At 65.7% G+C, this 57,671-nt stretch carries 46 protein-coding genes (2 of these 46 cut by a window edge); 19 read left to right on the top strand and 27 right to left on the bottom strand.

All coding sequences use genetic code 11. The features are described 5' to 3' along the window. A protein-coding gene (locus CFB47_RS20415; protein ID WP_011354057.1) for a hypothetical protein crosses the window boundary here: on the top strand, window positions 1-92 show its final stretch. The gene continues 127 nt to the left of window position 1, outside the view; 92 of the gene's 219 nt are visible here — the last part of the coding sequence; the start codon falls outside the window, past its left edge; it ends in the stop codon at window positions 90-92. 96 nt (window positions 93-188) lie between these two features. Here the strand turns inward: CFB47_RS20415 and CFB47_RS41775 are convergent, their stop codons facing one another. The 11 genes from CFB47_RS41775 to CFB47_RS20365 all read right to left on the bottom strand — a co-directional run bounded on the left by CFB47_RS41775 (window position 189) and on the right by CFB47_RS20365 (window position 9,596). Continuing rightward, entirely contained in the window at window positions 189-323 is a 135-nt protein-coding gene (locus CFB47_RS41775) for a hypothetical protein (protein WP_256946722.1), read from the bottom strand. Then, window positions 320-1,270 carry an NAD-dependent epimerase/dehydratase family protein gene (locus CFB47_RS20410; protein ID WP_089462092.1) on the bottom strand — a complete coding sequence of 317 codons (951 nt, stop codon included), beginning with the start codon at window positions 1,268-1,270 and terminating at the stop codon, window positions 320-322. The genes CFB47_RS41775 and CFB47_RS20410 overlap by 4 nt, the downstream gene beginning before the upstream one ends. Beyond that, a complete protein-coding gene (locus tag CFB47_RS20405; RefSeq protein ID WP_089462091.1) occupies window positions 1,267-2,274 on the bottom strand; it encodes a fumarylacetoacetate hydrolase family protein in 1,008 nt (335 codons plus the stop codon). Before CFB47_RS20405 ends, CFB47_RS20410 begins: the two co-directional genes overlap by 4 nt. After that, window positions 2,271-2,867: a cupin domain-containing protein gene (locus CFB47_RS20400; protein WP_089462090.1), complete on the bottom strand. Its 597-nt coding sequence runs from the start codon at window positions 2,865-2,867 to the stop codon at window positions 2,271-2,273. The genes CFB47_RS20405 and CFB47_RS20400 overlap by 4 nt, the downstream gene beginning before the upstream one ends. Further along, complete coding sequence (locus CFB47_RS20395; RefSeq protein WP_089462089.1) at window positions 2,864-3,679, bottom strand: cyclase family protein; 816 nt, start codon at window positions 3,677-3,679, stop codon at window positions 2,864-2,866. Before CFB47_RS20395 ends, CFB47_RS20400 begins: the two co-directional genes overlap by 4 nt. A 2-nt stretch (window positions 3,680-3,681) precedes the next feature. Then, window positions 3,682-4,884 (bottom strand): MFS transporter, encoded by a 1,203-nt coding sequence (locus CFB47_RS20390; RefSeq protein ID WP_089462088.1) that lies wholly within the window; start codon window positions 4,882-4,884, stop codon window positions 3,682-3,684. Window positions 4,885-4,900: 16 nt separating this feature from the next. Further along, complete coding sequence (locus CFB47_RS20385; protein WP_179259015.1) at window positions 4,901-6,031, bottom strand: FAD-dependent oxidoreductase; 1,131 nt, start codon at window positions 6,029-6,031, stop codon at window positions 4,901-4,903. Between the two features lie 35 nt (window positions 6,032-6,066). Beyond that, entirely contained in the window at window positions 6,067-6,426 is a 360-nt protein-coding gene (locus CFB47_RS20380; RefSeq protein WP_089462086.1) for a Rieske 2Fe-2S domain-containing protein, read from the bottom strand. A 19-nt stretch (window positions 6,427-6,445) separates the two neighbouring features. After that, window positions 6,446-7,402 (bottom strand): VOC family protein, encoded by a 957-nt coding sequence (locus tag CFB47_RS20375; protein WP_089462085.1) that lies wholly within the window; start codon window positions 7,400-7,402, stop codon window positions 6,446-6,448. A gap of 31 nt (window positions 7,403-7,433) precedes the next feature. Then, window positions 7,434-8,594: a S9 family peptidase gene (locus CFB47_RS20370; RefSeq protein ID WP_089462084.1), complete on the bottom strand. Its 1,161-nt coding sequence runs from the start codon at window positions 8,592-8,594 to the stop codon at window positions 7,434-7,436. An 87-nt stretch (window positions 8,595-8,681) separates the two neighbouring features. Continuing rightward, the gene (locus CFB47_RS20365; RefSeq protein WP_089462083.1) at window positions 8,682-9,596 is read right to left on the bottom strand and encodes a transporter; all 915 of its coding nucleotides are present in this window, start codon (window positions 9,594-9,596) and stop codon (window positions 8,682-8,684) included. 305 nt (window positions 9,597-9,901) lie between these two features. Between CFB47_RS20365 and CFB47_RS20360 the strand changes: the two genes are divergently transcribed. The 8 genes from CFB47_RS20360 to CFB47_RS20310 all read left to right on the top strand — a co-directional run bounded on the left by CFB47_RS20360 (window position 9,902) and on the right by CFB47_RS20310 (window position 25,926). Then, entirely contained in the window at window positions 9,902-10,828 is a 927-nt protein-coding gene (locus CFB47_RS20360) for a LysR family transcriptional regulator (protein WP_089441667.1), read from the top strand. A gap of 316 nt (window positions 10,829-11,144) precedes the next feature. Beyond that, a complete protein-coding gene (locus CFB47_RS20355; RefSeq protein ID WP_089458848.1) occupies window positions 11,145-12,047 on the top strand; it encodes an aminomethyltransferase in 903 nt (300 codons plus the stop codon). Window positions 12,048-13,109: 1,062 nt separating this feature from the next. Then, on the top strand, window positions 13,110-20,762 hold the full coding sequence (locus CFB47_RS40555) for a YadA-like family protein (protein ID WP_143330891.1): 7,653 nt from the start codon (window positions 13,110-13,112) through the stop codon (window positions 20,760-20,762). A 125-nt stretch (window positions 20,763-20,887) separates the two neighbouring features. Continuing rightward, entirely contained in the window at window positions 20,888-21,556 is a 669-nt protein-coding gene (locus CFB47_RS20330; protein ID WP_089462081.1) for an OmpA family protein, read from the top strand. 401 nt (window positions 21,557-21,957) lie between these two features. Further along, a complete protein-coding gene (locus CFB47_RS20325; RefSeq protein ID WP_089462080.1) occupies window positions 21,958-23,103 on the top strand; it encodes a DUF2827 domain-containing protein in 1,146 nt (381 codons plus the stop codon). A 14-nt stretch (window positions 23,104-23,117) separates the two neighbouring features. After that, window positions 23,118-24,272 carry a DUF2827 domain-containing protein gene (locus tag CFB47_RS20320; RefSeq protein ID WP_089462079.1) on the top strand — a complete coding sequence of 385 codons (1,155 nt, stop codon included), beginning with the start codon at window positions 23,118-23,120 and terminating at the stop codon, window positions 24,270-24,272. Between the two features lie 25 nt (window positions 24,273-24,297). After that, a complete protein-coding gene (locus tag CFB47_RS20315; protein WP_089462078.1) occupies window positions 24,298-24,762 on the top strand; it encodes a DUF4019 domain-containing protein in 465 nt (154 codons plus the stop codon). A gap of 27 nt (window positions 24,763-24,789) precedes the next feature. Beyond that, a complete protein-coding gene (locus tag CFB47_RS20310; RefSeq protein ID WP_089462077.1) occupies window positions 24,790-25,926 on the top strand; it encodes a DUF2827 family protein in 1,137 nt (378 codons plus the stop codon). A 283-nt stretch (window positions 25,927-26,209) separates the two neighbouring features. On the opposite strand, the gene CFB47_RS20305 is transcribed toward CFB47_RS20310, so the two are convergent. The 3 genes from CFB47_RS20305 to CFB47_RS20295 form a co-directional block, all read right to left on the bottom strand. Next, the gene (locus CFB47_RS20305) at window positions 26,210-26,626 is read right to left on the bottom strand and encodes a hypothetical protein (protein WP_089463490.1); all 417 of its coding nucleotides are present in this window, start codon (window positions 26,624-26,626) and stop codon (window positions 26,210-26,212) included. Window positions 26,627-26,718: 92 nt separating this feature from the next. Next, window positions 26,719-27,522 carry an EAL domain-containing protein gene (locus CFB47_RS20300; RefSeq protein ID WP_089458854.1) on the bottom strand — a complete coding sequence of 268 codons (804 nt, stop codon included), beginning with the start codon at window positions 27,520-27,522 and terminating at the stop codon, window positions 26,719-26,721. A 774-nt stretch (window positions 27,523-28,296) separates the two neighbouring features. Then, entirely contained in the window at window positions 28,297-29,439 is a 1,143-nt protein-coding gene (locus CFB47_RS20295; RefSeq protein ID WP_089462076.1) for a DUF2827 domain-containing protein, read from the bottom strand. Between the two features lie 444 nt (window positions 29,440-29,883). On the opposite strand from CFB47_RS20295, the gene CFB47_RS20290 reads away from it, so the two are divergent. After that, window positions 29,884-31,206, top strand: coding sequence for a galactosyl transferase GMA12/MNN10 domain protein (locus CFB47_RS20290; RefSeq protein ID WP_089462075.1), 1,323 nt, complete (start codon window positions 29,884-29,886; stop codon window positions 31,204-31,206). 104 nt (window positions 31,207-31,310) lie between these two features. On the opposite strand, the gene CFB47_RS20285 is transcribed toward CFB47_RS20290, so the two are convergent. The 6 genes from CFB47_RS20285 to CFB47_RS20260 form a co-directional block, all read right to left on the bottom strand. Beyond that, on the bottom strand, window positions 31,311-33,425 hold the full coding sequence (locus tag CFB47_RS20285; protein WP_089462074.1) for a phosphocholine-specific phospholipase C: 2,115 nt from the start codon (window positions 33,423-33,425) through the stop codon (window positions 31,311-31,313). A 42-nt stretch (window positions 33,426-33,467) separates the two neighbouring features. Next, window positions 33,468-33,671, bottom strand: coding sequence for a hypothetical protein (locus CFB47_RS20280; RefSeq protein WP_039339629.1), 204 nt, complete (start codon window positions 33,669-33,671; stop codon window positions 33,468-33,470). 327 nt (window positions 33,672-33,998) lie between these two features. Beyond that, window positions 33,999-35,996 carry an acetyl/propionyl/methylcrotonyl-CoA carboxylase subunit alpha gene (locus CFB47_RS20275; protein ID WP_089462073.1) on the bottom strand — a complete coding sequence of 666 codons (1,998 nt, stop codon included), beginning with the start codon at window positions 35,994-35,996 and terminating at the stop codon, window positions 33,999-34,001. Between the two features lie 45 nt (window positions 35,997-36,041). Next, entirely contained in the window at window positions 36,042-36,827 is a 786-nt protein-coding gene (locus CFB47_RS20270) for an enoyl-CoA hydratase/isomerase family protein (RefSeq protein ID WP_089441656.1), read from the bottom strand. A 19-nt stretch (window positions 36,828-36,846) separates the two neighbouring features. Further along, window positions 36,847-38,454, bottom strand: a complete 1,608-nt coding sequence (locus tag CFB47_RS20265; RefSeq protein WP_039339637.1) for a carboxyl transferase domain-containing protein — start codon at window positions 38,452-38,454, stop codon at window positions 36,847-36,849. A 31-nt stretch (window positions 38,455-38,485) separates the two neighbouring features. Next, window positions 38,486-39,667, bottom strand: a complete 1,182-nt coding sequence (locus CFB47_RS20260) for an isovaleryl-CoA dehydrogenase (RefSeq protein ID WP_089458858.1) — start codon at window positions 39,665-39,667, stop codon at window positions 38,486-38,488. 170 nt (window positions 39,668-39,837) lie between these two features. Here CFB47_RS20260 and CFB47_RS20250 point away from each other — a divergent pair, with 170 nt between their 5' ends. Further along, complete coding sequence (locus CFB47_RS20250; RefSeq protein ID WP_089462071.1) at window positions 39,838-40,584, top strand: TetR/AcrR family transcriptional regulator; 747 nt, start codon at window positions 39,838-39,840, stop codon at window positions 40,582-40,584. Between the two features lie 54 nt (window positions 40,585-40,638). On the opposite strand, the gene CFB47_RS20245 is transcribed toward CFB47_RS20250, so the two are convergent. Continuing rightward, window positions 40,639-41,127: a MarR family winged helix-turn-helix transcriptional regulator gene (locus CFB47_RS20245; RefSeq protein WP_089426730.1), complete on the bottom strand. Its 489-nt coding sequence runs from the start codon at window positions 41,125-41,127 to the stop codon at window positions 40,639-40,641. Between the two features lie 199 nt (window positions 41,128-41,326). Between CFB47_RS20245 and CFB47_RS20240 the strand changes: the two genes are divergently transcribed. The 5 genes from CFB47_RS20240 to CFB47_RS20220 all read left to right on the top strand — a co-directional run bounded on the left by CFB47_RS20240 (window position 41,327) and on the right by CFB47_RS20220 (window position 47,174). Beyond that, window positions 41,327-42,406, top strand: coding sequence for an aromatic ring-hydroxylating dioxygenase subunit alpha (locus tag CFB47_RS20240; RefSeq protein WP_089463489.1), 1,080 nt, complete (start codon window positions 41,327-41,329; stop codon window positions 42,404-42,406). After that, window positions 42,403-43,368, top strand: a complete 966-nt coding sequence (locus CFB47_RS20235; RefSeq protein ID WP_089462070.1) for a PDR/VanB family oxidoreductase — start codon at window positions 42,403-42,405, stop codon at window positions 43,366-43,368. Before CFB47_RS20240 ends, CFB47_RS20235 begins: the two co-directional genes overlap by 4 nt. 48 nt (window positions 43,369-43,416) lie before the next feature. After that, window positions 43,417-44,478: a Rieske 2Fe-2S domain-containing protein gene (locus CFB47_RS20230; protein ID WP_089462069.1), complete on the top strand. Its 1,062-nt coding sequence runs from the start codon at window positions 43,417-43,419 to the stop codon at window positions 44,476-44,478. A 155-nt stretch (window positions 44,479-44,633) separates the two neighbouring features. Beyond that, entirely contained in the window at window positions 44,634-45,977 is a 1,344-nt protein-coding gene (locus CFB47_RS20225; protein WP_089462068.1) for an MFS transporter, read from the top strand. 102 nt (window positions 45,978-46,079) lie between these two features. Then, entirely contained in the window at window positions 46,080-47,174 is a 1,095-nt protein-coding gene (locus tag CFB47_RS20220) for a porin (protein ID WP_256946721.1), read from the top strand. A gap of 26 nt (window positions 47,175-47,200) precedes the next feature. On the opposite strand, the gene CFB47_RS20215 is transcribed toward CFB47_RS20220, so the two are convergent. Beyond that, window positions 47,201-47,647, bottom strand: a complete 447-nt coding sequence (locus CFB47_RS20215) for a hypothetical protein (RefSeq protein WP_089462067.1) — start codon at window positions 47,645-47,647, stop codon at window positions 47,201-47,203. A 398-nt stretch (window positions 47,648-48,045) separates the two neighbouring features. Between CFB47_RS20215 and CFB47_RS20210 the strand changes: the two genes are divergently transcribed. Further along, a complete protein-coding gene (locus tag CFB47_RS20210) occupies window positions 48,046-50,229 on the top strand; it encodes a TonB-dependent siderophore receptor (protein WP_089462066.1) in 2,184 nt (727 codons plus the stop codon). Between the two features lie 111 nt (window positions 50,230-50,340). On the opposite strand, the gene CFB47_RS40545 is transcribed toward CFB47_RS20210, so the two are convergent. Next, window positions 50,341-50,538 (bottom strand): hypothetical protein, encoded by a 198-nt coding sequence (locus tag CFB47_RS40545; protein ID WP_143329482.1) that lies wholly within the window; start codon window positions 50,536-50,538, stop codon window positions 50,341-50,343. A 183-nt stretch (window positions 50,539-50,721) separates the two neighbouring features. Between CFB47_RS40545 and CFB47_RS20205 the strand changes: the two genes are divergently transcribed. After that, window positions 50,722-51,924, top strand: coding sequence for a multidrug effflux MFS transporter (locus CFB47_RS20205; RefSeq protein ID WP_089462065.1), 1,203 nt, complete (start codon window positions 50,722-50,724; stop codon window positions 51,922-51,924). 32 nt (window positions 51,925-51,956) lie between these two features. Here CFB47_RS20205 and CFB47_RS20200 read toward each other — a convergent pair whose 3' ends face one another. The 4 genes from CFB47_RS20200 to CFB47_RS20185 form a co-directional block, all read right to left on the bottom strand. Further along, the gene (locus tag CFB47_RS20200; protein ID WP_089462064.1) at window positions 51,957-52,832 is read right to left on the bottom strand and encodes a LysR family transcriptional regulator; all 876 of its coding nucleotides are present in this window, start codon (window positions 52,830-52,832) and stop codon (window positions 51,957-51,959) included. 167 nt (window positions 52,833-52,999) lie between these two features. Then, entirely contained in the window at window positions 53,000-54,922 is a 1,923-nt protein-coding gene (locus CFB47_RS20195) for an SMP-30/gluconolactonase/LRE family protein (protein WP_089462063.1), read from the bottom strand. Between the two features lie 455 nt (window positions 54,923-55,377). Further along, on the bottom strand, window positions 55,378-55,809 hold the full coding sequence (locus CFB47_RS20190) for a GFA family protein (RefSeq protein ID WP_089462062.1): 432 nt from the start codon (window positions 55,807-55,809) through the stop codon (window positions 55,378-55,380). 100 nt (window positions 55,810-55,909) lie between these two features. Then, entirely contained in the window at window positions 55,910-57,103 is a 1,194-nt protein-coding gene (locus CFB47_RS20185; protein ID WP_089462061.1) for a porin, read from the bottom strand. A 305-nt stretch (window positions 57,104-57,408) separates the two neighbouring features. Here CFB47_RS20185 and CFB47_RS20175 point away from each other — a divergent pair, with 305 nt between their 5' ends. Next, window positions 57,409-57,671: the 5' portion of a LysE family translocator gene (locus CFB47_RS20175; RefSeq protein ID WP_089462060.1), read on the top strand. 370 nt of this gene lie beyond the right edge of the window; only the first 263 of its 633 coding nucleotides appear in the window; it begins with the start codon at window positions 57,409-57,411; the stop codon falls past the right edge of the window.

Raw genomic sequence — 57,671 nt, 5'->3', positions numbered from 1 at the left:
CGTTCGACGCGATCGATTTCTTCTTCGAGGAAGAGCACGCGCTGGCCTACGCGTCCCGCTGGGGCCGCCTCTGGGTCGACACGAACGCGTGACGCACGCGTGGCCGGCTATCGTTCGTCAATGAAGACGAGCGGCATACCATGAATGAAATCAATGGCTTGCAGATCATTCCGCCATGATTGCCCGCTTCATTTTTCCATACGAACAAATTCCGCCGCCCCTTTCAGGCCGCGCACGCTGTCCGGCGGCCAGGTGTCCGCGCCGGAGGCTGCGACGGCTGAAACTGAACGGATCACGATCACGAGATTCGTGCCGGAATTCACGTGCGCTCGAGCGCATGGGTGACGAGCGCGTCGATCGTGCCGTCGTGCCGAAATCCCGCCTCGACGGCACGGCGATCAGTCAGCGGCGGTTGTCGTCCGAATAGCCGCTCGATCCGCTCCACCGGCGTGTAGTCGATGTCGAACGAGCCGAACCGCCGGACCAACGCATCGACGATCTCTTGAACCGACAGATGCAGCACCGGGGGCGTCCAGACTCGGCCGACGTGCATCCCCTCTGCGGACATGCGTCCGGCGTGCAGCAGGTTGTCGATACAGCATCTGCGGGACATCCACCACACGGTGGCCGAGGGCGAAACGGGACATGTATATGACTGGCCGCTCTGCGCCGCGCGGAAGATCTGGCTCATGAACGCGGACCCATGTCCCGCAGCAAGCGCCGGACGAGCCACGATGCCCGGCAGACGCAACGCACGGCCATCCAGCTTGCCGCGTCGCGTCCAGTCGGCAAGGATCAGCTCGCCAACCAGCTTGTGCACGCCGTAGCTCATCGTCGGGCGCGGCAGGGTGTGCTCGTCCACGGACGGGGGTAACGACTCGCCCAACACGGCAACGCTGCTGGCATAGACGACGCGCGCCGCACGCCCCTGCTCCGTCGCTTGCTTCGCCAGGCGCTCGAACAGCGCCAGCATCCCCGACAGATTCACCCGGTCGCCCTCGGCCGGTTCGGCTTCCGCCTGCGAGCCGGGCATGCTCGCCAGATGAAAGACGACGTCGACAGGTTTCGACAGCTGCGGCTCGAGAATCTCCGGGCTGCTGAAATCGCCGACCCGTGCCGTGATTCGCGCATCGTCGTACGGCCACTCCGCTTGCCGGTCGACCAACAACAGTTCCGACACATCGCCGGGCTCCGCGATACCGTCGCGCAGCAGCCGTTCGACCAACGCCGTTCCGACAAATCCGCCCGCCCCGGTCACCAGCACTCTCATGGCCGAGCCTCCTCGTCGTCGGCGCGCGGCGCGCGCACAACCCGTTGATCGATCGTGCCGAACGGTGCGTTGCCGGCGTCATCGCGCGCCGTCATCCTGACCCGGTCGCCAAAGCGCATGAACCGCGTGCGCGCGGCCCCTTCGTCGATCATTTCGATCACGCGGCGCTCGGCGACGCACGCCGAGCCCGCGTTGCGATCGGCATTCGACACCGTGCCGGACCCGACGATCGTCCCCGCCGACAGGCGGCGCGTACGGGCCGCATGCGCGACGAGTTCACCGAAGCCGAAGTTCATCTCGCGTCCATGCGGATGACCGAACCAGCGGTCGTTCCATTCGACGTGCAGGCTCAGATGCACGCGGCCGTCGCGCCAGTGCTCGCCGAGTTCGTCGGGTGTGACGGCAACCGGTGCAAAGCTCGTAGAGGGCTTGGCCTGCAGGAAACCAAAGCCCGTCTTCATTTCGCGCGGGCCGAACGCCCGCAGGCTCCAGTCGTTGAGCTGTACGATCAGCCGGATGCAGCGCAGCGCACCGGCGGCCGATACGCCCATCGGCACGCTCCCCACTACCACGCCGAATTCGCCTTCGAAGTCGATGCAGTCGGCCTCGTCAGGCAAGGGCACGTCGCTGGCCGGACCGAGGAAGTCGTCGCTGGCGCCCTGGTACATGACGGGCACCGTATCGAACTCGGGAATCGGCGGAGTATTGAACGCCTGCTCCATCAGGCGGCCGTGATTCAGAAACGCCGAGCCGTCGCACCACTGCGGACTGCGCGGCAAGGGCGCAGCGCATGCAGCAGTATGGAATGGGCGCGCCTCGGGCACGCTGCCGGCGTTCAACGCGTCGTAACGCGCCTGCAAGCCAGGCGCGAGCGCGTCCCAACGATCGAGCACATCAGCCAGTGTCGTTGCGATCGGTGCAGCTTCGACGGCATGGCGCAGGTCGCGCGACACGAGCAGCAAGCGGCCATCGGCGCTGCCATCGGGCAAGGTGGCGAATTTCATCGCGCGCCTCCGTGTGCGGGCGTGTCGAGCGCAACGGCAATCGCCGGATCGTAGGCACCATCGATCAGAACGAACAGCATTCGGCATGGACGGCCCGAGCGATTCGCCCAAGCATGGTTGGTTCCCCGCTGAATCACCACGCTGCCCGGCGCCAGTGCGACTTCGGCATCGTCGAGGATCAGGGTCATTTCGCCTTCGATCACCACGCCGTAGTCGATCGACTCGGTGCGATGCATCAGCGGATGCGGCGAGCCGGCCTTCACCGTCGACGCTGCTGCGTCGCCGATCTGGCTGAACGCATCGTGCATTTTCACCGCACCGTGCGCGAGAAATTCCGGCGTGTCGGGTGGAATGTCGACGAAGCGCATACGGGTGCCCTGTTTTGGCGGCGGTAGCATGAGCGCGCCAACCGTGGGATCGGCGCCATTGTCGACCAGGGCGGGGCTCGACGATGTGCTCCACACTTCGTGGAATACGGTGCCGGGAATCGCGGCGATTTCCACCACGGTCGGCAGGGGACCGTCGGATGCGACGATTGCCCGACCGTCGGCATCGTGACCGGTCACCACGCGACGAATCGCTGGAAAGCTCATGCTGCTGCCTCCACGTCGGTGTCGTCGAAAATCGCGACGGCGCGCGTCCACCCTGCCGACGCACCGCGAATCTTGTGCGGGAAGCAACTGATCGTGAAGCCGGTCGGCGGCAAGGCCGTGAGGTTGTACAGCTTCTCCAGATGGCAATAGCCGATATCGCGCCCCGCCTTGTGCCCTTCCCAAATCAGCGACGTATCGCCCGTTTCCGCGATCTTTTTCGCGGTGTAGGAGAACGGGGCATCCCAGCTCCATGCATCGGTGCCGGTCAAGCGCACGCCACGCTGCAACAGGTACATGGTCGCTTCGTAGCCCATGCCGCAGCCCGCATTGACGTAGTCGTCGTGCCCGTAGCGCGATCCGGCCCGCGTGTTCACGACGACGATATCGAGCGGCTGCAGTTCGTGGTCGATGCGCGCGAGTTCGGCTTCGACATCGGCCGCTGTCGCGACGTAGCCGTCCGGAAAGTGCCGGAAATCGAGCTTCACGCCCGGCTGGAAGCACCATTCCAGCGGCACCTGATCGATCGTGATGGACGGTCGGGCCTCACCCAGGCTCGCATCCATCGTCGAGTGGAAATGCCAGGGCGCGTCGAGATGCGTGCCACTGTGGGTCGTCAACGTGACCCACTCCGCGGCGGCAGCTTCACCGTCGGGATAGTCCTCGGGTTTTGTACCCGGCAGCATCGCCATGAATTCGGGCAGCGTGTCGCCGTGCTTCTGATAGCTGATCCTCGGCGCGAGCGGCGGCGGATCGGAGAGAACGTCGTTCTCGAGATAGATGGAGAGATCGACGAACCGTCGAACGGGTTTCATGTTCAGACTCCTTGGGATGGGGAACGGCGATCGAGCCGCGAGAAGCAGACTGCCGCAGCGGCGGCGATCAGCACTGCCGCGAACCCGAGGCTGCCGTAGCCGGACTGCTTGACGAGCGTGCCGCCGAGCACCGGGCCAATGGCGGCGCCCGTCATCAGCATCGCCGGCGTCGCGGCAACGGCGCGGCCGGTGCGGTCGATGCGCGCCAGCATGCCGAACGCGAAGGTGTGGGTGAAGATCATCACGGCAGCAAAGACCGAGGTGGCCGCCGCGTACGGCACGAACGCCGCGCTTTGCGTGATGACCAGCGCCAGCGCGGCCTGCACAACGGGGCCCGCCCGCACGACCTTGCGGCCCGGCACGCGCGTTTCGAGCAGTCCCGCGACGGGAGCGGGAAACAGGTTGACGAAGCCGAGCGCGATCAGCGTCGCGATCACGGCACTCAAACCGAATCCGCGATCGAGGCCGATACGCTGGACAAAACTGAACAGCATCGACTGCGTCAGCGCCATGCAGCCGACACCTGCCATGCCGAACCAGACGACACGCTCGAAGCGAGGCTCGTCGCCGGCTGCCGCGCTGCCGCGCGCTTTAAGCGACGGAAACGCGAGCGCGCATGCGATCGCGGCAACGCCCATCACGCTCGCAAAAACGTGAAACAGCATCGGGCCGCCATGCGTTGCTATCAGCCCCGGCACGGTGCCGAGAAACGCGATCGCGAAGATGCCGAGCGCGAGGCCGGAGATCGCGAACAGGCGATGCGGATTGCGGCTTCGTCCAACCGTGCCGTGCGTGAAGCTCAGGCCGCATCCGACAGCGACGCCCGCGACGGCATGCAGAGTCGCCAACGTCAGATAGCGATCAACCGGCACGGACGTGATGCCGACGAACGCACCCGCCGCGATGCCGAAGCCGACGGTCGACATCGCGCGCGCCGGCAGGCGATTCAAGCGCGGCGAGAAAAAGACGCTGCTCAGTACGGCACCCGCCAGGAACAGCGTGGCAAGCAGGCCCGCCTTCTGGGGATCGAGCCGATACGCACCGATCAACGTGCCGACCCAAACCGGCAAGGCCACCAGATCGACCATGCCGGCGCAATGCGCGAGCATCAACGCAACGGTGCCGAACGCGCCAAGCCGCGTCGTGTCGGTCGATATCGACAGGTCGGCACTTGCCGGCGTCGTGGGGGAAAGGTTCGTCTCCATCGTGCCTCCGCTTGCGTCAGATAGGCCGCGCGAGACTCATATGCGTCTCGTGCATGATGCGCCGGTGTTCCTCTTTGTCGCCGCCGCCGATCTCGATCTCGCCAAGACGCCCGGAGTTTTCCACCACCATGCGGCAGCGCTCCCAGCGGCGCGCCTGGAATGCCTGCAACGCAGCTTCCACCGTCACACCGCGCCCCAGCTCTTCTGCGAGCACGATCGCATCCTCGATGCCGATGCCCGCGCCCGCTGCCATATGCGGCGTGGTCGCGTGCACCGCATCGCCGACGAGCACCACCCGTGAGCTGAACCAGGGCGCCGGCAGCAGCAGGCTTTCCAGCGGACGGTAGTTGACGCGCGATTCGGCGCCGATCTGCGCGCGGATGGACCGGATCAGCGGCACGTCGAACATGGCCAGCAACTCGGACAGCATGCGCGGCCATTCGGCGGGATCGATGTAGTCGTTGGTCGGCCTGTCCTCGGTGACGAAGACGTACATTTCCTCCCGGGAAACCGGATTGACACCCGCCTTGATCCGGTGCCCCAGCCACATCGTCGCGCAAGCGATCTCCGCCGGTCGCGGCACCACGGCGCGCCACACGCCCTGGCCCGTATAGCGCGGCTTCGGCGCATCGGGAAACGCAGCGGCGCGCACTTTCGAGTAGAGGCCGTCCGCTCCGACCACGAGGTCGTACGTACCGTGTGTGCCGTCCGTGAACGCCACGTCCATTTGTTCGCCGCGCGGCTCGATCCGCGAGAAGGTGCCGCCGAGCTTCACGCGCACGCCTGCGGCGCGTGTCGCCTTGGCGAGAATATCGGCCAGCACCGGGCGCATGATTGCGCCGCCGCCAGGAACGTCCTCGCCGGCCACTCGCGGAGTCGGCAGCGTGCCGATCGACTGGCCGCCGGCCGTATACAGATTCACGCCGTCGCCGCCGTGGCCGCGCTCGAAGAAGGCGTCGAGCACGCCGATCGTGCGCAGCGCGCGCAACGTAGGCCCGCCAATGCTGATGCCGGCGCCGTACGAGCGCCAGCCCGGGTCGATCTCGACGAGGTCGACCGTGAGGCCGAGCTTCGCGCACTGGATCGCCGTCGCCATACCGGAAAAACCGCCGCCTATGACGAGGACGTGTTGAAGAGGGGCTGCCATCTGGGTGTCTCCTTGTTGTGTCTGGTGTGGGTGTGTCATGTCGCGATCAGCACGATGGTGCCGTCGTGCGTCACGTCGATCTCGACGGGTGTCAGCCGCTGACCGAGGCACGGGCCGAGTACGCACTCACCGCTTGCGATATCGAACTGCGCACCGTGCGCGTGGCAGACGATGCGGGTGCCGTCGCCGTTCAGGTAGGCGTCCTTGCGCCAGGCCATCTGCGTTTCGCCGAAAAAGTGCGGGCATGCATCGCGATACGCACGAACCTGCACGCCGTACCGCACGACAAAAAGCGTGTCGTGCCCCTGCCCATCGGGATCGAAGCCGCGCGCGCCGGGATCGGGCAGATCGTCGACGCTTGCGAGACGAATGCGATCGGGATTTGTCTCGGACATGACGGAACGATTCTCGCCGTCAATCCGACGTCGCCGCCGCTGCCCCCGGCGGAGGACCGCCCGGCGCCCACTTGTCGCGATGCTGGAACAGGAACAGTTGCGACGCGTCGGCGCCCATGGGCGCCTCGCGCGCGTTCCATGCATCGTCGTGCAGATCCATGTCGGCGTCGTACTCGACGTGACAGCCGAGCGGGCTGTTGAAATACCAGAACCAGTTCGAGCCGAACCGGTGACGCCCCGGCCCCCAAAACGACTGGTAACCCTTCGCGACGAAACGCGTGCCCGCCTGCAGCACTTCGGTCGGTCCGCCCATATGGAACGTGAAATGCTCGCAACCCTTCATGAAAGGCGGCGTCTGAATCATGAACAGCGTGTGATGGTCGAGCGTGCCGGCCGGCTGCAGAAACGGCCCGACGCCCGTGAATCGGTCGGTGCAGCGAAAGCCGAGACGCTCCACATAGAAGGCTTCGGCCTTCGCCGCATCCGGCACGAAGTAGACGACGTGCGAGAGCGTGCGCGGAGTCAGCACCGCATCGTCGCTCACGGCCACGATGTTCGGCGCGCGCTGCGCAGGCGCGCCCGGCGCATTCACGGGCTCGGCGGCCAAGGCAAGCGAACGGCGCCTGGTCACCTGGAAGCCGATCGCGAAGCCCATGTCGTCGAGCGATTCGATCGATCCGTCGGCGAGCGTGCTCACTTCTCGGTCGCGGCGCAGCTCCGCCGCGATCGCGTCGATCGTCGCGGCATCGGCGACGCCGTAAATCGTCTTGCGCAGCATGCTTGCCGTGCCGAGCGCAGGCGACAACGCCGGATCGTCGCGGCGCGCGATGTCGATGCCGGTTCCGTCGAGTGCCTCGAAACGGCCACCGGTGTCGTCGCTGCGCACCGGCAACAGCCCGTAGTCAAGCAGATATTGGCTGCAGGCGGCGACGTCGTCCACGCCGAAGACCAGCGTATCGGGTCCGATGATATTCATGAGATGTGCGTGCTTGAGATGGGTGAATGAGTCAGAGCGAGGTGCGTCCGCCGAGCGTTTCGGCGATCCAGTCGGCGATGAAGTGCCCCGCGTTGATCGAGTTGTCGAAGCTCGAATGCTGGACGCCGCCTTCGCGCTCGGTGAAGATCTTGAGCTCGCGCTTGGGGCTGTTCACGAGTTGCTCGTAAGTGCGGTGCGCCCAGGCGACCGGGATCTGCGAATCCTGCGAACCATGCGTGACGAGGAACGGCACCTTGATACGATCGAGCACACCGTCGAGATGCACGTTTTCGGCGATGCGCATGAAGTCGTCGATATCCTTCGCGCCCCAGACCCAGCAGACATGCTTCCAGTAGTGCGGCACCGGGAAGTTGCCTTCGCGCTGCAGGCGTTTTTTCTGGACGTCGCGCCAGTCGTGGTTGGCGCCCCACACCACACCGCAGGCGAAACGCGGCTCGAACGCGACTGCGCGCGGGCAGTAGTAGCCGCCGAGCGACACGCCCTCCATGCCGATCCGCTTCGGATCGACGTCGTCCCGGCCTTCGAGCCAGTCGACGATCTTGCTCGCCCAGACTTCCGAGTTGTATACCGCATTCAGGCCGTGCAGCCGCAACGCTTCGCCGGTACCGGGCTGGTCGACAATCAACGACGACACGCCGCGCGCGGCCAGCCAGGCCGGCAAGCCCACGAAGTACTTCATTTCCTTGGTTGAATCCAGCCCGTTGACCTGCACGAGCAGCGGACTGCGCGCGTCGGCGTTCTTCGCTTTCACAAGGAGTCCGGATAGATGCGTGTCGCCGTACGGAATGGCGACGCGCTCGCAGTTGTCGCCGGAGCGTGCGATGCCATCGTCGAACGTATCGAGCGAGCGTTGGTAAAGCTCGATACGCCCCGGGGCATCGTGCGCGAGCATGCGCTCGGCCGTGATCAGATAGATCGCGGCACGCTTGTACTTCTCGCCCGCCGACAACCGCCGCCCCCGGGCCTCGTCGTCCTGCGCGAGATCGCAAAGGCGATCGGCCTTCTCGACCCATGCTTCGCGAAACGCACGCGTGCCGTCGGCGTCCGGTTGCCTGGCCGCTTCCTGGAGCGGCCCGCACATCTCCTCGATTTCACCGATGCGCGCGCCCATTTCGATGGCGAGATTGACGGACAGATTCCAGACGTAGTTGGTAGGAAAGTATCGGAACATGCTGATTGCCTTGATTGAAATTGCGTGTTGCTCGATGACGGCGCCGATGACCGGTTCTCGCGCGCAGTCCGGCGCGCGACACGATGCTCAGCCCTTGTGCCCGAAGCCGGCCCACAACGGGATGGCGATGTTCAGCCACACGCTGCTGCTCTTGGCCGTGTTCGCGGCATAGATGCCTTGCTGATAATTGAGGTTGACGTTCCAGCTTCTCGCGTCGTACACGATCGACGGGCCGATACCGAAGGTCCGCATGCGATTGCCCACGCTCACGCCGCCGGCCTTGTCGTCGCTGAACTGGTTCAGGTACGCGCCGACCACGCCGAGTTTCCACGGGCCGAAGTTCCAGCCGGCGTTGAACTCGGCGACGTAACCGTCACCCGAGCTGTAGTCCGTCGTGCCGTTCTTCAGATTGAGCAGGAAGCGATTTGCGAGCGCGAGGTCGATTCCGTTGGGAACGTTGTAGCGAATCGAGATCACCGGCTGCACCGAGGTGTAGCCCACCGCGACACTCGACTTGACCGGGCTATAGGACCCCGTCTCGAATGCAACGTCGATGCCCGACGCAATCGCCAGGTTCGGCGCGAGATTCCATTGCAGCAACACGGGCGTCAGCGTGATGTTGGAGAGGCCGTTCTGCGTGCTCGACTGCCCGAACACGGTGCTGTGCAATGACACAACGGGAATGACCAGTTGCGTATAGACGTTTGCGCCGAGCAGATGGAACGGATACGCCGCCAGCAGACGCGTGGTTTCCGAAAACACCGACGTATGGAACGGAATCGGCAGTTTCTTGCCGTCGTTGCCATAGAGGCCGTTCGCAAAGCTGTAGTTGAACTGCTCCAGTGCGAACAGGCCGGGGATCGGCGGCAGGTTGGCGATGTTCGTCCCCACCGCGCCGGCCGGATACGGTGAAACGCCGCCTTCGAATGCCTGTGCGTCTTTCATCGAACCCGTCGCCAACACAGCGCAACCGACAACGGCTGCGATCAGTTTCGTGGACATGCTGTCTCCTCTTCCGGGAGGCGCGTTTGCGCCGCCTGGCATCTCTTTTAATAGTGGAAAGCGCGGTGCAGACGGCCGAGGTACAGCGGTACGTTCGACCCGAAAATGACCTGACGCTGGTCTCCCGATACGATGCGTGGGCTGCCGTCGCGTCGAGATGTGGCTAGGTTAGGACAGGCTGATGTATGCTAAAAATGGATTCGATCCATTGCCGCTATCGACGGCATCAATACTTTCAGGTGAAACCCTGATATCGCATACGGCACGGTCACGCGGTAGCGAAGAGGAGAACGGAGACAGCGCGCATGCGGTTCAACAAGCTCGACCTCAACTTGCTCGTGGCGCTCGACGCGCTCCTGAGTGAACAGAACATCAGCCGGGCGGCCGAGAAGATCCACCTGAGCCAGTCGGCGATGAGCAACGCGCTTTCGCGGTTGCGCGAATACTTCAACGATGAACTACTCGTGCAGGTCGGTCGCAAGATGGAGCCGACGCCGCGCGCCGATGCGCTCAAAGACGCCGTGCGCGACATCCTTGTGCGCGTCGACGCGACGGTGTCGGCTCAACCCGAATTCGTGCCGGCGCACGCGAACCGGCTGTTCCGCCTGTTCGTTTCGGACTACACGATGACGACGCTCATGCCGCACCTGTTCGCACTCGCTTACAAGGCAGCACCCGGCATCCGCTTCGAGCTGCGCCCGCAAATCGCGTATCCCCACCGCTTGCTGGAACGCGGTGAAGCGGATCTTCTGATCATCCCCAAGGAGTATTGCTCGACCGAGCATCCGGCCGAGGTATTGCTCGAGGAAACCTACTGCTGTGTGATGTGGAGCGACAGCCCCCTCGCGAAAGGCGAGATGACGAACGAGCGCTACATGGCGGCCGGGCACGTCGTCGTGCAGGTCGGCGACGCACAGGCGGCGATCGAAGACTGGTTCATGCAGCGGCTCGGCGTTGTGAGGCGGGTCGAGGCGAGCACGTACAGCTTCGTGTCGCCGGCGCACCTGCTGGCCGGCACGAACCGGATCGCCACCATGCACCGGCGGCTCGCCGAAGAAGCCGCGCGCAGCCTGCCTATCGTGCTGCGCGAGGTACCGGTGCCGGTCCCGACGATGGAGCAGGCGATGCAATGGCACAAGCACCGGACCTCGGACCCCGGGCTCACCTGGTTGCGCGGGCTGCTGAAAGAGGCTGTCGCGAAGATGGACGAAGGGCGCCATGACGCTCGCTGAGCCGGCTCACGCCGGCCTGGCTTCGGCGAGCGCGAATGGATCCCCGTGGTTGGCCGCGTATCGACGCGGCGCAGATGCCTGCAACCGCCCTTGTTCATGCTCGACAGCGGTTGGCGTCCGGAATTGATGCGGGCTGCGTGCACCGAGAGGTCGGGCACAACAACCACTACCGCATGGGAGCCCTCTCGCTCGCCTTGGATGCCGATCCGCGCTGCCTTAGCGACAAACGACACCGGCGTGCCGATGTCCGCTCGAAAATACGCGTTTACGGAAGCTATGCAAGAATCTTTCGGCCCGTAATCGCATAACAACAGCCATGAGTGACACGCTGCAGGAAGAGCATGCAGCCGCAGATCACGCAATGCGCAACTGGACCTTCGAGAGGCAAGGTCCGGTCCGGATCGGTTCCGATGCGCACCTGCAGATGTTCTGCCGCATGCTGCTCGACACACACAATCCGTACAAGCCGGCCGTGATCGACTGGCCGGCCCTCACACCCGCCGAGCTCAAGCGGCTCACGTCGCTGCCGATCTGGGACATCGCGGTGCAGACCGAAGGCCGCGCATCGATCCGCGTGGCCACCTACGCCGCGACGATCGGCGATCCGCTGCTGCGCCGCGCACTCGAGATGGACGGCGGCGAGGAAGCGCGGCACAAGGTCGTGCTGTCGAAGCTCGTCGAGGCATACGGCATCCGGCTCGCGCCCGAGCCGGCCTACCCCGCGCCGAAAGATCCCGAGTGGTGGTGGATCGTCACGGGTTTCAGCGAATGCATCGACAGCTTCTTCGCGTTCGGCCTGTTCCGTTCCGCCCAGCGCTCCGGCTATTTCCCGCCCGAGCTCGTCGACACCTTCGAGCCGGTGATCCAGGAAGAAGGCCGCCACATCCTGTTCTTCGTGAACTGGTACGCGTGGTACTGGCGCTCGCTCCCGTGGTGGCGCCGGCCGTGGTTCTTCGCGCGGGTCGCGGCCGTGTGGGTGCATTTGATCCGGGAGCGCATCGGCATCGCGCGCGGCATCGATTCCGACGGCGTCGCACGTGACGCGAACTTCCCGGCAACCGGCACCGCCGATATCGGCGATGCACTGAATCCGCGCGAGCTGATCGAACTGTGTCTCGCCGAGAACGACCGGCGGATGGCCGGCTACGACAAGCGCCTGCTGCGCCCGACGTTCGTGCCGCGCATGGCGCGGTTTGCGCTGCGGTTTCTCAAGAAGTAGGGTTGCCGCACCGGGCAGCCGTCCGGTTGCCCGGGTTGCGCATTCGAACTTCGCTACGCGGTCGTTGCACTTCCATGGCGAGCCGCCTCACTGAGGCTACTGCCCGCCACCCACTCGAGGCCGCCCCATCGTATGCGGCGTGGAACCTCGCAGACCTGCATCGACCTGCCGGACGTGGCGCGCCTGACACATTCACTCCCGCCCTTTTTTCTTCGGTGCTTCGGCACGCGCGGACAAATTGTCACACCCGGGATTTAACAATCCGGGGACGTCGCCACCGCTGCCGGACAGCCTCTTTAACAACCTGTCGCCGCCGCGCGCACCTTCGACGCAGGTCACGCTTGCCAGACGGATTCGCCCCGTCGCCGAATCCCATCCGATCGTCACAACCGCCGAAATAGTCAATAGGACAAGTTCGAAAGATGAATGGTGACAATTCGGTTCACCGCCCTGTAGCACTTTTTTACAAATTCGACGGGCCGACCGGCCCGAAACGCCCGTCTCGCGGGCCATCGCAGCGGACCAGATGCGCAAATCAGCACAACCAGACGCTCTCCATTTGAAATTAATTTGATTTAAAGATAATCCGACAAATCAATATTAAATCCAATCACAAATCCCAAATTAACAGATTAACAAGATAGTAATCATATTATCAACAGGCACCCTCGAAAACATTACATGGATGAAAGTATCGTCCATCCCGCAAACGTTTGCTATTTCATTTGTCTTACAATTGATCATCTTCACTGTGTAATCCAACGCACAAAACAACAGTAAGTTATTGATTTTTATAAGATAAGCCGATATGCGCCCGGAAGTTTAAAACCCTGCGCCAAACATTCTTACATCTTACAAATACATTCTGACTCAATGCATCAAAAACCGATCTATTAACCATCCTTTAACTTTCCAAACACTCTATTTATCACTTTTTATCAATCTGAAAAATCCACCTCCAATAAACTCCGCCCATCAATTTTGAGATTCGCGCGAGCGCACGGAGCATTCCTCTAACAAAAGAGACCGGTGTGTGGCGTGCATATTTGGAGGTAGCAGGACATGAACCGCACATACCGCTCGATCTGGAACGAAGCCCTTGGCGCGTGGGTCGCCGCATCGGAGCTGGATTCTGCACGGGGCAAGAGCAAACGCTCGTCATCGGTCAAGTTGCTCGTCAGCTTGTTGCTGGTTGGCGCCGCACAGGCCAGCTACGCCGGTGTTTATACGTTCAGCGGAGGTAACGGAGGGGCCAATTGCGGTTACGCCGCCAGTACCGGACCCGACGGCGTGCGCTCGTATGTTGCCGGCACGAATCCCCAGGACGGCAGCGGCGGGTGGTCGTCGGTTGCCGGCTGTAATGCAAACGGCAACAACCTGACCGGCGTCACCCTGTTCGGCTCGTATACGACGGCCTCCGGCAACGGAGCCGTGGCAATCGGCATGGGCGCCTATGCCGCGCAACTGGCAACCGCCAACGGTCTCCAGGCAACGGCCTCGGGTCAATCGAGTACCGCACTGGGTTACAACGCATCGGCAGGCGGCACCGGCTCCGTGGCGCTGGGCGCCAATGCTGCGACGGCAGCCGACGGCTCGATCGCAATCGGTACCGGAGCCAAGACCACGGGCGGCTCGCAGGACATCAACTCGATTGCGATCGGCAACGGCGCGACAAGCTACGGCCAAAGCTTCGCGCTGGGTACGGGCGCATCGGCCGACCAGAACGGCTACTTGCAACAAAACAGCAGTGTCGCTGTCGGCGCCTTGGCCAAGACGTCGAACAACACGACGCGTGCAGTTGCACTCGGCGTAGGCGCAACAGTCGACAACTCGAGCTCGGTGATCGATGCCGGCATGGCGCTGGGCGCAGGCGCCACGTCGGCTGCGAACAGCGCGGTCGCACTGGGCACGAGCGCAAAGGCTTACGGAAACAACTCCATCGCGCAAGGCACGAACGCCGTCGCCGGGGTCAGCGGTTCGCTCACCACGGCGAACGATATCGCGCTCGGCAACGGCGCCACTGCGTCGGGCGGCAGCTCGGTTGCGCTGGGTTCGGGCGCGACCTCCACCGTCGCCAATTCGGTCGCCATCGGCACGGGGGCCACCGCGAGCGGCACCGCATCGGGTACCACCGGCGGCACCGGCACCGTCAGCAGCACGATCAACGGGCAGTCGTTCGGCACCTTTGCCGCGGCGTCATCGACCGCCGGGGTTGTCAGCGTCGGCAAAGTCGGTTCGGAACGTCGCATCCAGAACGTCGCGGCAGGGCTCGTCAGCAGCACCAGCACGGACGCAATCAACGGCAGCCAGCTCTACGCGGTTGCGAGCACGACGACGTCGAGCATCACCAGCCTGTCGACGTCGACCTCGACCGGTCTCTCGTCGGCCAACAGCTCGATCACCTCGCTGTCGACTTCGACTTCGACGGGTCTGTCCTCGGCCAACAGCTCGATTACTTCGCTGTCCACCTCCACGTCGACGGGCCTCTCTTCGGCCAACAGCTCGATCGGTTCACTGTCCACGGGCCTCAGCTCGACGAATAGCTCGGTGACGTCGCTGTCGACCTCGACTTCGACGGGCCTGTCCTCGGCCAACAGCTCGATCACGTCGCTGTCCACCTCCACGTCGACGGGCCTCTCGTCGGCCAACAGCTCGATCGGTTCGCTGTCCACGGGCCTCAGCTCGACGAATAGCTCGGTGACGTCGCTGTCGACCTCGACTTCGACGGGCCTGTCCTCGGCCAACAGCTCGATCACGTCGCTGTCCACCTCCACGTCGACGGGCCTCTCGTCGGCCAACAGCTCGATCGGTTCGCTGTCCACGGGCCTCAGCTCGACGAATAGCTCGGTGACGTCGCTGTCGACCTCGACTTCGACGGGTCTGTCCTCGGCCAACAGCTCGATCACGTCGCTGTCCACGTCGACCTCGACCGGCCTCTCGTCGGCTAACAGCTCGATCAAGTCGCTGTCCACGTCGACCTCGACGGGTCTGTCGTCGGCCACCAGCTCGATCGGCTCGCTCTCGACCGGTCTCTCGTCGACCAACAGCTCGGTCACTTCGCTGTCGACTTCGACCTCGACCGGCCTGTCGTCGGCTAACAGCTCGATCGGCTCGCTCTCGACCGGTCTCTCGTCGACCAACAGCTCGATTACTTCGCTGTCCACTTCGACCTCGACCGGTCTTTCGTCGGCCAACAGCTCGATCACGTCGCTGTCCACCTCCACGTCGACGGGTCTCTCGTCGGCCAACAGCTCGATCGGTTCGCTGTCCACGGGCCTCAGCTCGACGAATAGTTCGGTGACCTCGCTGTCGACTTCGACGTCGACCGGCCTGTCGTCGGCCAACAGCTCCATCACCTCGCTGTCCACGTCCACGTCGACCGGTCTGTCGTCGGCCACCAGCTCGATTACCTCGCTGTCCACCTCGACCTCGACCGCGATCAATGACGCTAAGACGCACTACTACAGCGTCAACGACGGCGGTGTGCAGCAAGCCAACTACGACAACAAGGGCGCAACGGGCGTCAACTCGCTCGCCGCCGGTGTAGCCGCCACGGCCGCGGGCGCCAGCAGTGTCGCCGTCGGCAATGCTGCAAACGCAGGCGGTGCAAGCGGCGTCGCCGTCGGCAATGCTGCGAACGCGAGCGCAAGCAACGCGGTCGCGATCGGCCCGAATGCCGTCGCGAGCAACGTCGGCAGCGTCGCGCTGGGAAGCGGCTCCTCCACCGCCCCGGCCAACCCGACGCCTACCGGTACCGTCGGCGGCGTAACCAGCACGTTCGCGGGCGGCAATCCGACGAGCGTGGTCAGTGTTGGCAGCTCGACCAACCAGCGCCAGGTCACGAACGTTGCGGCCGGCGAGATCACCCAGGCCAGTACCGACGCAATCAACGGCTCGCAGCTCTTTGCAACCAATGCGGCCGTGAATTCGCTGTCGACGACGGTGTCGTCGTCCAGCAGCGCAATCTCGTCGCTGTCGACTGGCCTGTCGTCGGCCAATAGCTCGATCACGTCGCTGTCCACGTCGACCTCGACCGGCCTGTCGTCGGCCAACAGTTCGATCGGCTCACTGTCCACGGGCCTCAGCTCGACGAATAGTTCGGTGACATCGCTGTCGACCTCGACTTCGACCGGTCTGTCGTCGGCCAATAGCTCGATCACGTCGCTGTCGACTTCGACCTCGACCGGCTTGTCGTCGGCCAACAGCTCGATCACGTCGCTGTCCACCTCGACCTCGACCGGCTTGTCCTCGGCGAACAGCTCTATCACGTCGCTGTCCACCTCGACCTCGACCGGCCTGTCCTCGGCTAACAGCTCGATCACGTCGCTCTCGACCTCGACCTCGACCGGCCTCTCGTCGGCTAATAGCTCGATCACGTCGCTCTCGACCTCGACCTCGACCGGCCTCTCGTCGGCTAATAGCTCGATCACGTCGCTCTCCACGTCGACCTCGACCGGCTTGTCCTCGGCGAACAGCTCGATCACGTCGCTTTCGACCTCGACTTCGACCGGCCTCTCGTCGGCGAACAGCTCGATCACGTCGCTGTCCACGTCGACCTCGACCGGCCTGTCCTCGGCTAATAGCTCGATCACCTCGCTCTCGACCTCGACCTCGACCGGCCTCTCGTCGGCTAACAGCTCGATCACGTCGCTCTCGACCTCGACCTCGACCGGCCTCTCGTCGGCTAATAGCTCGATCACCTCGCTGTCGACTTCGACCTCGACCGGCCTGTCCTCGGCCAACAGCTCGATCGGCTCGCTCTCGACCGGCCTTTCGTCGACCAATAGCGCGGTCACCTCGCTGTCGACCTCGACGTCGACCGGCCTGTCCTCGGCTAACAGCTCGATCACCTCACTCTCGACGTCGACCTCGACTGGCCTGTCGTCGGCCAACAGCTCGATCACGTCGTTGTCGACCTCCACGTCGACGGGTCTCTCGTCGGCCAACAGCTCGATCACGTCGCTCTCGACCTCGACCTCGACCGGCCTCTCGTCGGCTAACAGCTCGATCACCTCGCTGTCGACTTCGACCTCGACGGGTCTGTCCTCGGCCAACAGCTCGATCACGTCGCTGTCCACGTCGACCTCGACCGGCCTGTCGTCGGCCAACAGTTCGATCGGTTCACTGTCCACGGGCCTCAGCTCGACGAATAGTTCGGTGACATCGCTGTCGACCTCGACTTCGACCGGTCTGTCGTCGGCCAATAGCTCGATCACGTCGCTGTCGACCTCGACCTCGACCGGCCTCTCGTCGGCCAACAGCTCGATCGGCTCGCTCTCGACCGGCCTGTCGTCGACCAATAGCTCGGTCACCTCGCTGTCGACCTCCACGTCGACCGGCCTGTCCTCGGCTAACAGCTCGATCACCTCGCTGTCGACCTCGACCTCGACCGGCCTGTCGTCGGCCAACAGCTCGATCACGTCGTTGTCGACCTCCACGTCGACGGGTCTCTCGTCGGCTAACAGCTCGATCACGTCGCTCTCGACTTCGACCTCGACCGGCTTGTCGTCGGCCAATAGCTCGATCGGCTCGCTCTCGACCGGCCTCTCGTCGACCAATAGCTCGGTCACCTCGCTGTCGACTTCCACGTCGACCGGCCTCTCGTCGGCTAACAGCTCGATCACTTCGCTGTCCACCTCCACATCGACGGGTCTGTCGTCGGCTAACAGTTCCATCGGTTCGCTGTCCACCGGCCTCAGCTCGACGAATAGTTCGGTAACCTCGCTGTCGACCTCGACCTCGACCGGTCTCTCGTCGGCAAACAGCTCGATCGGTTCGCTGTCGACCGGCCTCAGCTCGACGGATAGTTCGGTTGCGTCGCTGTCGACTTCGACCTCGACGGGTCTGTCGTCGGCTAACAGCTCGATCGGTTCGCTGTCCACCGGCCTCAGCTCGACGAATAGCTCGGTGACCTCGCTCTCGACCTCGACCTCGACGGGTCTGTCGTCGGCAAACAGCTCAATCGGCTCGCTGTCCACCGGCCTCAGCTCGACGAATAGTTCGGTGACCTCGTTGTCGACTTCGACCTCGACGGGTCTGTCGTCGGCTAACAGCTCGATCGGTTCGCTGTCCACCGGTCTCAGCTCGACGGATAGTTCGGTTGCGTCGCTGTCGACCTCGACCTCGACGGGCCTGTCGTCGGCTAACAGCTCGATCGGTTCGCTGTCCACTGGCCTCAGCTCGACGAATAGTTCGGTGACCTCGCTCTCGACCTCGACTTCGACGGGCCTGTCGTCGGCCAACAGCTCGATCGGTTCGCTGTCCACTGGCCTCAGCTCGACGAATAGTTCGGTGACGTCGCTCTCGACCTCGACCTCGACGGGCCTGTCGTCGGCAAACAGCTCGATCGGTTCGCTGTCCACCGGCCTCAGCTCGACGGATAGTTCGGTTGCGTCGCTGTCGACCTCGACCTCGACCGGCCTTTCGTCGGCCACCAGCTCGATCGGTTCGCTGTCGACCGGCCTCAGCTCGACGAATAGCTCGGTGACGTCGCTGTCGACTTCGACCTCGACGGGTCTGTCGTCGGCCAACAGCTCGATCACTTCGCTGTCGACCTCAACCTCGACCGGCCTCTCGTCGGCCACCAGCTCGATCGGTTCGCTGTCCACCGGCCTCAGCTCGACGAATAGTTCGGTGACATCGCTGTCGACTTCGACCTCGACCGGCCTCTCGTCGGCCACCAGCTCGATCACCTCGCTGTCGACCTCGACCTCGACCGGCCTCTCGTCGGCCACCAGCTCGATCGGTTCGCTGTCCACGGGCCTGAGCTCGACGAATAGTTCGGTGACCTCGTTGTCGACCTCGACCTCGACGGGCCTCTCGTCGGCCAACAGCTCGATCGCCTCGCTGTCGACCTCGACCTCGACCGGTCTCTCGTCGGCCAACAGCTCGATCACGTCGCTGTCCACGTCGACCTCGACCGGCATCAACTCGCTGTCCACCGGCCTGAGCAGCACGAACAGCACGATCCTGTCGCTGTCCACGTCGACGTCGACGGGCATCGGCTCGCTGTCCACCGGCCTGAGCAGCACGAACAGCTCGGTGACGTCGCTGTCGACCTCGACCTCGACCGCGATCAACGCCGCGAAGACGCACTACTACAGCGTCAACGACAACGGCACGACGCAAGGCAACTACGACAACACGGGCGCAACGGGCACCAACGCCCTGGCAGCCGGCGTGAACGCCAGCGCGGCAGGCGCCAGCAGCGTCGCGGTCGGCGACGGCTCGAACGCGCAGACGGCGGGCGCGGTCGCCATCGGCCAGAACGCATCGGCAACGGGCGGCAAGGCCGTGTCGATCGGCTCCGGCAACACGGCAACCGGCGACGGCGCGGTCGCGATCGGCGACCCGAGCATCGCAACGGGTACCGGCGCGGTGGCGATGGGCGCGAACGACACGGCGACCGGCAACGGCGCAGTGGCGCTCGGCAACGCGAACACGGCCAACGGCGCGAGCGCACTTGCACTCGGCAGCTCGAACCAGGCCACCGCGGACAACACGATCGCGCTGGGCAACCAGGCCACGGCAAGCGCCACCGGCGCGCAAGCGTACGGCTCGGCAGCGCAGGCAACCGCCGCCGACGCACTCGCCTTCGGCACGAACGCACAGGCCAACGTCGCCAACTCGATCGCACTCGGCGCGAACTCGGTCACGAGCGCCGCGAACCCGACGTCGAGCGCCACGATCGGCGGCGTCACGTACCCGTTCGCAGGCGGCTCGCCGGTCGGCGTGGTGAGCGTCGGCGCACCGGGCCAGGAACGCCAGATCACGAACGTCGCCGCGGGCCGGATCTCGGCCAGCAGCACGGACGCGATCAACGGCAGCCAGCTCAACGCGACGAACAATGCGATCAACACGCTGTCGACGTCGACCGCGTCGAACGTCGCGTCGCTGTCGACAGGCATCAACTCGCTGTCCACCGGCCTGAGCGCGACGAACAGCAACGTGGCCTCGCTGTCCACGTCGACCTCGACCGCGATCAACTCGCTGTCGACGGGCCTGAGCTCGACGAACAGCAACGTCAACTCGCTGTCGACGTCGACCTCGACGGGCATCGGTTCGCTGTCCACCGGCCTGAGCACGACGAACAGCAACGTGGCCTCGCTGTCGACCGGCGTGACCAACATCAACAACACGTTGAACTCGCTGTCGACGACGATCAACAACAACACGATTCGTTCCAACAACAACAACGGTGTCGCCGCCGACCTGAACGGCAAGGGCAACGACCTTCCGGTCGTCACCGCCGGCTCGAACTCGGTCGCGATCGGCGCGGGCTCCAACGACGGCGGCCGCTCGAACGTGGTGTCGGTCGGCAGCGACCAGCAGCAGCGCCAGATCACGAACGTCGCGCCGGGTACGCAAGGCACCGACGCGGTGAACGTGAACCAGCTGACGCAAGTGCAGACGACGCTGTCGACGGCACTGTCGGGCCAGCAGGCGCAGATCAACTCGCTGGGTTCGCAACTGCAGCAGACCGACCAGATGGCGAAGCAGGGTATCGCGGCCGTCGGTGCGATGGCCTCGATCCCGCAGCTCGATCGCGATGCCAACTTCGGGATGGGCGTGGGTACGTCGACCTTCCTCGGCCAGAAGGCGATGGCGGTCAACATGCAGGCTCGCATCACGGAGAACCTGAAGGCGTCGATCAACGGCGGCTTCAGCGGCGGTCAGAAGGTGATCGGCGCCGGCATGCTGTACCAGTGGAAGTAACGCGTCGCGCCGCCAGCGCCGCCCGGCTCGCCAGCCGGACGGCCCGCGGCGGCCCCGACGGCCGGACGAGCCCGCCGCGCCACCCGTGGCGGGCTTCAGTCAACCCAAGCATTGAGGATGTAACCGTGAACAAACTCGCTCTTGCGCTCGCACTTTCCGCAACGGCCCTCGCCGCGTGCTCGACCGCATCCGGCCCGACCTTCAGCGCTTCCGAACTGCAGCCGCGCGACGGCGTGCGGACCTTCCAGGTGGACTGCCACGGCCTGCTGTCGGGCCCGCAGACCTGCATGAAGGCCGCCCGCAAGATTTGCGGCGAAGAGCCGGTGCGCGCCGTCGATTCGGCCCGCGCGCTGCGCGACAACTCCGATCCCGCGACGCTCGTGTTCCAGTGCGGCGCGGCGCCGGCCGAAGCGGCTTCGGCCCCGGCCGCCGCGCCGGCGGCTGCCGTCGTCGAACAGGTGAACCTGTCGGGCGACGCGCTGTTCGCGACCGACCACGCGACGCTCGCCCCGACCGCGCGCGAATCGCTCGACCGGTTGCTGAGCGAGCGCGCCGACCACACGTACTCGCAGGTGAGCGTCACCGGCTTTACGGACTCGGTGGGCAGCGACGACTACAACCTCGCGCTGTCGAAGCGCCGCGCCGAATCGGTCGCGGCGTACCTGAAGGCGCACGGCCTGAAGACCGACTCGCTGACGGTCACGGGTCGCGGCAAGGCCGATCCGGTCGCGTCCAACGCGACGCCGGAAGGCCGCGCCAGCAACCGCCGCGTCGAAATCCGCCTGCAGCACTGAGCGGGCCGCCGCCGCGCGCGGCCCCCGATCCGGCCGGCCGCCCGCGCCGCGCCGGGCGCGCACCCGACCGCCGCCGGACCGCCCGGGCGCCGCTTCGCCGGCGCCCGTTTCCGTTGGCCGGCGGCTATGTCAAAGTTCGTCACGTCCCGCCAAAACCGGTGGTTTCCGTGCCACAATCGCCGCAGACACTCGCCGGGGCAGCCTGCCCGACTCGCACGCCGTGCCAGGCGTGCCCGACGACACGCCGGAAACCGGCTGCCGCCCTCGCGAACCGGGTCGCCCGATTCGCCCGCCGCGGCGCACCGGCGCACAAGCAACCATGACGATCCACGGCGCGCCGCTTCCAGGCCAGACGCTCGACGCGATGCCCGGACGCACGACGCCGCAGAGGAAACCAACCGGTGACGGACATCAATGAAGCCGCCTCGGGCGGCACCCGCAAGCAACGGCCGGCGGTCGGCATCTCGCTGTTTGCGCGCGACGGCCAGGCAATCTGGGAAAACGGCATCCACCAGAACATCGCGTTCCTCGCGATGATGCTCAAGCGCTCGGATCGCGTCGGCCCCGTCTACTTCCTGAACGGCGGCGACGCCAGCGCGCTGCCGGCCGGCCTCGAACTCGACGGCCTCGACATCCCGCTCGTGAAGCCTTCCGACGTCACGCACGAACTCGACGTCGTGATCGAAATGGGCGCGCAGCTGCCGGTGGAATGGCTCAGGCACATGAAGGCGCTCGGCAAGAAAATCGCCGCGTTCTTCTGCGGGCACGTGTATGCCGGCCTGTGCGAAACCCCGATCTTCGGCAAACCGTCGGGGCACATCTTCAACGGCGCGCCGTTCGACGAAGTGTGGCTGCTGCCGCAATACGACAAGACGGCCGCGCCGATGCTGCAGACCATCCTGCGCGCGCCGGTCCACCTGATGCCGCACATCTGGTCGCCGTACTTCCTCGATCGCCGCATCGCCGCACTCGCCGCAGAAGGCGCGACGTTCGGCTACCGGCCGGGCCGCCGCCCGTGGCACCTGGCGATGCTCGAACCGAACATCTCGGTCGCCAAGTCCTGCCATTACCCGATGCTCGCGTGCGACGAGTTCTACCGTGCGCGCCCGGACGCGGTCCAGCACATGTTCGTCGTGAATTCGCTGCACATGAAGGAACATCCGACCTTCGTGCACTTCGCGAACAGCCTCGACCTCGTGCGCCAGCACAAGGCGACCTTCGAGCCGCGCCTCGACCTGCCGGGCTTCATGGCGCGCCATGCGGACGCGGTCGTGTCGCATCACTGGGAAAACGGGCAGAACTACCTGTATTACGACGTGCTGTACGGCGGCTACCCGCTGATCCACAACTCGACGCTGATCGGCGATGCCGGCTACTACTACCCGGACTTCGATTCCGCCGCGGGCGGCCGGGCGCTGCTCGACGCGTGGCTGCATCACGACGAACGCCTCGACGACTACCGCGCGAAGGCCGGCCGGCTGCTGCAGTCGGTCTCGATCGACAACCCCGCGAACCTCGACGCGTTCGTCTCGCGTCTGGTCGCCTGAACCGGAGCATACGCATGTCGGACTCCAATGCCCGTCAAGCGCCCGGCGAGGGCAAGCGTCTCGTCGTCGGCGTGTCGCTGTTCGTACGCGGCGCCGGCCAGTCGCTGTGGGAAAACGGCATCTTCCAGAACTGCCTGCTGCTGATCCTGCTGCTGCGCCAGTCGCCGCTCGTCGCGGAAGCCGTGATGGTGAACGGCGGCGAACAGGTCGCCGATCCGCAGATGATGCTCGGCGAATGGGACGTGCCGCTGCTGTCGATGGACGAAGCGCTGGAACGCTGCGACGTCCTGATCGAAATGAGCGCGCAGTTCGGCGCCGACTACCTGCGCGCGTTCCGCGAGCGCGGCGGCAAGGTCGTCACGATGCGGGTCGGCAACGACTACGTGATCGACATCGAACGCGCGATGTTCGACAAGCCGTCGGGTTTCCTGTTCTCGGGCGCGCCGTACGACGCCGTATGGACGATCCCCGAATTCGAGCGCACGTGCCTGCACTATTACCAGACGGGCCTGCGCGCGCCCGTCACGATCGTCCCGCATATCTGGCATCCGATGCTGTTCGACAAGGCGCGCGCGACGCTCGGCGCCGGGCTGTCGTTCGGCTATGAGCCCGGCAAGCCGCGCTGGCGCGTGACGATGTTCGAGCCGAACATCTGCATGGTGAAGACGAGCGTCATTCCGATGCTGGTGGCCGAGGAAGCGTATCGCGCGAAACCGGATTTCCTCGAGTTCGTGCGCGTGTGCAACACGCTGCACCTGAAGGAACATGCGACGTTCGTCCACTTCGCGAAGAGCCTCGACATCGTGAACCACGGGATCACGACGTTCGAAAGCCGCTATGCGGTGTACGAGTTCATGGCCGCGTACGGCGATGCGGTGGTGTCGCACACGTGGGAAAACGCGCAGAACTACCTGTACTACGAGCTGCTGTACGGCGACTACCCGCTGATCCACAACTCGCCGTTCCTCGGCAAGGCCGGGTATTTCTATCCGGACTTCGACTGCCAGGCCGGCGGCCGCGCACTGCTGAAGGCGTTCACCGAGCACGACGCGAACCTCGAGGCGTACCGCGAGCAGTCGCGGCACGTGCTCAGTTCCGTCAGCATCTACAACCCCGAGAACGTCGCCGCCTATACGGACGCGATCGCCACCCTCTATCGCGACGCGTGACGCGCCGCCCTTCCCGGACGCCGACATGAATGCACGCACGCCCCTCACCCGCGCCAAATGGCTGATCGGCTGCGCCGTCGCTTCGATCGCGATCGGCGCGCACGCGCAATCGACCGGAGAATCCGCGGACGAGTTGCTGCAAGCCGCCAACAAGGTGTTCAGGCAACTCGAGGCCGGCCAGTTCAACGACATCTGGCTCGACTCGGCCGATTTCATCAAGACCCGCTTCAAACAGGACCAGTTCGTGACCGACATCCGGCGCGCGTGGCAAACGGTCGCCCTGGTCCGCCACCGCGAGTGGGAGCAGATCTCGCGCAACCGCTACACGAATGCGACGGTACCCGACGGCCTCTACGCAAACGTCGACTACGTGACGACGTTGACCACCGGGACGACCGTGTACGAAAAAGTGAGCTTCCACCTCGACAACGACGGACATTGGCATCTGACCGGCTATGCGCCGCGCATGACCCGGGACGTCGCCAAGTAAGCACCGCACCCACGGGACGGAGGCCACATGAAACTCAATGTCGCGATAACGATGAACGTGCAGCGCGACGCGACGCAGTCGATCTGGTACAACGGCGCGAACCAGCACTGCGTGTTCCTGTACATGCTGCTGAAGCAGTCGCCGCTGATCGGCGAGGTCTGGCTCGCGCACGACGACGGCATCACCGACTATCCGCAAGCGCTGATGATGGACGCGTTCGGCGACGCGCTGCGGCCGCTGTCGGCCGTCGTCCACCAGACCGACCTGCTGATCGAGATGAATGCGTTCATCGATCAGACCCACACGGATGCGGTACGCCGGCGCGGCGGCAAATGCGTGTCGTACCGCTTCGGCAACGACTACGTGATCGCGGTCGAGACGATCAACTTCGAGAAGAATCAGTGGCGGCCGAACCCGAACCGCGTGCAGTTCGACGAGATCTGGACCAACCCGCAGCACATGCACACGTGCGCGGCGTATTTCCGGGCCGTCTATCGCGCGCCGGTGATCGAGCTGCCGCACATCTGGTCGCCGTATTTCATCGAACGCAGCCTCGACGCCGATCCTGAACTGAAGGCGCGTTTCGGCTATCGCAACCACGGCACCGCGAAGCGCATCGCGTTCTTCGAACCGAACCTGAACGTCGTGAAGAGCTCGATCGTGCCGATGCTCGCCGCGAACGCGTGCTACGTCGATCATCCGGAGCTCGTCGAGCACGTGTTCATGACCAACACGTTCGACAAGAAGGAAAACGTCGCCTTCAAGCATCTCGCGCTCGGGCTCGAGATGGTGCGCGACGGCAAGGCGACCGCCGACGTGCGCGCGCCGTTCGTCGCCTGGGCCGCGCATCACACCGACATCGTCGTGTCCCATCACTGGGAAAACGGCCTCAACTACCTGCTGTACGACGCGCTGTACGGCAACTACCCGCTCGTGCACAACTCGCCATTCCTGCGCGACGTCGGCTACTACTACCCGGACTTCGAGATCTTCGATGCGGCGCGTGCGATCGCGACCGCCGCGCAGACGCACGACGCGCGGCTCGACGACTATGCGGCCGCGGCCCGCCGCTGCCTGCACCAGGTCGACACGCTCGCCGAGCACAACGTCCACGCGTATTCCGCGCAGATCCGGCAGCTGTTCGACGGCCGCGCGCTCGGCTGACCTCCTTCGCACAGCTTCCGCTCCCGGATCAGACCGTCCGCAATTTCGTCGTGACCGATTAGATCCACGGCCCGTTCGTCATCAACCGGCACTGCGCGTGTCAGGCCGAAGCGCTGATCAATGCGGCTGCCGCGTGTATGCGTTCGAGCCGCAGCGCACGCTGTTCCATGCGCTCGGCGGATTGATCGACAGGATACGGATCGGGGCCGCGGCGCGCGGATGATGTCGATGCGGGCCGTGCGTCTCACGCTGCGCCAGCGCCCGTGACGGGCGTGAACAGGCGCTAGACCAGCACCCGATCGCCGCACTGCGCGGCGAACATACGGCCATGCCGCCGCCCCATCCGCGCGAGCACCGCGAAGCAATGCGCCACCGGCCGGCTGGCGCCGCCGGATGACTTGACGAGGCTGTCGGACACGCCACGCGCGATGGCCGAATCGTCGCCGCACGCGCCCGCGATGACGGCCGCGTAATAGTGCCGCGCCGCCAGCTCGCGGCCGCCGGCGTCGAGCGGCGTCATCCGCTGAATGCGGCGCGCAATGGCTTTCAGGCCGTCGAGATACGGCGCGACGTCGATCGGCACCTCGGTCGACTCGGCGCCGAGTTGCCACAGCATGTCGGCCAGCTCGGTGATCGCGACGAGGTCGCGCGCACCGGCCGCCTGCGTGCCCGTTCCGCCTCCGGCCTTCGTCCCTGCCATGCTCAGCCCCTTTGCGATTCGTCCCGGCCACGCGCCGATCACGCCCGACATCGGCGTGCATCGCGCACGCCACCTCGCCTGTTCCCGCGCCGTCACGCGGCGGCCGGCGGCCGCCACGAAAAACGGATGCCCTGCGCCCACGCGACGCCGGCATCCAGGATGATCTGCCGGTCGACCTCGCTCTCCACGCCTTCGACGACCACGTGTCGCGCCCCTTCATGCGCGAACGCGATAAGCCGGCGGAGCTGGTAACGCCCGATCGCGTTGCGCTTGATCATCGACAGGATCGACCGGTCGAGCTTCACGATGTCGGGATTGCCGACCACCAGGTTGTTCAATGCGCTGAAACCGACCCCGAAATCGTCGATCGCGATGCGGCACCCGGCCTGCCGGAAGCGGTTCACGAACGATCGCCCCGCGACGGGATTCAGCGGCCCCGTCTCCGTGATCTCGACCACCAGCCGCGCCGCGACCGACGGCTCGCGCTCGAGCCGCCTGAAGAGGGCCAGCCACGCGTCGTCGACCACCGCGCTCGCCGCCGCCACATTGCAGCCGTAGACGGCAGCCGGATCGGCACGCAGCGCGTCGATCGTCCGGCCGACCACGAGCCGGTCGAACCACCGCATCAGCCCGAGCGCCTCGAGGCGCGGCAGGAACGCGAGCGGCGGCAGCGCATCGCGCTCGCCCCACCGCAATCGCGCCAGGCATTCCTGGTACAGCACACCACCCGACAGGTCGGCCCGGCACACGGGCTCTTGCGCGAACCCGAGCCGGCTTTCCACGAAACTGCGTACCGACGCAAGGTCGGGATGATCGTCGGGGGCGCCGAACACGAGATCGATTTCGTCACGATTCGCTTCCCGATTCGCCTCCAGGCGAGCTTCGACCGCATTCATCCGGCGCTCCGGCAAATGGCGAGCCGCCGATCGCGGCTCGACCTCAAGAAACATGCGGAGCAAGCCGACCATGACGCGCTCCGCCGCCTACCCGGCCCATCCTGTTATGTCGATCTTTTCCGGGAGCGTACTGTTCGCTTCGGCGCGCCGTCAAAATTCGATATTTTTCAACGATATTCAATTACTGGAAATACACCATGCGCGCACGATATCGAATGTGCGACAGGTCACACTAACGCAAATTACGGAACCCGATTCGGATACTGTTTATTGCCCTTACCTAAACAACCCGATCCGATTCAGATCCCCGCAATTTACGGATCTCGAAATCAGGAAATCCTGAATTGATCAGATAAATACCAATCCGTGAAGCATCGTGTCTCGCCCGCCGTCAGGCCCGCCGCTAACACCGGCACCGACGTCGAAAATCGGCTGCCGCACGTCATTCGATCATCGCAGCACTCAATTTTATTGTTTCAAACGAATTATTGAATTTTCAAACGGGAATCGGACACCCTTGAATCGATAATATCAATTTAATTCATATGACGATTATCGATTGAACCATTTTTAACAATTTTAAATACTTGTTAACCTCTAAAATGATTTCCGACGGACTTCCCTCGGAGCCGTCAAATTCGTGCCTTCAAAACCGTCGAACCGATCGGGTTCGGCGGTTTCTTTTTTAACGGCACGATTTCGTCAGACATTAGGGCGGGACTATCCCGATGGCGGAATTCGGCGCGACGGTGTGCGTCGCGCGAAACATCGGCCTTATGCGGCCGATGCGCCGATCAGGTTCGCGAGCAGCGCGTCGTATTCGGCGACGAGTGCCGGATTGGCCGACGTATAGCGGCCGAGGATCTCGCGCTGGCGCCGCGTGTACGCTTCCCAGTCGTCATCGTGCGTATGCAGCGCGCGCAGCAGCGCGTCGGCGCCCTGCTGCACGTCGTTGTCCGGATAGTAGTAGCCGAGATCGGGCGCGAGGCTCGCGTTGTGCACGAGCGGATAGCCCTGCCAGCACACGTCGAAATAGAAATAGTTGAGCGGGTTCGACCATTGGTGCGACACGACGATATCGGTCAGGTCGGCCAGGAACAGCGGCGTATCGAAGCGCCCGACGAAGCTCGCCTTGCCCGCGCGCACGATGTCGAGGTAGTTCATCAGCATCACGAACTCGGGGCTGTCGTGTGCGAGATGGAGGGCATTCGTCACGTGCGCGAAGCAGATCGCATCGGGGTCTCGCCGATACGCTTCGTCGATGATCAGCATCGGATACACGCAGAACTTCACCACGTCGTGGTTCGGTTCCATCACCGTCAGCCGCTTGCCGGGCTCGCCGCGCGGCCGGTATTCACCGTGCTCGGGCAGCGGCGCGGCGCGCGCACTCAGGAACATCGGATCCCACACGAACGGCACGACGCGCCCCGGGCAGCGGCGCAGCGACTGCAGGAACGGCAGCGACGAGGGCGCGATCTGCGGAATCGCCCACACCTCGTCGTAGCCGCGGTTGATGAACAGCGAATCCCATAGCCGGCGGCCGAACAGCATCGACTCCATCACGTTGATGTACTCGACGCCGCAGCAGTAGCTGACGAGCTTCGCGCCGCGCGCCTTCAGGTAGGCCGTCTGCTCTGCGTTGACCTGGCCGCCGAGCTCGATCACCACGTCGAGCGAATCCTTCATGTCGTCGAACGTGCGCGTGTCGAATACGTGGCGATCCCACGGCAGCGCATCGGTGAGCGGCACATCGGTGGTGTTGACCAGCGTCACGCGGTAGCCGTGCGGCGACGCCATCAGCAGCTTCGCGAGAAACAGCGCGTTCTGCTTGATGCCGTTGATCCACAGGCTTTCGTCGGGGGCACGCAGTCCGATCGTGATACCGATGCGCAGGCCGTTCAGGACAGGAGACGTCATCGTCGGCAGGATGGAAGGTTGGATGAGGATGGAATGGACGCAGTGTAGCGCGCGATGCGCCGCCCGCGTCAAGCGGCGCTCGCCGGCGGCAAGCCGGCATTCTAGCGGAGCGCCGGCCGCATACTGTCAGGGATGGTCAGCGCGCGGCCGGCGCATGCCAATCGGCGAGACGGTTGTGCGATACTCCGGCGACCCGCCGCGCGACCGGGATGCCGGGGGATGACCGGACGGTATCGGCATCCGGCGCGGGCAGAAAACGACCTCGCAGCCCCGCTGCGGAAAAATGGCTGACAGAATGGAACGCGACGCCGTGCAAGTCTTCCGGGCAATCCATCACGAACAGGGGTGGCATGCGCCGAAACGCGTGCCCGGCCGCGCTGCCGTGCCGGCACTCGCCGCGCCCGGCGCCCGCCGTGATCCGCTTCGCGGCCTTCGGAGCGCACGATGATCGTCCTCAGTCATTTCAGTCACGACGCGCCCGCCAGCCTCGAGAATCACCGGCAATACGCGCAGGCGCACGGCTATCGCCACGCCATCGTCGACGCCTCCGCGATGCCGCACGCGCTGCCGCTGCGGCCGCTCCATCGCTACGAATCACTGCTCCATGTGCTGCGCGGCGCGCAGCCCGACGAACTCGTGCTGCTGCTCAGCGAGGATGCGGCGATCATCGAGCCCGTCGCGCTCGATCGCCTGATGCGCGGCCGCGACATGCTGCTCGTCGACGCGTTCGCGCCCCCGTTGCCGCAGGTCGACGTGCAGATCTGGCGCAATACGGCGGCCGTGCGGGCGATCGTGATGCAGCTGGTGCAACGCTGCAAGCTCGGCAGCGAACCGCGGCTGACCTCGGAGGCCGCGCTGTTCGCGGCGCTCGACACGCATCACTACATGACCCCGATCGACGGGCTGTACCCGGTCATGCCGAGCAGCCCCGACCTCGATCCGATGTGGAGCCGCGAACCGACGTTCGCGATCAGCATCGACGACACGCCGCACGATCCCGAACGGAAAGGCGCGACGCCCCGTTTCCGCGACACGCTCGTCGCGTACGTCAATCGATGCCGTGCCGCCGGCCGGCCGATGTTCTCGTTCGATCACGACGCCGCCCATACGCCGGACGAAGCCGCCGAGCGCAGCACCTACAATCCGGGCCGCCCGATTGCGTTGATGACGCTCTACACGCCGAACATCGGCAGCTATGCGCGCGTCGCCGAACGGAATTTCCGGCGTTACTGCGAGACGCACGGCTACACGCTCTACGTGCATCGCGACATTCCGGCCGAGATCGGCCTGAACGCGACCGGCAACTGGTTCAAGCCGTGGCTGCTGCATGCGTACCTGCAGCATCACGAATGGGTCGTGTGGCTCGATGCCGACGTGCTGATCGCGGACCAGCAGAAAGCGCTGGCGCCGCTGCTCGAAGGGCGCGACTGGCTGCTCGCGCACGATCTCGGCCAGTGGGCGTTCAACTCGGGTGTGATGGCGTTCCGGCGCACCGCGCGCAACGACGCGATGCTGCGCGACATGATGACGACGATCGCCGCGCTGCACGACCGGTCGAGCGTCTATGCGAGCGACGGCGACCAGTTGCATTTCATTCGCGCGATGGAGCGCGACGGGCAATTGCACGGCGAAGGCGTGGCCGATCTCGTCAGCTTCAACACGCCGTGGCTGTTTCGCCGCGCGGACAGCTACATCGTCCACTACTACGGGATGTGGTCCGCGATGCGCGCGCTGATGATGGCGCACGACGACGGGGTGCTGCGCTGACACCGCTATTCGAAGCGGCAAGACCCGCTGGATGACGACGATCCATTTCCCGAGCGACGGCGCTCATCGCGTGCCGGCGAGCCGCCGGCACGCCCGGGCCACGGTCAGATCGCCGTAATCGTCGGCGCGACGGCGGCCGGATCGGTAAGGCTGGGCTTGCCGGTTTCGACGTGCCCCGCGATGCGTCGCGTCCACCCGGCATTCCCCGCCACCGCGAACTGCAGGTCGTACCAGTGGCTGCTGCACGACAGATCCCAGCGCGCCTCGATGCGCTGCCCCGCCGGCACCGTCAGCGTGCGCGGGGCGCTACCGTATGCGACATCTGTGGCCGTGACCGTGAGCGCACCGGTACCCGCGTTGGCGATCGTCACGTACACGTCGCCGTTGGCCGTGTCGTAGCAAGGCGTGATTTCAGGCTTCGCGCCGGCATCCGCCGCGGCCGAACCCGCGAAGCGCCGGAAATAGCCGTTCGGCCCCCACACGCTCACCACGTAGTTGCCGTTCGCGTCGAGCGCCCACGTATCGGTCAGCTGCTTGCCCGCTTCGACCGTATAGCGGCGCGGCATCGCGGTCGCGTCACCCGTATAGACCCAGAAGTGCGCGCCTTGCGTGCCGGTATTCGCGAACGTCAGCGCGTACCCTTGCGCCTGGAGCTGGCCGGTCACGTGCAGTTCGTACGGCAGCGCACGCGCCGGCCGCGTGCCGGGCTCCTGCGCGGTCACGACCTGCTGCGCGGTGCTGGCCGGCGCGGTCTGCGACGACGCGCGCGAGCACTGCAGGTCCGCCTGCGCGACGTACGCCTGCGTGCTCGGCAGGGTCGGCAGCGTGGCATCCGATTTCGAGAAGTCGAGCGCCGACGTCAGGTCGCCGCAGATCGCGCGCCGCCACGGCGAGATATTCGTTTCCATCACGCCGAAGCGCTTCTCGATGAATTGCAGCACCGACGTGTGATCGAACACCTGCGAGCAGACGAAGCCGCCCTTCGACCACGGCGAGACCACGAACATCGGCACGCGCGGGCCGAGGCCGTACGGCAGGTTGTCGGCGGTGTACGTGCCGGTCTGCGTCGACGTCACGACGTTGTGCCGCTCGAGCGACACGTCCACGGTGCTCATGCCCGAGCCCGGCAGCGTCGGCGCCGACGGCGGCACGACGTGATCGAAGAAGCCGTCGTTCTCGTCGTACATGACGAGCAGGACGGTCTTGCTCCACACATCCGGATTCGACGTCAGCGCATCGAGAATCGTCGACAGGTAGTACGCGCCGTACAGCGGCGTGAACTTCGGATGCTCCGAATACGCGGCGGGCGGCAGCAGCCACGACACCTGCGGCAGCGCGTTCGCCTGCACGTCGGCCTTCAGCTGCGTGATCGGACGCGTGCTCATCCCGCGCGTCTGCAGCGACGAACCGGCCGGCGCGTTCACGAAGTTGTTGAAGCACGCGAGCATGTTCGTGCCGTAGTTGCCGGTGAAGTTGTCGAACCCGGTGCCCTGCTGGTAGATCTGCCACGAGATGCCTGCTTTCTCGAGGCGCTCCGGGTAGGTCGTCCAGCTGAAGGGCGGCAACTGGACCTTGTCGAACTGGTTGTCGATGTAGTCGGTGTTGTCGAGCAGCGGGCCGCCGCCCGTGCCGAGCGGGTCGACCATGCCCGTCATCAGGTACATGCGGTTCGGGTGCGTGTTGCCGGGGATCGAGCAGAAGTAGTTGTCGCACACCGTGAACGCATCCGCGAGCGCGTAATGGAACGGGATGTCGTCGCGAACGTGATAGCCCATCGTCATGTTCGACTTCTGCACCGCCCATTGATCCGCGCGACCGTTGTCGATCGCGCCGTGCGTCGTCGCCCACGTATGCGGCAGGCCGCCGATGCACTGCGCGTTCACGCCCGGGTTGGTCGTGTCGTAGCGGAACGGCGCGATCACGCTCGTCTTGTCCTCCTGGCGCGGCTGGAACCACACCGGCTTGCCGTTCGGCAGCGTGACCGGGAAGCGGTCGTTGTAGCCGCGCACGCCGCTCAGGTGGCCGAGGTAGTGGTCGAACGAACGGTTCTCCTGCATGAACACGACGATGTGCTGGACATCCTGGATCGTGCCCGTGACGGTATTCGGCTCGATCGCCAGCGCCTTGCGGATCGATTCCGGCAGCAGTGCGGTGGCGGCGGTCGCGCCGGCGAGGCCGGCGGAGAACTTCAGAAAGTCGCGTCGCGAATGGGTGGCCATGCTGGTTGCTCTTGATTGGATTTCTGGTGGAAACGGCCGGGATCAGGAAGCGGGCGAGGAAGCAGGTGCGGTGAAACCGGGCGGGCAGTGCATCTGCGCGGTGGCGACCACGCCGCCGCCGCAGGCGGCCTTCTGCTGCGCGACGGGTGCGGCGGGTGCGGTCACGTCGTCGTTGCAGGCGCCGAGGAGTGCGGTCAGCGCGATCAGGCCAGCGACCGCGAAGGGCCGTAGGGCCGAGTTTCGCATAACGTCTCTCCGTGGATGTGATGACGTGACCCAGGCGCGGATGCGCTCCGGTCATATCGACGGCGAGATGCTAATTTCGACGTGTTACACGATGGTGTCGTGCGGCGGCAGAATCGGTGTGCGGCGGGTGAAAACACCCCTGGTGCGGAATGTGCGGCACGACATGGCATCAGCGCCGGCGAATTCGTAATTCAATCGAAAGCTTCGTACTACTGCCGCTTGTCGAGGCGATCGAAGCGGCGCTGTCGCAACCACCGGCGCGCGGTGAATCGCGACGCGCTTTGAGCGGGCCGGCAGCCGCCGGCCCGTGTACGACGAAAGCGCTGCTCAGCCTTCCGCCATCATCAGCAACTGCGCGCCATCCGACACCTGGTCGCCGACGCCGTACAGCACTTCCGCGACCACGCCCGCGCTCGGCGCGCCGATCGTGTGCTCCATCTTCATCGCTTCCATCACGATCAGCGGCGTACCGGCTTCGACCTTCTGGCCGGGCTCGACCAGCACCGCGATCACCTTGCCCGGCATCGGTGCGGTCAGGCGGCCACCGCCCTGCTCCGCGTCACCCGCATGCGCGAGCAGGTTGCGCCATTCGAACGTCTCCGCCGTGCCCTGCGTGAACACGTGGAAGTGGTCGCCGTCCGCATACACGCGGCCGCTGCTGCGCACGCCGCCAAGCGTCACGTCGAAATCGAGCGGCGTGGCGCCACGCGTCCACGCGAACGGTTGCGCGGCGGCGGCGCCGATCGCGACGCGCGTACCCGCGCCGTCGTCCTCGTACGTCACCGTCACGTCCGCGTCGCGCTCGGCCGCGTGCCATTCGAGCGTGCGGCGATAGCCGCCGTTCAGCCGCCAGTCCGGCAGCGCGCCCCACGGCGATGAACCCTGTGCACCCGCGCCGCGTTCGCGGGCGAGCAGCGCAGCACACGCGAGCGCCAGCATCGCGCGCGGCGGCTCCTGCGGCGCGAACAGCGCGTCGTGGTTGCGCTCGATCAGGCCCGTGTCGAGATCGGCGGTCGCGAACGGTGCGCACGCAACGATTCGCTGCAGGAACGCGGCGTTCGTATGCAGGCCGACCACTTCACAGGCACGCAGTGCGCGCAGCATCAGGCCCAGCGCTTCCGCACGGTCCGCGCCATGGACGATCAGCTTCGCGATCATCGGATCGTAGAACGGCGTGATCGCATCGCCTTCGCGCACGCCGCTGTCGACGCGCACCGATGCACCGATCGCGAACTCGACGCCGGCCGGCAGCCGCAGGTGCTTCAGCGTGCCCGTCGACGGCAGGAAGCCGCGCGCCGGGTTCTCCGCATAGAGGCGCGCCTCGAGCGCGTGGCCCTGCACGCGCAGTTCGTCCTGCTTCAGCGGCAGCGGCTCGCCGGAGGCGACGCGCAGTTGCCATTCGACGAGATCGAGCCCCGTGACCATCTCGGTGACCGGATGCTCGACCTGCAGGCGCGTGTTCATTTCCATGAAGTAGAACGCTTCGCCCGTCATGATGAATTCGACGGTGCCCGCGCCGACGTAATTCACCGCACGCGCGGCCGCGACGGCCGCCTCACCCATCGCCTGGCGCACGTCGTCGTGCAAACCGGGCGCCGGCGCTTCCTCGAGCACCTTCTGGTGACGGCGCTGCACCGAGCAGTCGCGGTCGAACAGGTACACGGTGTTGCCATGCGTGTCGCCGAACACCTGCACCTCGACGTGGCGCGGGCGCGTCAGGTACTTCTCGATCAGCACGCGATCGTTGCCGAAGCTGCTCGCGGCTTCGCGCTGGCACGATGCGAGCGCCGCCGGGAAATCGTCGGAGCGCTCGACCACGCGCATCCCCTTGCCGCCGCCGCCCGCGCTGGCCTTCAGCAGCACCGGATAGCCGATCGCGTCGGCCTCGCGATGCAGGTTGGACGCGTCCTGGTCGTCGCCGTGATAGCCGGGCACGAGCGGCACGGCCGCCGCGTGCATCAGCGCCTTCGCGGCCGCCTTCGACCCCATCGCCGCGATCGCGTCGACCGGCGGCCCGATGAAGACGATGCCGGCCGCTTCGCACGCATGCGCGAAATCTTCGTTCTCCGACAGAAAGCCGTAGCCGGGGTGGATCGCCTGCGCGCCGGTGGCGCGCGCGGCTTCGATGATGCGCTCGATGCGCAGGTAGCTGTCCGCGGCGGCCGAGCCGCCGATGTGCACGGCTTCGTCGCATGCGGCCACGTGTTTCGCGTTCGCGTCCGCGTCGGAATAGACGGCGACGCTCGCGATCCCGAGACGTTTGCACGTCGCGGCGACGCGGCACGCGATTTCGCCGCGGTTGGCGATCAGAATCTTGTCGAACATGGCTTCGGTGTCGTCCGGAAAGAGGGGGTCACGCGCGCTGCGCGATCATTCACGCCACGACGGCGTGCGCTTTTCGAGGAAGGACGCAATCCCTTCGCGCGCTTCCGCGCCGGCGCGGGTGCGCGCGATCCAGTCGGCGGTCTGCTCGATCAGCGTCGCGTCGAGCGGCCGGCCGGCCACGTCGGCGACGAGCCGCTTGCACGCCTTCACCGCGTCGGGGCCGTTCGCGACGAGCGTCGCGGCCAGCTTCGCGACGGTGTCGTCGAGCGCGTCGGCCGGCACCGCGTCGTGAATGAAACCGAGCGACGCCGCGCGCGCGCTGTCGAACACCTCGGCCGTCGTGAAGTAGCGGCGCGCCGCGCGCTCGCCCATCGCGCGCACCACGTACGGCGCGATCGTCGCGGGGATCAGCCCGAGCCGCGCTTCCGACAGGCAGAATTTCACGCCGTCGGCGGCGATCGCGATGTCGGCCGCCGCCACCAGGCCCACGCCGCCCGCATACGCATCGCCATGCACGCGTGCGATCACCGGCTTGCCGCAGCGATGGATCGCCTCGAGCATCCGCGCGAGCTTGCGCGCATCGGCACGGTTCTCGTCGTCCGAGTAACCGGCCATCTTCTTCATCCAGTTCAGGTCCGCGCCCGCGCAGAACGCCGCGCCTTCCGCGGCAAGCACGATCGCGCGGACGCCTTCGTGCGCGTCGAGCCATTCGAACGCAGTGGTCAGCTCGGCGATCGTCGTCTCGTTGAACGCATTGCGCACGTCGGGACGTGCGAGCGTGACGGTCGCCACGCGGCCGGCTTCGCTTACCTTGATCGTTTCGTATCGCATCGTTCAGCCCTCCCGGCCGTTACATGCGGAACACGCCGAAGCGTGTGTCTTCGATCGGCGCGTTCATCGACGCGGCGAGGCCGAGGCCCAGCACGTCGCGCGTCTGCGCGGGGTCGATCACGCCGTCGTCCCACAGCCGCGCGCTCGCGTAATACGGATGGCCCTGGCGTTCGTACTGGTCGCGGATCGGCTGCTTGAACGCATCCTCTTCCTCGGCCGACCACGAACCGCCCTTCGCCTCGATGCCGTCGCGGCGCACCGTCGCGAGCACCGACGCGGCCTGCTCGCCGCCCATCACCGAAATGCGCGCGTTCGGCCACATCCACAGGAAGCGCGGGCCGAATGCGCGGCCGCACATCCCGTAGTTGCCGGCGCCGAACGAGCCGCCGATGATCACCGTGAACTTCGGCACCTTCGCGTTCGACACGGCCGTCACCATCTTCGCGCCGTGCCGTGCGATGCCTTCGTTCTCGTACTTGCGCCCGACCATGAAGCCCGTGATGTTCTGCAGGAACACGAGCGGAATCTTGCGCTGGCAGCACAGCTCGATGAAGTGCGCGCCCTTTACGGCCGATTCGGAGAACAGGATGCCGTTGTTCGCGACGATCCCGACCGGGTGGCCCCAGATGTGCGCGAAGCCCGTGACGAGCGTCGTGCCGTAGCGCGCCTTGAATTCGTCGAATTCCGAATCGTCGACGATGCGCGCGATCACCTCGCGCACGTCGAACGGCTTGCGCGTATCGACGGGAATCACGCCGTACAGGCTCTTCGCGTCGTAGCGCGGCGGCTTCGGCTCGCGCAGCGCGACCGGCGGCGCGATCTTCGGTGCGAGGTGGCTGACGATGTTGCGCGCGATCGACAGCGCATGCGCGTCGTTCTGCGCGAGATGGTCGGCCACGCCCGACAGGCGCGTATGCACGTCGCCGCCGCCGAGATCCTCGGCGCTCACTTCCTCGCCGGTCGCGGCCTTCACGAGCGGCGGCCCGCCGAGGAAAATCGTGCCCTGCTCCTTCACGATGATCGACTCGTCGCTCATCGCCGGCACGTACGCGCCGCCCGCCGTGCACGAGCCCATCACGACGGCGATCTGCGCGATCCCCGCCGCCGACATCGTCGCCTGGTTGAAGAAGATGCGGCCGAAGTGGTCGCGATCGGGAAACACGTCGTCCTGGTTCGGCAGGTTCGCGCCGCCCGAATCGACGAGATACACGCACGGCAGCCGGTTTTCCGCGGCGATTTCCTGCGCGCGCACGTGCTTCTTCACGGTGACCGGGTAATACGTGCCGCCCTTGACCGTCGCGTCGTTGCACACGATCACGCATTCGCGGCCCGCGATCCGGCCGATCCCGGTGATGACGCCCGCGCCCGGCGCGTCGTCGTTGTACATGCCGTTCGCCGCGAGCTGCGAGAACTCGAGGAACGGCGCGCCCGGATCGAGCAGTTGCGCGATGCGGTCGCGCGGCAGCAGCTTGCCGCGCGACAGGTGCTTGTCGCGCGCGGCCTGGCCGCCGCCCTGCGCGAGCTGTTCGATCTTCGCGCGCAGGTCGGCGACGACCGCCTCGAGCGCGGCGGCATTCGCGCGGAAGTCTTCCGAGCGCGGGTTCAGTTTCGATTCGATGATCGGCATCGACGGGGCTCCGTTCGCGTGACGTGGGGCGTTACAGCGTTTCCGCGAACAGCTCGCGGCCGATCAGCATCCGGCGGATCTCGCTCGTGCCGGCGCCGATCTCGTACAGCTTCGCGTCGCGCCACAGGCGCCCGACCGGGTATTCGTTGATGTAGCCGTTGCCGCCGAGGATCTGGATCGCCTCGCCGGCCATCCACGTCGCCTTCTCGGCCGTGTAGAGGATCACGCCCGCGCAGTCCTTGCGCACCTGGCGGATGTGGTCGCTGCCGGCCGAGTCGAGGTGGCGGCCGACCGCGTACAGGTACGCGCGGCAGGCCTGGAACGTGGTGTACATGTCGGCGACCTTGCCCTGGATCAGCTGGAATTCGCCGATCGCCTGGCCGAACTGCTTGCGGTCGTGGATATACGGCACCACCGCGTCGAGGCACGCGGCCATGATGCCCGTCGGGCCGCCCGACAGCACCGCGCGCTCGTAGTCGAGGCCGCTCATCAGCACCTTCACGCCGCCGTTGAGCTGGCCGAGGATGTTCTCCTCCGGCACTTCGACGTCCTGGAACACCAGCTCGCCGGTGTGCGAGCCGCGCATGCCGAGCTTGTCGAGCTTCTGCGCGACCGAGAAGCCCTTCATCCCCTTCTCGACGATGAATGCGGTGATGCCGCGCGGGCCGGCTTCGAGGTCGGTCTTCGCGTAGACCACCAGCGTGTCGCAATCGGGGCCGTTGGTGATCCACATCTTCGTACCGTTCAGCACGTAGCGATCGCCGCGCTTGTCGGCGCGCAGCTTCATGCTGACGACGTCGGAGCCGGCGTTCGGCTCGCTCATCGCGAGCGCGCCGATATGTTCGCCCGACACGAGCTTCGGCAGGTATTTCTGCTTTTGCGCTTCCGTGCCGTTGCGGTGGATCTGGTTCACGCACAGGTTCGAGTGCGCGCCGTACGACAGGCCGATCGACGCCGACGCGCGCGAGATCTCTTCCATCGCGACCATGTGCGCGGTGTAGCCCATGTTCGCGCCGCCGTATTCCTCGGCCACCGTCATGCCGAGCACGCCGAGATCGCCGAACTTCTTCCACAGATCCATCGGAAACTGGTCGGTGCGGTCGACCTCCGCCGCGCGCGGGGTGATTTCCTTCGCCGCGAACGTCGCGACGGCGTCGCGCAGCATCTCGATGTCTTCACCGAGCATGAATTGCACACCGGGCAGGTTGATCATGTCTCCTCCGTCTCCAGAAAGTGTGTGGCACTCACCGATTTCTGAGTTTCGCTCAAATCGAATGAATACCCATATTCATTGACCGATACAGCGTAAATTTTGCACAGTTTCGCGCCTCGTCGGGTTCGGCGTCAATAGTTTTTTGAGTGACACTCAGATATGATGCCGAGATGACAGCCGCTACCGCCGACCCCATGACCGCCACCGTCAAAGCCGACCGCGCCGATCCCTCGCGCGCGCCCGCCGGGCGCAAATCCCAGCAACGCGTGCAGGACATTCTGCGCGCCGGCCGGGAAGTGTTCGCCGAAAAAGGTTACGAGCATGCGACGGCCGCCGAGATCGCGCAGCGCGTGGGCGTGTCGGAGGCGACGGTGTTCAGCTATTTCCGCGGCAAGCGCGAGCTGTGCGCGCGCGTCATCGCGGATTGGTACGACGAAAACATCGCCGCATTCGAGGCAGGGATGCCGCAGGACGCATCGGTGCAGCAGCAGTTCGCGTTCATCGTGCGCACCCATCTGCGGCTGATGCTGGTGAACGGCACGGGCCTGTGCGCGCTGGTGCTGTCGGAAGGCCGCGCGAAGCAGCATGCGCTGAGCGACGAGCTCACCGCGCTGCAGCGCCGCTACACCGCGCCGCTGATGGACGTGCTCGCGCGCGGCCAGGCGGCCGGGCAGGTGCGCACCGACCTGCCGCTGAGCCTGCTGCGCTCGATGGTGTTCGGGCCGATCGAGCACGTGCTGTGGGATGCGATCCTCGGGCACCGCAAGCTCGATACGGAAACGACGGCCACGCAGCTCGTCGACATGCTGTGGGCGGCCGTGCAACCGCCGGCGCCGGAACAGGCGGCGCTCGTGCGCTTCAGGAACGAAGTGGCGGAAGCCGTGCGGCGGCTGGAAGGCGACAGCACGCACGGGTGACGCACGGCGGGCAGCGCGCCCGCCGCTTCCCCGCCGCTGCCGGGGTCGAGGGTGTTACGACTCGTCGCCGACGCGCAGCGGCGCGCGGCTCTGCTCGTTGTTCAAATGGACGAACTTGCGCAACAGGCGCACCAGTTCCTGCGAATCGTCCTCCCCCATCCCGTCGAACAGGCCGGCACGCAATTCCTTCACCGACGGAATCAGGTGCGTCAGCAGTTCGACGCCCGCCGGTGTCAGCAGCAAGCGGCGCTGACGCCGCGGCAGCACTTCGCGCACGATCAATCCTTTCGCTTCGAGCCGGACCGCGAGATCGGCGGTGGTCGACGTGTCGAGCGCGACCCGCTGCGCGAGCGTCACCTGATCGAGCCCCGGGCACTCGTACAGCATCCGCAGGACCGCGTACTGCACCGGCGTCACGTCCCGGCCCAGCTTCTCGTAGAACATCGCAACCGCGATCTGGTGCGCGCGCCGGATCAGGTGCCCGGGTTCGTCGTACAGATCGAGCGGGAAAACCGGCAGGTCGGCGGGATTCGTTTTTTCCATGAATGAGTCGATGACATAAACGGCGCATGCCGGTTGCACGCGCCGACGGCATGGCGCTGCCTCGCGCCATTTCCCGGGAAAACCAGTATACCGCCCGCCTTGCTCCCGCCAATCTCGATGAGTACACTGAATCTCATTCAGTACACGGAATGAAGAGATGCCGCGTACCGGCGGCATCGACCTGAAGGAGACGACGAACGTGTTTCTCAAGAATGCTTGGTACGTGGCGTGCACGCCCGATGAAATCGACGGCAAGCCGCTGGGCCGCCAGATCTGCAACGAGTCGATGGTGTTTTACCGCGCGGCGGACGGCCAGGTCGCGGCGCTCGAGGACTTCTGCCCGCACCGCGGCGCGCCGCTGTCGCTGGGATTCGTGCGCGACGGCGTGCTCGTGTGCGGCTATCACGGGCTGGAAATGGGCTGCAACGGCAAGGCGGCCGGCATGCCGGGCCAGCGCGTCGGCGGCTTCCCGCCGATTCGCAGCTTCCCGGTGGTGGAGCGATACGGATTCATCTGGGTCTGGCCGGGCGATGCGTCGGCAGCCGATCCCGCCAAATTGCCCACGCTGGCGTGGGCGGAAGACCCGGCCTGGGCCCACGGCGGCGGCCTGTATCACATCCGCTGCGACTACCGGCTGATGATCGACAACCTGATGGACCTCACGCACGAAACCTACGTGCATGCGTCGAGCATCGGCCAGAAGGAAATCGACGAAGCACCGCCGAAGACCACCAGCCACGGTGACGAAGTCGTCACGAGCCGCTTCATGGAGAACGTGATGCCGCCGCCGTTCTGGCAGATGGCGCTGCGCGGCAACGGGCTGGCCGACGACGTGCCGGTCGACCGCTGGCAGATCTGCCGCTTCGCGCCGCCGAGCCACGTGATGATCGAAGTCGGTGTCGCGCATGCGGGCCACGGCGGCTACGACGCGCCGGCCGACCTGAAGGCGTCGTCGATCGTCGTGGATTTCATCACACCCGAGACGGACACCTCGATCTGGTACTTCTGGGGGATGGCGCGCAACTTCCGGCCCGACGATCACGCGCTGACCGCCGAGATCCGCGAAGGCCAGGGCAAGATCTTCGCCGAGGATCTCGAGATGCTCGAGCGCCAGCAGCTCAACCTGGAGAAGTGGCCCGATCGCAAGCTGCTCAAGCTCAACATCGACGCCGGCGGCGTGCTGTCGCGCAAGGTGATCGAGCGGCTGCTCGCCGACGAGCACGCGTCGAGTCCGTCGCGGCCCGTAATTCCGGTCGCGCAGGTCAGGGAGGCGTCATGAGCACCGCGACGTTGACGGTCCGCGTGGCCCGCAAGTGGCAGGAAGCACGCGACATCTGCGGCTTCGAATTCGTCAGCGATGACGGCTCGCCGCTGCCGCGCTTCGACGCCGGCGCCCATATCGACGTGCATCTGCCGGGCGGCCTCGTGCGCCAGTATTCGCTGTGCAACCACCCGGAGCAAGGCGACCGCTATCAGATCGCCGTGCTGCGCGATGTCGACGGCCGCGGCGGGTCGCGCGCCATTCACGACGCCGTCCGGCAAGGCGATACCGTGCGGATCGGCGTGCCGCGCAATCAGTTTGCGCTCGCCCCCGACGCGCCGCACCACCTGCTGCTCGCAGGCGGGATCGGCGTCACGCCGATCCTCAGCATGGCGGAGCGGTTGTTCTCGTCCGGCGGCGCATTCGACATGCATTACTGCGCACGCTCGACCGACCGCATGGCCTTCGTCGAGCGGATCAACGCGGCCGGGTTCCGTGATCGTGCCCGCTTCCACGTCGACGACGGCGCGCCCGAGCAACGCTTCGACCTGGCCGCCGTGCTCGCCGCGGCGCCCGAAGGCACACACCTGTACGTATGCGGGCCGCGCGGCTTCATGGATGCGGTGTTGAGCGGAGCGCGCGAGCGCGGCTGGGCGGAAGCGCGACTGCACTACGAGTTCTTCGGTGGCGCGGTGGCGGCGTCCGGCGCGGATCGTGCGTTCCGGGTGCGGATCGCGAGCAGCGGCCAGGTGATCGACGTGCCGGCCGAATGCACGGTCATCGCCGCACTGGCGGCAAACGGCATCGACGTGCTGACGTCGTGCGAGCAAGGCGTGTGCGGCACATGCGTGACACGCGTGCTGCAAGGCGAGCCCGATCACCGCGATGCGTATCTGACCGACGAGGAAAAAGCCGCCGGCGACCAGTTCATGCCCTGCTGCTCGCGCGCACGAACCGACCTGCTGGTACTCGACCTGTAGACGGACACGCCCGACCCGAGGCGGCCCACACCACAATGGAGACGATCAATGGCGCAATCTGCCCGGCCATCAATCAATACTGCTAAATTCCCGGTCGACCGATGGTGGGTCGCCGCGCTGTCGTCCGAACTGACGGACAAACCCGTCGCCCGCACGCTGCTCGGCCATCCGGTCGTCCTGTTCCGGCTGCCGTCCGGGGAAGTCGGTGCGCTGGAGGATCGGTGCTGCCACAAGTCGCTGCCGCTGTCGTGCGGCTCGCTCGAAGCACGCGGGCTGCGCTGCGGCTATCACGGCTTGCTGTTCGACGGCGGCGGTGCATGCGTGGAGATTCCCGGGCAGGACCGGATTCCGGCCAAGGCGTGCGTGTCGTCGTATCCGGTGCAGGAGCAGGACGCGATCGTGTGGATCTGGATCGGCGCCGACGCGCACGCCCGACCGACCTGCGCGCCGCCCCGCTACGCGTTCCATACGGATCCGCAATACCGGTTCGGCGGCGGCCAGTACCATTACGACGCGCCGTATCAACTGATTCACGACAACCTGATGGACCTGAGCCACCTCGGCTATGTCCACCTGAAGACGATCGGCGGCAACGCGCCGCTGCACATGGGCGCGGAGACGCGCGTCAGCAGCGACGGCGACACGGTGACGCTGGTGCGACGAATGCCGGATTCCGTCCCGCCGCCGACCTACACCGCCGCATGGCCGTTCGCGGCCCGCGTCGATCGCTGGCAGGAAATCGAGTTCCACGTGTCGCACATCCGCATCTGGACCGGCGCGATCGACGCCGGCACCGGCGACCTGCACGATCCGGCACGCGGCGGCCTTCACATGCGCGGCTTCCACGGCATCACGCCCGAAACGGAAACGACGACGCACTACTTCTGGACCGTCGCGACCAATCCGCAGCACGACGTCGAGCGCATCGCGCAAACGGTCATCGAGCAATCCGCGGCGACGTTCGACGAGGACAAGGCCGTGATCGAAGCGCAATACCGGAATCAGCTGCGCTTTCCGGACGGTCGCCAGCTCGACATTCACGTCGACGCAGGCCCCAATCGTGCGCGGCGCGTGATCGAGCGGCTGCTGCTGCAACCCGAGCCCGCGTAAGCATCTTGCCGGCGCACTGGCGGCGCCTGCCGGCCGCAGCGGGTGGTCGCCGAGGATGCCCGTCAGCCCAGCATTCGCTTTTGTCCCATTCGCTACCGCCGGCTTCGATGCCATCCCATTTGATTAGTCATACTATTTGATGAAGGGTCTTTGACGTGAGCGCAAATATCCGCAATACGATCGACGAATCCCCGATGAGCGCGTTCCAGACGATGGCCGTCACGGCCTGCGTCGTGCTGAACATGCTCGATGGCTTCGATGTGCTGGCCGTCGCGTTTGCCGCGCCGCACCTGGCGGCCGAATGGAAACTGAGCGGCAAGGAAATCGGCCTGCTGCTGAGTGCCGGGCTGGCCGGCATGGGCATCGGCTCGGTGCTGATCGCGCCGCTGGCCGACCGCGTCGGTCGCCGCCGCATCATCCTGCTCTGCCTCGCCGTGATCTCGACCGGGATGCTCGCCTGCGCGGCCACCCACAGCACGCTGCAACTCGCCGTTGCGCGTGCGTATACGGGGCTCGGCATCGGCGGCATGCTGGCGAGCCTGACCGTGATCAGCGGCGAGTACGCATCGAGCCGATGGCGCAGCGCCGCGATCGGCATGCAGTCGGCCGGCTACGCGATCGGCGCCACCGCTGGCGGCGTCATCGCCGGCTACTTGCTGTCGACGTGGGGATGGCGCAGCGTGTTCGCGTTCGGCGGCATCCTGACCTTGCTGTCGATCCCGATGGTGCTCGCGCTGCTGCCGGAATCGCTCGATTTCCTGCTGGCGAGGCGTCCGGACCACGCGCTGCAGAAAATCAACCGCATCCTCTCAAGAATGAAGCGCGCACCGATCGACGCGCTGCCGCCCGCGACCTCGTCGATCGACACCGCAAGCCCCGCGTCGAGCTGGACGGCGGTGCTCCGCGCACCGCTCGCGCGCCGCACGATCGCGTTGTGGATCGCGTTCTTCCTCGTGATGGGCAGCTTCTACTTCGTCGTGAGCTGGACGCCGAAGCTGCTGGTCCAGGCCGGGCTGTCGCCATCGCAGGGGGTCACCGGCGGCGTCCTGCTCAACCTTGGCGGCATTGCGGGCGCCTCGCTCTTCAGCCTGCTGTCGACGCGCGTCGGCCTGCGCAACCTGCTGGGCGCGACCCTGCTGCTCGGCGGCGCGCTGATGGTCGTGTTCGGCGCGAACACCGGCTCGCTCGGCATCGGGATGACCGTCGCGGTGTTCCTCGGCGCGGTGATCAATGCGTGCGTGGCCGGCATGTATGCGCTGTCGCCGACGCCGTACCCCGCCGAAATCCGCACGACCGGCATCGGCCTCGCGGTCGGCATCGGCCGCCTCGGCGCGATCCTGTCGCCGATGACGGTCGGTGCGTTGCTGGACGACGGCTGGTCCGTGTCCCATCTCTATCTCGCGTTCCTCGTGCCGATGGCCGGCGCGGCAATCGCCGTCGTCATGGTGGGCGCGCGTACCGCGGCACCGCGCCCGCAACGCGACCCGGCGATGTCGTAACACGCGACGCCAGCCGTCTCGCCGATACCTGTCGGCACCCCGGATTTGTCCTGGTCACCATAAAAATCGATAAGCATAACTACATACTGTTTGGAGACAGCCGTGAAAAATAAACTGGGCGTCGCGCTCGCGACGGCAATGGCACTGGCCGGACCGGCCTGCGCGCAAAGCAGCGTCACGCTGTACGGGATCATCGATACCGGCGTGTCCTACTACAACAACGCCGCGCACGGCGGATCGTTCACGGGCATGCCGACGCTGACCGGCGAGGTGCCGTCACGGTGGGGGCTGAGAGGCACGGAGGATCTCGGCGGCGGCTACCAGGCCTTCTTCGTGCTCGAAAACGGTTTCCAGCCCGGCACCGGCGCAATGAACTACGGCGGGCGCCTGTTCGGACGACAGGCGAACGTCGGCGTGAATAGTCCGTTCGGCGCGCTGACCCTCGGGCGCCAGATGAACATGTCGATGATCGTGCTGACCAATGCCGACGTGATCGGCCCGTCGATTCACTCGATGGCGGATTTCGATTCCTATCTGCCGAACGCGCGCAGCGACAATGCGATCGGCTACAAGGGCACGTTCCACGGCGTGACGCTCGGCGCCACCTACAGCTTCGGCCGCGACGCGGCCGGGCCGGCCGGGCCGTCGGCGACGGGCTGTGCCGGACAGGTGCCCGGCGACATCGTCGCCTGCCGCCAGTACACGGCGATGCTCGCGTATGACGCGAGCAACTTCGGGCTCGCCGCATCGCACGACGTGATGCGCGGCGGCGACGGCGCGCTCGCGCCGCTGAACAATCCGGCGTACATCGACACGCGCGACATCGTCGCCGGCTACGTGAAGATCGGCGCGGCGAAACTGGGCGCCGGGTGGATCCGCCGCAACCTCGCGGCGGCCGAACACCTGCAGGCCGATATCGTGTTCGCCGGCGGCACGTACTACGCGACGCCCTACCTCGCGTTCGACCTGCAAGGCGTACGCTACCTGCAGCGCCGCGAAAACAACGAAGGCGGCACGAACGCCACGCTGCTCGTCGGCCGCGCAAACTATTTCCTGTCGAAGCAGACGACCGTCTATACGTCGGTGGGCTACATGTTCAACAGCAAGCTGGCGGCAAATGCGGTCGCCGCCGGCGGAACGGTCGGGACCGGGATGAACCAGCTCGGCGTGATGGCCGGCATCCAGCAGAAGTTCTGAACGCCGGCCCCCGCGCCGGCCCGGGGTCAGTTGGCGAGGCGGCAGTGCGAGAGCTTCAACCCCGGCAGCACCGGTGCATCGATATAGCCTTCGTTCACGCAGCTGAAGCGGAACGCCGCCGACGTGACGAACGGCTTGATCTCGCCGCCGGGGAATTTGGGCTTCAGCGCATCCTGGTCAGCCACATCGAAATGCGTGTCGAACTGTTCGCCGTCGGCCGTCAGCGCGCCGAAATAGGTGCCGCCCGGGTCGCCGCCCATCCGGATCACGGCGCCGACGAACAGGAGGCGCTTGCCGTCGTACTTCGTCTTCGCGGCGGCCATGTCCTGCGTATAAGCCTCGATCACGGCGCCGTAATGCGCGTCGATCGCAGGCTCGGTGGCCGATGCTGCGCAGGCGCTCTGGCAAACGCCCGCGAGCATCGTGCATGCCGCAAGCGCGGCCGCCGCGAACGGCGCGGAAATCTTCTTCATGGGTGGTCTCCCGTCTAGCGTGGTGGTTGAAGTGATTGAAGCCCGGTGCTTGCGCCGGACAAATTCGCTTCCGTTGGTTTAATCGTTCGAATGGCGGAACACGGCTGCGATCACTTCTCCACCCGCATGGTCGTGTGCGGTGCGCAGCGTCGCGCTGAACGCGACGTGACAGGAAGGTGACATGGTGCGGCCCCCGGCTCTCTCATTGAATTTCACTGCGTCTGATTTTGGTCGCTACGGTAGCAGACGGCCAACGGCCCGGCAACCAAGGTCCTCGTGGCGCAGCCCCCCTCATTACAATTGCAAATGATTCTCATTACATATATTATTCGCGTTCTGGTCATGCCAAACGCCGCGGCCCGCGCCCCGATCCTTAGCACTCCGTCCTGTATCGATTCATGCCATCCCGCCGAACACCCCGCCGCGCCCGGACCCTGCGTCCGTGGCGCACGAGCCTGCCTGCCCTGATCACCCTGTGCGTCGCGAGCGGCACGCATGCGTCCGCCGCCGAACGCGCTGACGACGAACCCGTCGCTGCCGCTTCCACACCCGCGCCGCCGGCCGCGCGCGAACTCCCGGCGATCAGCGTCAGCGCATCGGCAACCGCCGATCCGACGGTCGGCTATCAGCCGCGCACCACGAGCATCGCGGGCGGCGACACCCGTTCGATCAAGGAGATTCCGCAATCGGTCGCGGTGGTCAGCAGCAGCGTGATGCAGGACCAGCAGGCGCGCACGCTCGACGACGTGCTCGGCAACATCAGCGGCGTCACGCAAACGAACACGCTCGGCGGCACGCGCGATGCGTTCATCAAACGCGGCTTCGGGTCGAACAACGACGGCTCCGTGCTCGTCGACGGCGTGCGCACGCCGGTGCTGCACAGCTATCTGGCGACGATCGACCGCGTCGAAGTACTGAAGGGCCCGGCGTCGCTGCTCTACGGGATGCAGGATCCCGGCGGCGTGATCAACCTCGTCACGCGCAGGCCGGAAGACGCCTTCGGCGGCTCGATCTCGGCCTCGCGCACGAGCCACGGCGGCAGCAGCGCGACGTTCGATCTCACGGGCCCGCTCGGCAAGCCGGGCCAGGTCGCGGGCGGCACGCTCGCGTTCCGGCTGACCGGCCAGTACGACATGAGCCGCTACTGGCGCAGCTTCGGCCGCCAGCGCGACGCGCTGATCGCGCCCGCGCTGTCATGGCACGACGCGAACACGTCGATCGACGTCAGCTACCAGTACGTCGACTACACGACGCCGTTCGATCGCGGCACCGTGCTCGTGAACGGCCAGCTCGACGATGCGCTCCGCTATCGCCGCTACGAGGAAGCGTGGTCGCAGAGCACCGGCATCCAGGAAACGCTGCGTGCGCGCGTCGAGCACCGCTTCTCCGATGCATGGCGCGTGCGTGCGACCTACGGCTGGGGCCGCGATCGTTACGATCAGTACATTACCCGCGCCACCGCATTCAACAGCACCACCGGCGCACTGACGCGCTCGTCCGATGCGAATCTCGGGCGCAACGACTCCGACCAGATCGCGACGCTCGGCCTGCTCGGCAACGTGACGCTCGCCGGGATGCACCACGCGATCTACATCGGCGGCGAATACGAGCGGCAGCGCAGCTTCCGCGGCGACACGATCCGCGGCAAGGCGACGAAGGGCTTCAATCTCTACGATCCCGTGTACGACCTGCTCGCCCCGGGCGGCATACCCAACCCGAAGCAAAGCGATTCGCGCTCGGTGGTGCATGCGTATTCGACGATCGTGCAGGACTCGGTGAAGCTCACCGACCGGCTCACCGCGGTGGGCGGGCTGCGCTGGGAAAACTGGCAGCAGGAATCGGGGATGGGGCGGCCGTTCGTGTTCGCCGACCGCTCGCGCGGCACCGTGTGGCTGCCGCAGTTCGGGCTCGCGTATGCGCTCACGCCGGCGTTGACCGCCTACGCAAACGTGAGCCGCTCGTTCAAACCGAACGTCGCCACGAACGTCGCGGCGCCGCTCGCACCGGAATACGGCCGCGTGCTCGAGGCCGGGCTGAAGTTCAGCCTGAAGCCGGCGATCACCGGCACGCTCGCGGTCTACCAGATCGACAAGCGCAACGTCGCGGTCACGGTCGGCGATCTGACGTCGACGATCGGCACTGCGCGCTCGCGCGGGATCGAGCTCGACGTCGCGGGGCAGATCACGCGCCACCTGAGCGTGATCGGCAGCTACGCGTACACGAATGCGACCGATCGCGACAGCAACACGCCGCTAACCAACGTTGCGCGCCATACGGGCAGCCTCTTCGCGGTATACGACACGGCGATCGCGAACCTGCCCGGGCGCTGGCGCTTCGGCGGCGGCGCACGTCTGGTCGGCACCCGCTCCGGCGACACCGCGAACAGCTTCACACTGCCCGGCTATGTGACCGTCGACGCGTTCGCGGCGTACGAAACGACGATCGGCAAGTTCCCGACGCGCTTCCAGCTCAACGTGAAGAACCTGCTCGACAAGACCTACTACCCGTCGAGCAACAACAACCTGATCATCGCGGTCGGCGAGCCGCGGCTCGTCACGCTGACGACGACGGTGTCGTTTTGATGGGCTGATGCCCCGATGCGGGCATGGGCTGGCCGGCAAGCGGCGGCTCACCCGCAAACCCGCATCGGCGGCAGCGTTCCACGCGCGCTCAGCCATTCCCCCCTCTCCCTCTCAGCGCAGCACCCCGGCCACTTCACGACCGATCGATTGCTGCAAGCCCGTGCGCATCGCGTCGAACAACAACGCGGCGACGAAACACCGCTCTATCATCCGGCGCAACAGGAACGACGGCGAAGCGCCTCGTTGCTCTTCGCCAACACCCGCGCCAGATTCTTCTTGACCCGCATCCTGCGCAACACCCGACGCCATCCTCCGCACGCGTCCCCGGCCCCCGCTTCGCCGCCCGCAGAAATGCATCCGAGCAATGCAATTCCGCCGGCTCCAGAACCGCATCGCACGCCGTAATATCGCCTCCGGCCTTTTCCCAGGGCCGCTCAACGCGCGTCGTCACTTCGATCCGCTCGCGCGTCCCGCCCCAACCACCCAGCGACCATGTCCCACTTCTCACTCATCCTCGTCGTCTCCCTGTTGAGCGCCTTTGGCCTGATCGCGTCCGACGTCTACCTGCCCGCGATGCCGTCGATGGCCCACGCGTTTTCGATCGACGCATGGCAGATGCCGCAGACGGTATCGGTCTACCTGATCGCGCTCGCCTGTGCGCAGCTGTTCTACGGCCCGCTCTCCGATCGATGGGGACGCAAACCGGTGCTGACGGCCGGCATCCTCCTGTACATCCTGGGCTCGATCGGCTGCGCAAGCGCCGGCGGCTTCGCGAGCTTTCTCGGCTGGCGCGTGCTCGAAGCGATCGGCGCGGCGTCCGGTCTCGTCATCGGTCGCGCGATCATTGCCGACACCTGCGACAAGAACGCATCCGCGAAGGTCTACAGCATCGTGTATCCGCTCGTGTCGCTGTCTCCGGCAATCGCGCCCGCGATCGGCGGATATCTGGCGGCATGGTTCGGGTGGCGCAGCGACTTCATGTTCGTCGCCGTGTTTGGCGCAGTGGCGCTCGCGCTCGTCCAGCTTCTCCTGAAAGAAACGCGGCCGGCCGTCACACCGGGGCAACATCGCGCCATGCCGCTGGCCGGCTTCGCCGACGTGCTCGGGGATCGGGCCTTCATCCGGTACACGCTCGTCGTCTGTGCGATCTATTGCGCGTGGTTCGTCTACCTGACGCAGTCGCCATTCATCTTCTCCGGCCTGGGCCTGTCTGAACAGCAAAGCGGCTGGCTTTATCTACCGCTGACCGCCGGCATCATTGCCGCCAACATACTCTCGCGCCGCATGCTCGACCGGATCTCCTACGATGCGATCGTCGTGGCCGGCGTCGGCTGCTTCGTGGCCGGCGGCATCGCGTTCGCGCTGTGCGAGTCGTCGCACATCAAGGGCATCATCGCGATCGTGTTGCCGATGTTCGTCGTCAGCCTGTCGAACGGATCGTCGCTGTCGCTCGCCGTGTCGGGCGCCATCGCGAGCGAACACGGACGTGCGGCCACGGCGTCCGGGCTCGTCGGCTTCTTCCAGATCGGCAGTGCGTCGCTCGCGGCCACCGTGTCCAGCGGCCTGCTCGGTACCGGCAGCCATGTGCTCGCGACGGCCATCCCGTTCTTTGCGATCGTCGCGGCGGTCGCGATCGTGCCTCGCTGGTATGCCCTGCGACGCACGCTCTCGATGCGAAAAACCCTGCCGCGTTAAGCACCGGCACCGCGCCGCCGAGAGCACGACCGCTATCGATAGCGGTCGAATGAAGCAGCAATCTCGGCGGTAACGGCCCGAACGCGCGCCGTCCGGTTCAGGTCCGTATGCGACACGAGCCAAACCTGATACGGCGCGGCTCGCGTCCTGTCGGGCCAGATTCGCACGAGCGAATCATCCTCCTGCGCCATATACACCGGCAGTTCACCGATGCCGATGCCTGACCGGATCGACGTGGCCAGCATCAGGCTCGAACTCACTTGCGCAACGATGCGCCCGCGTTCCATCGACTCGCCGCACAGCGTGTCGCCCTGGTTGGACGTGATGGAAGGTTGATAGACGACCAGGTCATGCCCGTCGAAAGCCGATCCGATCGTGGGCGCGCCATGTGCATCCAGATACTCACGGCTCGCGAACAGCCCGACCTCCCACTCGGCCAGCTTCCGGCGGACGAGATCGGGGTTTTCCGGCATCACGGTTCGAATCGCGAGATCGGCATCGCGCCGGGTCAGGTTGAGCACCTGTACCGACGTCGTCAGGATCACGTGTATCGCAGGGGATTTCTGTCGCAACGACCGTATCGCGGGCACGACGAAATCCATCGCGAGGGAGTCGGTCGTCGTCACCCGGACCTCGCCTTCGAGCCGATCGTCCGAGCCGTGGACGCGACGCTCGAAGTCGCTCGCCGCCTGTTCCATTGCTTCCGCGGCCTGCAGCGAATGCCCGCCGACCTGCGTCACGACATAACCGGACGACGTCTTGAGAAACAGCTTCGCGCCCAGCACCTTTTCCAGTGCCGTCAGCCGTCGCCCCACGGTGGCCTGATCGACATCGAGCACGGCCGCGGCTTCGCGCAGTGTCCCGGTGCGATGAACGGCCAGAAAAACGCGGGCATCGTCCCAGTTCATGAATGACGCTCTCTCTCGGTAAGGCAGGGTTGTATTGGTTGGCCGCAATTATACAAGTCGCCTTACTCACCCGATTTCAATAATCAGGTTTCCATATCAATAGGTTGAAATCGTTCGACAAGCGCAAAATCCAGGCCGTGCCGTACGCGACCGCACGGCCTGCACATTCACGGATGCCAGCGATACACGATCATGCTCGTGCCGTTGTAGTTGTCCTTCGTGATCACGTATTCGCCGGTCGAGCGCAGGTACGCGCGGATCCCGTACATCGAATCGACGTCGTTGCCGACGTCCATCGCCGACGTGTTCGAGTTGGCCAGCGTCGTCACGAGCGCGCCGGTGTTGAGATCGAACACGTCGACATTCGGCACCGTGTGCACGTAGCCGACGAACAGGTAGTGGCCGGCCGCCGCGATCGATTTCGGGTTCGCGCTCGTCAGGTTGATCACCGGGTTCGGTGCGGTCGTATTGCCGTTCTTCCAGCCGTGATACACCTCGATGTGCCCGTTCATCGCGGTCCAGTCCCAGTTGTTCGCGAGACCCTGCGCGAGGATCATCGTGTCGCTGTCCGCCTGGTAGATGATCCGCGTCGTCGGCGCCACGGTGCTCGGCACCGGCGTCGTCACCGGCTTGCCCCACGACGGCTTGCCGGTCGCATCGAAGCCCGTCATCGGGTAGCGGGTAATCGCGTTGGAGCCGTTCAGCCCGGCCCACACGTCGCCGTTGCCGTCGATGTCGAAACCGGTCGTGACCTGCAGCGTCGTGTTGAACGGCTTGCCCGGCAGCGAGCCGGCCGGGTTCGCGATGTAGCCGGTCGCCGGCGTGAAGTAATAGAAATTGAAGTTGCCGGGGTTCTGGCCCGACGCGACGAGAATCCGGTTGCCGCCCACCATCACGAGCTGGCCGAAATGCTGGCCGCGCTGGTAGTCGTTCATGTCGAGGCGCGGGTCCTTCGGATAGGTGAACGGGTCGACCGTGTTCGCGACGAACGTGCCGCCCGCCGAGCCCGTATACACGTTGTTGCCGCTGTAGAAGAACGCGCCGTCGGTCGCCGGGTCGGGCGCGGCGATCGCCTCGAAGTTCAGCGCCTGCAGCTTCCATTGCAGCGCGCCCGTCGGGCTGTACGCATGAAGATCGGTGCTGCCGTTGCGCCCGAGATCCCAGCCGCCGCCCCATGCGTTGTTGAGCACGTACAGGTTGCCGCCCGAATCCTTGCCGATGCCGACCACGCGCGTGAAGCGCTTGTCGCCCACCTGCCCCTTGATGCCCGAGGTCGTGTCGAGATAGCCGCCCTGCACGCCGAACGTGCCGATCTGCTGCGGCAGCCCGGCGAGGCTGTAGAGCTTGATGTTCATGTCCGGGCCCTGGTCGCCCACCAGCAATTGCCCCGTCGACGCGTCGAAATACAGCGCCGACGGCCGCGCGCCGGCCGCCATCTGGATCGTGTTCAGTAGCGTGCCGGTCGCGCTGTACTGCACGACCACGCCCGCGCTCATGCGCGCGACCCACAGGTTGCCCGCCGCATCGAGCGCCAGCGCCCCGGGCCCGGTCACGCCGATGTCGCGCTGCCAGACGCCGTCGGTCGTATAGACGCGCACGCGGTTGCCGTAGAAGTCGCTCGCGTACAGCAGGTTGCCGGCCGTCGCGAGGCCGGTGATCACGTCCGGGTTCTGGAGGCCCGTCCACGTGCTGACCGGGATACGCAGGTCGCGTTTGTTCGTACTGCGATCGTAGCGGCCGACGGAGCCACTGCCGAAGGTGCGGTTGTAGCCGAGCGCGACGAAGATCGACGTCGCGTTGCCGGTAATCGCGCCGCCCTGGAATTCGTCGTGGATACCGATCGTGCCCATTGTCTGGCCGTTCTGGTAGAGCGCGACGCCGCCCGCGTTCTCGTCCCAGCGCGACGACGTGTAGATCACGCCCTCGGGCGCAACCCACATCGAGCGCGCGGCGTTGCCGACGTGCTGGGCCAGCGTGCCGTACGTGTTCGCGAGCCAGTCGGTCGAGTATTGCACCTGCGCGTGGCTCGCCGGCGCCAGCATTGCCATGCACATTCCCAGCAACGCCGCCCGAATTTGTTTCATTGACATGAATAATGCTCCCGAACGTTCAATGGTCGACACTGTAAATCGCGGCACGTGAAATATTGGTGATTCCGGCTAAAGCACATTCGCCGCCATCCCGAATTATTCACTCCGTGCTTTTTGCCGTCCGGCGCTTTTCCGTCAACGATGGTCAAACCCGCTCACCGCGCCGCAGCAGCTTGCCGGGCGCATGGTTTCGGCGCCTTTTTCCCCGGCATTTTCTTCCGGCTCACTCAATGCGAATGCGTCATTTTTCCTGAAACGCCCGCATGGTCTTTTTCATTCCCCGGAAATGGGCCAAATGATTACAAATCGAAATTGAAATGAAAGAGAAAAAATAATATCCGGCGCGATCGCGTTGTCGCGATTCGGCACGGCGGCATGCGGTGAGAAGAAAGGGAGAACAGGGAAAAGACAGGCAACACCGCGCGCCGGCCATGCCGGCACGCGGTCGCGATCATTCAGTTCGCTTCGTCGAGCGTCGGACCGTCCCACCCGTCGAGGAATTTCGGCAGCATATCGACGACGTCGATCACGCGGTGCCGGTAGAACAAGTGCATCGTCGGCTGCAGGTCGCCGGGCAGTTGCCCGCCGTGCGCACGCGCGGCCAGGCTGTTCGGCACGACGCGCATGCCGAGCCGGTTGGTGCCGAACACGATCTCGCCACACGACGCGCAGTACGTGCGCGACATCGACTTCGCGGGATGCGGGAACGTCGCGCTTTCGCCTTCGACGTCAACCTGCCCGGGCGGCCACGCGGTCGCCGACAGCACCGGCGTGCCGTAGAAATCGCGACAGGTCGCGCAATGGCAGTTCGCGCGCGCCGCCGGCTCGCCGCGCAGCGTCACGGTGACGGTTCCGCACAGGCAACTCGCGGAATGCGTTCGGGTCATGTCGTCTCCTCCAGGAAAGGAGGCGACAGTATAGAAGCCTGCATGCAACGTTGCCGGCATCGACTGCGGGCAACGTTGCGGTCGCAACGATCGCTTTACGTCAGAACTTCTGGCGCAGGCCGAGGCTGACGATGGCCTGCGAGCGGGAATCGGACGAGTGGCCGTTCGCCTTGTCCGACACCGACGCGGTCGCGGCTACCGGCCGGCCGAGCGCGTCGAGCGTCATGCCCGATGCATGCTGGTACGCGCCGAGCAGGTACACGCTGGTGCGCTTCGACAGGTCATACACGGCGCCGAGCGTGACGTTGTGATACTGCGCGCGGTCGTCCACGCCGTCGACATCGCTGCCGCGCGTGTAGCTGTAGCCCGCGAACAGTTGCGTCTGCGGGCGCACGTTCCAGCGCGTGAACACGCCCGCGACGTTGAACGTCGCGTGGCCCGTGAACAGCGACTGGCCGCCGCTGCGGTACTGCACGTTGCTGTAGTTCACGCCGACGACGGCCGGCCCGAAGTCGTACGTCGCGCCGGTCGCGATGACCTGCTGCGATTGCGCGCTCGCGTAGCCTTCGTTGATCGACGAATTGAACAGCCCGTCGTCGGTGCTCTGCCACTTGCCGGCCGTCGGGTCGGTCGCGCCCGTCTTGCTGTTGTCCGACCGCTCGTAACCGACGCCGACGCGCAGCGGGCCCGCCGCATATGCCGCGCCGACGCTCCACGTGTTGCGCTGCTTCATGCTGCCCGGCTGGCTGCCGAAGCCGTACAGCGCGCCGAACGTGAAGCCCGAGTAGCTGACGCTCGTGTACTTGATCGAGCTGTCGACCCGCGCGGTCTGGTCGAGGTCGTCGATGTCGCCCGGGTGCGCGCCGAAGCCGCCGATGAACGACGACGGGCCGACCGGGCTCACGAAATCGTCGAGCGACGTGTACTGGCGGCCGAGCGTGACCGTGCCGTAGCGGTCGCTGCCGAGGCCGACGAACGCCTGGCGGCCGAACTGTCGGCCACCCTGCCCCGACGTGCCGTTCGTGATGTCGAAGCCGTTCTCGAGGACGAACAGCGCGCGCATCCCGCCGCCGAGATCCTCGGAACCCTTGATCCCCCAGCGGCTGCCGGACAGATTGCCGGTCGTGAGTCCGACACTCGAATGGCCGGTGTACGCGCCCGCGGAGCCGACTCGCTCGTTGCTGCGATAGGTCACCCCCGCATCGACGATGCCGTACAGCGTGACGGAGCTTTGCGCGGCGGCGATGCCCGCGAGCGAGAGCAGCAGCGGGGCTGCGATCAGTTGCTTGTTCATGATTGTCGTGTCTCCGGGCGTTGAACCCGTTGTTCTGGCTGTCAGTTGCGAGCAGCGCGCGGGCGGCGAGATGTGCCGGCGGTGCGAGGCCGGCCGCGTCCGCGCGCGACGACGCGGCGGGCGTGCCCACTGCGGCCGCCATGGTAGATGGAACCGGTTCCCGTCGAAAGCACAATAATGAAAACAGTTTCTTGCCAAAATCGAGATAGTCGCGCAGCCGGCCGTGTGCGCAGCGCGTCGCACCTGTACAGCCCGGGCGGGCGCAACCGATAATCGAACGCGCGCCATCCACCGGGAGTGCCTTCATGCATGAGACGACCTTGCTGATCTTCGCCGCTGTCGCGTTCGTCGGTATCGCGACACCCGGCCCGACCGTGCTGCTCGCGCTGACCAACGGCTCGTGCTACGGTGTGCGCCGCGCGGCCTACGGCTTCGCGGGCGCGATGCTGTCCGACTTCGTGCTGATCGTCGCGGTCGCGCTCGGCCTCGGCGCGCTGCTGATGGCGTCGGTGTTCTGGTTCTCGGTGGTGAAGTGGCTCGGCGCCGCGTATCTCGCTTACGTCGGCAT

The sequence above is a fragment of the Burkholderia sp. AU27893 genome, assembly GCF_002223205.1.
In the GTDB taxonomy this organism is placed as follows: Bacteria; Pseudomonadota; Gammaproteobacteria; order Burkholderiales; family Burkholderiaceae; genus Burkholderia.
This window is presented reverse-complemented; position numbering and strand designations above follow the sequence as displayed.

What these genes read in the sequence shown, in the direction of transcription:
- CFB47_RS20265 (WP_039339637.1), bottom strand. Translation starts at nt 38,454, where the DNA reads ATGCCGATCATCGAATCGAAACTGAACCCGCGCTCGGAAGACTTCCGC.
- CFB47_RS20380 (WP_089462086.1), bottom strand. Translation starts at nt 6,426, where the DNA reads ATGTCCGAGACAAATCCCGATCGCATTCGTCTCGCAAGCGTCGACGAT.
- CFB47_RS20315 (WP_089462078.1), top strand. Translation starts at nt 24,298, where the DNA reads ATGAATGCACGCACGCCCCTCACCCGCGCCAAATGGCTGATCGGCTGC.
- CFB47_RS20205 (WP_089462065.1), top strand. Translation starts at nt 50,722, where the DNA reads ATGTCCCACTTCTCACTCATCCTCGTCGTCTCCCTGTTGAGCGCCTTT.
- CFB47_RS20410 (WP_089462092.1), bottom strand. Translation starts at nt 1,270, where the DNA reads ATGAGAGTGCTGGTGACCGGGGCGGGCGGATTTGTCGGAACGGCGTTG.
- CFB47_RS20275 (WP_089462073.1), bottom strand. Translation starts at nt 35,996, where the DNA reads ATGTTCGACAAGATTCTGATCGCCAACCGCGGCGAAATCGCGTGCCGC.
- CFB47_RS20305 (WP_089463490.1), bottom strand. Translation starts at nt 26,626, where the DNA reads ATGGCAGGGACGAAGGCCGGAGGCGGAACGGGCACGCAGGCGGCCGGT.
- CFB47_RS20245 (WP_089426730.1), bottom strand. Translation starts at nt 41,127, where the DNA reads ATGGAAAAAACGAATCCCGCCGACCTGCCGGTTTTCCCGCTCGATCTG.
- CFB47_RS20400 (WP_089462090.1), bottom strand. Translation starts at nt 2,867, where the DNA reads ATGAGCTTTCCAGCGATTCGTCGCGTGGTGACCGGTCACGATGCCGAC.
- CFB47_RS20360 (WP_089441667.1), top strand. Translation starts at nt 9,902, where the DNA reads ATGCGGTTCAACAAGCTCGACCTCAACTTGCTCGTGGCGCTCGACGCG.
- CFB47_RS20185 (WP_089462061.1), bottom strand. Translation starts at nt 57,103, where the DNA reads ATGAACAAGCAACTGATCGCAGCCCCGCTGCTGCTCTCGCTCGCGGGC.
- CFB47_RS20260 (WP_089458858.1), bottom strand. Translation starts at nt 39,667, where the DNA reads ATGATCAACCTGCCCGGTGTGCAATTCATGCTCGGTGAAGACATCGAG.
- CFB47_RS20210 (WP_089462066.1), top strand. Translation starts at nt 48,046, where the DNA reads ATGCCATCCCGCCGAACACCCCGCCGCGCCCGGACCCTGCGTCCGTGG.
- CFB47_RS20190 (WP_089462062.1), bottom strand. Translation starts at nt 55,809, where the DNA reads ATGACCCGAACGCATTCCGCGAGTTGCCTGTGCGGAACCGTCACCGTG.
- CFB47_RS20235 (WP_089462070.1), top strand. Translation starts at nt 42,403, where the DNA reads ATGAGCACCGCGACGTTGACGGTCCGCGTGGCCCGCAAGTGGCAGGAA.
- CFB47_RS20295 (WP_089462076.1), bottom strand. Translation starts at nt 29,439, where the DNA reads ATGACGTCTCCTGTCCTGAACGGCCTGCGCATCGGTATCACGATCGGA.
- CFB47_RS20370 (WP_089462084.1), bottom strand. Translation starts at nt 8,594, where the DNA reads ATGTTCCGATACTTTCCTACCAACTACGTCTGGAATCTGTCCGTCAAT.
- CFB47_RS20270 (WP_089441656.1), bottom strand. Translation starts at nt 36,827, where the DNA reads ATGCGATACGAAACGATCAAGGTAAGCGAAGCCGGCCGCGTGGCGACC.
- CFB47_RS20365 (WP_089462083.1), bottom strand. Translation starts at nt 9,596, where the DNA reads ATGTCCACGAAACTGATCGCAGCCGTTGTCGGTTGCGCTGTGTTGGCG.
- CFB47_RS20355 (WP_089458848.1), top strand. Translation starts at nt 11,145, where the DNA reads ATGAGTGACACGCTGCAGGAAGAGCATGCAGCCGCAGATCACGCAATG.
- CFB47_RS20300 (WP_089458854.1), bottom strand. Translation starts at nt 27,522, where the DNA reads ATGAATGCGGTCGAAGCTCGCCTGGAGGCGAATCGGGAAGCGAATCGT.
- CFB47_RS20280 (WP_039339629.1), bottom strand. Translation starts at nt 33,671, where the DNA reads ATGCGAAACTCGGCCCTACGGCCCTTCGCGGTCGCTGGCCTGATCGCG.
- CFB47_RS20385 (WP_179259015.1), bottom strand. Translation starts at nt 6,031, where the DNA reads ATGGCAGCCCCTCTTCAACACGTCCTCGTCATAGGCGGCGGTTTTTCC.
- CFB47_RS40545 (WP_143329482.1), bottom strand. Translation starts at nt 50,538, where the DNA reads ATGGCGTCGGGTGTTGCGCAGGATGCGGGTCAAGAAGAATCTGGCGCG.
- CFB47_RS20310 (WP_089462077.1), top strand. Translation starts at nt 24,790, where the DNA reads ATGAAACTCAATGTCGCGATAACGATGAACGTGCAGCGCGACGCGACG.
- CFB47_RS20250 (WP_089462071.1), top strand. Translation starts at nt 39,838, where the DNA reads ATGACAGCCGCTACCGCCGACCCCATGACCGCCACCGTCAAAGCCGAC.
- CFB47_RS40555 (WP_143330891.1), top strand. Translation starts at nt 13,110, where the DNA reads ATGAACCGCACATACCGCTCGATCTGGAACGAAGCCCTTGGCGCGTGG.
- CFB47_RS20200 (WP_089462064.1), bottom strand. Translation starts at nt 52,832, where the DNA reads ATGAACTGGGACGATGCCCGCGTTTTTCTGGCCGTTCATCGCACCGGG.
- CFB47_RS20320 (WP_089462079.1), top strand. Translation starts at nt 23,118, where the DNA reads ATGTCGGACTCCAATGCCCGTCAAGCGCCCGGCGAGGGCAAGCGTCTC.
- CFB47_RS20195 (WP_089462063.1), bottom strand. Translation starts at nt 54,922, where the DNA reads ATGTCAATGAAACAAATTCGGGCGGCGTTGCTGGGAATGTGCATGGCA.
- CFB47_RS20405 (WP_089462091.1), bottom strand. Translation starts at nt 2,274, where the DNA reads ATGAAATTCGCCACCTTGCCCGATGGCAGCGCCGATGGCCGCTTGCTG.
- CFB47_RS20290 (WP_089462075.1), top strand. Translation starts at nt 29,884, where the DNA reads ATGATCGTCCTCAGTCATTTCAGTCACGACGCGCCCGCCAGCCTCGAG.
- CFB47_RS20230 (WP_089462069.1), top strand. Translation starts at nt 43,417, where the DNA reads ATGGCGCAATCTGCCCGGCCATCAATCAATACTGCTAAATTCCCGGTC.
- CFB47_RS20285 (WP_089462074.1), bottom strand. Translation starts at nt 33,425, where the DNA reads ATGGCCACCCATTCGCGACGCGACTTTCTGAAGTTCTCCGCCGGCCTC.
- CFB47_RS20375 (WP_089462085.1), bottom strand. Translation starts at nt 7,402, where the DNA reads ATGAATATCATCGGACCCGATACGCTGGTCTTCGGCGTGGACGACGTC.
- CFB47_RS20395 (WP_089462089.1), bottom strand. Translation starts at nt 3,679, where the DNA reads ATGAAACCCGTTCGACGGTTCGTCGATCTCTCCATCTATCTCGAGAAC.
- CFB47_RS20215 (WP_089462067.1), bottom strand. Translation starts at nt 47,647, where the DNA reads ATGAAGAAGATTTCCGCGCCGTTCGCGGCGGCCGCGCTTGCGGCATGC.
- CFB47_RS20390 (WP_089462088.1), bottom strand. Translation starts at nt 4,884, where the DNA reads ATGGAGACGAACCTTTCCCCCACGACGCCGGCAAGTGCCGACCTGTCG.